Here is a 54,426-nt window from a genome sequence, read left to right on the forward strand (position 1 = left end):
CTCGACGGCATGACGCCGAAACAATACTGGGACACCTGGACGCAGAAAAATCAACTAGCTATCGCATAGCCACTGGACTGCTAACCGGGACCCAATCAGTCTATCACTGCGCAGAGGTAGAGCTTGCCCTCCGCGGTGGGGTGTTCGGTGATGTCCGTGAACCACAGTTCATTCGGTACCGTCGCGGTGAAGTCCCGTTCCACCAGGTCATCATGAACCGGCGGTCCCGGCCTGCGGTTCGGTCCCCGTTTCTTCGAGAACACAGACCAAATGCCGTGATTCCTGCACAAGCGGTGGACCCTGTTCTCACCGGCCGTGACACCCTTCTCCGGGAGTTCATCGGCGATGAACCGATACCCGAACGCAGGATCATCGGCGTGAATATCCAGCGCGGCGTTGACCAGGTGCGCGTCCGACCAGTCCCGGTCCGTCACCGGGCAGGCTCTCCACCGGTAATACCCTTGCTTGCTGAACTCCAACACCCTGCAGGTCACCGCCACGGGAATCCCCTCGGCGGCAAGATCCGTGACCAGCGGGTAAGTCATTTTGGGTTGATGTCCCTCGCCAGATAGGCGGCGGCCCGACGCAGGATCTCCAACAAGCGGTTCCGTTTCTTCAGCTCCCGCATCTCAACCGACTCCGCCGGTGCCGGCCCAGCGCCGGCGTCCTTCCGGTCGGCGATGGCAATCCAACGCTTCAACGTCGTCACCGAGAGCCCGAAATCCTTCGCGATCTGCGACAGCGGGGCCTCGCCCTTCCGGGCCACATCGATAACATCCTGGCGGAACTCCGCCCCATAAGCCGTGGGCATGGTCAACATCCTTCCACGAGCACAAGCTGCTAGGTCAAGGAGTCAACAAAACCGGGGGCAGTCCCGTTCTCGTGGGCAAAAACACTGCGGTGGCCGCGCGCATGCATGTTCTCAACGCAACTAGTGAGTTCTCCAATGCAAGGCAGAGACTAACGACCAGTAATGGCCTGTCACTCCTTCTAGTGGAGTGGCAGACCATCACTAACCGCTGGTTCTGAGTTTAGATACTGGTTCGATCGACCGAATCCCTAAGCGACTTCGCCCTCATCGTCGTGGCCCCAGTTGACCGGTTCGTCCGCGTCCTCGTCGGAGTAGTACAGCGCCGCTTTTGCACGTCGCTCCGCGAGCTGCGTCCAGGCCATCAGCCGCGCCGAAGCTTTGTCGAGAATTGCAACATACTCCCCAAAATCTGCGCCTTCCTGATCGATGAGGAAGCGACCATTCCCGTCCTCAACAGACTCCACCGCTTTAATCCGTACCTCCAGATCCTCGACGTACCCCGCGAGCTCTCGCAATGAATGCCGGTAGATTTCGAGGGGTCCTGCCTCCGGTGAAACTTCATCAATTGAGCCGTCGTAGAACTTATACAGCGTTGACTGCGTGAGTTTCTCGCCGTCCGGGACGAAGACATCCTCAACAACTTCGTGTGGGGATAGAAGTCGCGCAGCACGGCCAGCTCGCGCATCCAGCACCGTCTGGGCCAGCTGTCGCAAGCCATATTTCGATTTGACCATTTTTTCGATGATCTGCTGCGGCTCGGGAGCATATGCATCGTTTGCCAACTTCACCGAGGAACGCTCAAGAAGTGGTTCTGGGAACCCATCTACCAAGGCGTACGTTCCCATCGCTCCCAAGGTGGCTGCCGCTCGTCGGGGAGTAGTATCCGTCCGCGAGAAATCCAATTGAGCGGTATCAATATCGGCGATTGCCTCAGCCAGCAGTGACTCGACGTCCGTGAGCGTACCGGCAGCTTCCTTCAGCGCTCCCGCAGCCAAGACTCGACCCAGAGTGGAGCGCTTACCTCGAAAAACGGCATCGTCCTTGCCCCCCGACGCAATAGCATTGATGCGAAGGGCTGTATCCGCGGCGATCAGCGCGCGCTCCTGCTTTGGAGGTGTTTTTCCCGTCAAGCCGTTGATCGCGCTGTTCACCACTCTCACACGCCCGCCGCCGCCCGACGCCGTCGAGAGGATCGCTTCGCAAGCATAAGTGCAGAGCTGATCAGCATGCACAGGTTCAACATCGCCAAAGACCTCATCGTCTTGAAAGTCGTCGACCCCTCGCTCACCTTTCAGCAGCTCCAGCATCTCCCCGGTTGATAGGTGCGCAGGCTTCGGCAGGGAGTTCGCTGCAGCAACTGCGTCCAGCGCAATATTGGCTTTCAGTGCAAACTGAGTGGTGTCACTGAATTTCAGCGGCGGCTCAAGGTGGATATGTCCGACAAGAGCCCTTCTCACATGATGAAAGTCGAGAGGATCTTTCGAGCTGTCCCCGATCACGCGATAGCCGACGATGACCCTCGCCCTGGGCATGATGCTCGACCGCAGTCGCGCCGCGTTCACACGGCCCTCTTCCGACTCGAGGTCTGCTACGCCGGAATCTCTAGCGTCAATAAGTTCCGCTCGATACTGATTATCAGCTGCGTCCGTCGTTAGCTTCACGAGCACGTCATGGACGTGGATGCCACTGCCTTTGTGGGCACCGACCGTGCGGCTGAATCCGTCGGTCGATTCGAGCACTCCGATCTTCGCGGTATCTTCCAGGCTGAGCCTGGCAATCGAGAGCAGGCCCGGATTTTCGATTCCTCGCAGCGGCACCGAACGAGAATGGGGATTACCAAGCCAAATTTTCGACATATCCCCGGTTAGGGACTGCATGAAGCCAGCGGAGTCCTCAATACGCATGGTCAATACAGGCTGCCCTGCCTGCAGCGACTCGAAACGTACCGCTTGCTTACCCTTCCAAGCCCGTTCGCCCTCGAATCGTATATTCTCGGGTGACGGAAGAATCTTGTGGGTCATCACATCGAACTCAATGAATTGCACCTCGATCCGACCAAATCGTTGCGATCGAGGAACTCTTATCGCCTCCCGAAGCTGCGCCAAATCAGCCGCTGCCCGGGCGACGGTATCGGCATCAAACTGATGGAGCCCGAATTGCTCCACGAGCAACTCGACCGCGTTAGCACGTGCCTTCGCTAGCTGCTTTCTCACGGCCCCGCTGATCAATGCGTGTGGTGTGGGGGGTGTGCTGAGCTCCTCAGCAGCCTTCTCAGCCTCCAGGAGAACGCGGCGAGCAGCTGTGTAATGAGTAGTAGACATAAAAATAACCTTCCTGATCTCGTGCAGAGACGCTGTGCCCCCACAATGGGGACAACCAGAAAGGTTGATCACCCACTAATAACCCGTAGTTACTTGGGCAACTATTAGGCGTTATGGGACCTTCGATACTGCTAGCATTAAGCATTCAAAAAACCGATGGTGCTCGATATCGGATCGATTTCCATATGGTTAAGATCAAAGCAAAACCGTAGTCTGCGTGACAGGACTCGAGGTCGTTGAAGTACTATGACAGACCCCATCAAGCCTGTCAAGTACGACCCTATACAGCCACTTGAAGGATGCAGATGAACGACCCGGGTAATGGATCAGATGGGTCAGTAGCCCCTTACCGGAAGACCGATCCCTCTGTCGTCATTACGCTTACCAAGACAATGATCGACAAAATGACGATCGACGCTTCCGCTCGCCTTCGGGCCTTTTTCTCAGAAAATGGAATACATGATTACTTTGAGCAACCGCAAGGGCCAGAGTTCAAGCGGGTGGTCCCGATTCAGCTTGTATCGGATGACTTGATTATGCAGTCAGAAATTGCATTCTACCGGCCGCGGTCCGGTAAGGGTGACCCCCGAATGAGAATCTCATCTCTTCACAAGGTCAGCGAACCCGGGGATAAACTCGAAGTTTCCGTGAATGGTGCCGCCCTGACTGCAACCAACATCTCGCGACATCCTTCTAGCCATGCATTGGTAGATGATTACCCCATTGTCAGCGAAGAGTCTCGTAGCGGTCTCCAGCAGCTTTTGAGCGTTCTTGAGACGGCCGCCACGAAAGGGTACATCCGATGTAACTCCAGCTCTAGCAATGCGGTCGGCAATCTCCTGGAATCGCTCGTGGGCATACGCACGAATTCGTCGCGCCAGCCTGACTATTTCGGAATTGAGCTTAAGACTCGACGAGCGACTTCTGGTGGTCGTCATACCATTCTTGCCAAGGCAGCAAGCTGGTCCGACAGCCCAATAAAGTCAACTGCAGCGTTTCTCGATGTGTACGGATATTACAGAGCGAGTAAGTTGGAGCTCAATTGTGAGGTACGCGCAACGCCCAACAGCTTGGGCCTCTGGCTCACGGTGAGTGAGGACGGCTCATTTCTTGAGGAGTGCTCAAATCACCCGATATACCCAGTGGCGCTGCGGTGGAAAATACGTGACATTGAGGAGGCTATAGCGTCAAAACACGAATTCACGTTATGGGTAACGGCCGAAACCAGAGTGCGAAACGGAGTTGAGGAGGCTCGATTTACAGAGGCGATTCTTACCCGCCGACCGAACACCCATCTTGTAGCCAGTCTCTTCACCGAGGGCCATATGAGTATTGACCACCTAGCTTCCCAAGAGTTCCCTGCTCCCGCTAAGGAACGGGGGCCACTGCTCAAGATAGACGACAGTCATTTTGAAAACTTGTTTCCCATTGTGGGAAGTTATCGCTTTGCAGCCGCTTGATCACACAATGATTTAGGCATCCTACGGGACATTGACAGCACTTCGGAGATCCGAGTGCCGACAGCATAAGCCAGCCATGGGGATACTGCGTTTCCTACCTGCGAGTATTGCGGGACTTCCAGTCGCCGCCTGAGGGCTCCGGTGGTTTCCTTGCCGAGAAATGTGAAGGCATCAGGGAACCCTTGGAGGCGAGCTAGTTCTCTAACAGTAAGGACGCGGGCTTCGGACGGATGCACGTAGTCATCCGGCAGTGTCACAACCGTACGCGCCGGCTCATCCCAACGAAGAACTCGCTGAGAATGCTTCTTCGTTCGGAGCCGGTTGAGTAAGCTCAATAAATCGTCTTCCGTAGCGGCCACGACATTACCAGACGGCGTTTTGATGGGGTAAAGCGACGGGTGGACTGCCGCCTGCACCACTTGCCGCGCTCCGGACGGATCCGCTGAGGAATATCGATGGATTACACGGTTATCAACTCCATGACTGGCGAAACTCTGATATATCGCGAAACGCTCGATTGTGGACACGCGATGCTTTCGAAGAACATGATTCGCTTTTTCCGTCGACGAAACCGGTTTGAGTCCCCACCTCGTGGCGTCGGTCATTTCCTCGAGATACGTCTGCGGCCCATCGCTATTGTGAACTTCCGCATCCTGAAGGTCCCAAATAGCATCCCTAACTGTCCGTCTCTCCTCAAAAGAAACAGTCGGTCGAGGTACGAGGTCAGGAATCTCGGTCAGGGGCAAAAATGCCGAGTTCCATGTATCGCTGCTCACTGTCAACCCCAGATCGCTGGCGATGTCGTTTCGCATAGCTATCAACATGAGACGGGGACGATGTTGCGGTGCGCCATAATGCATTGCGTTGACGTTGACCTTCTGTACCAGATAGCCAGGTGGAGTTGCTTCCAATGCTGTACAGAGATCGTTGAAGGGTGACGAGTCGGAGTTAGGGAATTTCCGGTCCATCCCAACGACGTTTTCGATCACAACCGCGGCGGGCGCTGTTTGCTGGATGAAATCTAAATACTGCCAGGGAAGCTCGTTGCGGGTGTCATTGGGGTTGCGGCGTCCCGCCAACGAAAATCCCTGACACGGTGGACCGCCAACGACTAAATCTAGCTCCCTGTCCTTGAGATCTGACATGAGATTTTCATCCTCCAGCACAACCGCCAGCTCGTTGACAACGAGCCCGTGCTGGCTCTGGTAGTTCAGCGGCTTACTAAGGTAATCGTCCCAACCACGAGGATCCTCAGCATCGAAGATCAAGTTATGAGCGAACGTCCTCGCAGCCATCTCCGACTTTTCCACGGCCATCTCAAGTCGGCCTCCCGCTCGTTCGATCCCCAGGGAGAGGCCGCCGCAGCCAGAGAATAGGTCCACATATCGCATCACGGATCTATTCTGCCGTAGGGTTCCGACATTCCGGAGTCGGGCGCACTAGCGGGTCTGATACTTAGCTCCGATTGGTTGCCGCGGATACGATGCCTTCCATGCGGAGAGCAGGATGACATCTGAACAGCGGCGAAGGCTGATGTCGAGTATCCGGAGCAAGGACACAAAGCCCGAGATGCTCGTACGTCAGCGCGCTCATGCTTTGGGATACCGGTTCAGGTTGCACGGCAAGTACGGTGCAAGTTCGCTGCCTGGCAAACCGGATCTCGTTTTTGCCGCACGCCGCAAGGCCATTTTTGTGAACGGGTGCTTCTGGCATTGGCATGACTGCCCGATAGGTTCCCGTGAGCCCAAGACCAACGCTGAGTTTTGGAGGGCGAAGCGTCGTGCAACCATCGAGCGAGATGCCAGAGCAATAGATCACCTTCAGCTCGAAGGGTGGTCTTCGCTCACAGTCTGGGAGTGCCAGCTTGTAAATAAGCGCCAACTCGACGAGCTGCTCATCGAGTTTCTGGGGCCTCGGTCTAGCGCAGGATGATGTGCCCAACAAAAGTCGGTGCCTTTAGACTCAGTTGCCATCTACATGGAGATCGCTCAGCCCTCGGCCCAGCGCTCCGTCAGCCGCTGACAATCCTGAGCAGCACATTCGCCATTTCCTTCCGGAACCAAATGCGGTGCTTTGTGCCACCAGCAACTCCACCGAGTTCGCATGCCACACGCACAGCCTCGACCCTCTCGTCCCGAAGGGGTGACTTCCACCCACATGGCCTAACCCAACCTAATAAGATTTGCGCATGGCGATAATACGAAGTTTGGAACCTGGCTCATCAAACGTTCGCGAGAACCGAACAGAAGTCGATGCTACTTTCCAAGTGATTGAGTCCGCTCAACAAGGGAAGTTACTGCACATCGCTACATACGGTTCGGACTCTCGGAAGAGTGAGCCGAAAGTCAGTCAGGTGTTACAACTCAACAAGGCAATGGCGCTGCAGCTCAGTGAAATCATCAGGAGAACCTTCGAGTAGCGCGACTTTCACCGTTAGCGGTGACATATAACGCGGTACTTCTCCCGAGGCTTCACATTCATTACATGAATGCTCGCGCCGCCGGTGCTGGGAATCAGCCCCGAGTGGGTTCCGGCGCGGAAGCCCCGAGCTACACAGCACAACGGGTGGAGGACAACTACGACGGCGCGGCGCTGAACGCTGACGAGACCGTCCAAATCGATGCCCGAAGGAGACAAGACGGGGACCGTCCGCTGAAACTTCGAGCCCGAAGCCAACAGCCAGTAGTGGGCGATCGACTCGGTGTCAGAGCGTGAGGTACTGCCGGCTACGGCGCCGCACGCGAGCAGCGCCTGAGTGGTCAGCGACATTCAGGGCCAGACGGGCGACGTCGCCCACGCCTTCACCGTCCTCTCCGTCGCACTGAAGCGCAGTGGATGACATTTACGCGGTTACGGACAAGCCGCACCGATCCTGCCGGATACCGTCGCCGCTGCGATCGGTAACCACGAGAGCAACGCTAACGAGTCGTTCTAGAGCTGCGCGACCGGTTTCTGGCCTTCGCCGAGCTCGACGCCTCGTGTGCTCGGGTTTAAAGGACTTGAACAATCCGTAGTCACCCGCTGCGTCGACGGCTTCAAGGAAATGGACCGTGCCCGGAAGCATCTCTATGTCGGGCTGTCCCGGGCGCGGAGCCTCTTGGTCGTCGTCGGTGACTCCGCCCTACTCGCCGAGGCCGGCGGCAAGGAACTAAAACTGGCGCTGACGCGCAGCGAAGATTGGATCCTGAGTCCTAAGCCGTCACTGGCGAGTTTGAGGCTTCAGCCCGCTCCCCCACGCGACTCCGTGCTGAGCTCCACGAGTCCAATACCGCCCGCACGTCCGCACGCCGCTCCGACGCTACCGCGGCCCGGTACGCGTCCTCCACCACGTCGTCGATCAACACCCGCTGCCCCGTCGACGCTGACTGCACCGCCGCCTCCACCATCGTCAGGCTCAGCACGTTCGAGTGCACCTCCCCCGAAGGCACCTCCCGGGACCGCAACGCCGCCACAAACTCCGCCAACGCCCCGGCGATCTCCTCCTCGTGCGACACCGGCGGAACCGAAGCTGCACCGGACACCAGCTCAGCAACGGGAGTACCCGAACCGTCCCACGCTGCCGTACCCCCGGCCCCGTTCACCCGCCAGGACCCGTTCCACGACGTCTCCAACCCGTCCGCACACCAGCTGCCCGTATACACGTATCGGGTGCCACCGCTCATCTGGAACACAGCGGTGGCGGCAGCAGCGCCGTCGTACCAGCTCCACGACGGATTGAACTCCTCGCAATACACCGACACCGGATCCTGATCCAGCAGGAACCGCACCGCATCGAACTGGTGGATTGCCATGTCCACCAGCAGCACATGCGCCATCTCCTCCCGGAACCCACCAAAGTGCGGGGCCTTGAAGAACTCGGTCGTCACTACACCAATGTCGCCCAACTCAGCAGTGAGCGCCTTCAACTGCGTCAGCCCCTGGAAATACCGACGCGACTGGCTGATCATCAACAGCTGCCCGCTCACCTCCGCCGCAGCCGCCAACGACAGCCCCTCCGCCACCGTCGGCGCCACCGGCTTCTCACACAGCACCGGCAACCCGGCGAACATCGCCTCCACATTCACCGGATGATGCGCCGCCGGCACCGTCACATTCACGACGGCATGCGCATCGGTCGCCGCCGCCACCTCCGACACCGAGGTGCCCAAAGCAACGTCCCGCAGCCCGAACTCCTCGACCGCGGCCTGCGCGGCACCCAGGTTGAGGTCCACGAGACCGACCAGCTCGACGTCGTCGTTCGCTTGCAAAGTCCTGATCCAGGCCTTGCCCATCCCGCCGGCACCGACCTGCACCACCCGCAGCCGGCCGGCGGTCTCCACGGTCTTGAAGGTGATCAATTGCTCATCGCTCCCTGGTAGCCATGACCGGTGTAGAAGTCCTCGGTCTCGTAGCGCAGCAGCACCGGGTCGGTGCGCTCGGGCCGCAGGGTCTTGGCCCACTCGACGCCGTTGGCGATCACGCGGCGCACGTCCTTGTGGTGGTAGACCGGGTAGTCCTGGTCGCCCGGGCTGAAGAAGAAGATCTTCCCGAAACCGCGCTTGAAGGTGCAGCCGCTGCGGAACACCTCGCCGCCGCTGAAGGTGCTGAGGAAGATCAGCTCGTCCGGCGCGGGAATGTCGAAGAACTCCCCGTACATCTCCTGCTCGGGAATGATGAACGGGTGCGGCACGCCCTGCGCAATAGGGTGCGCCGGGTTCACGGTCCACACGATCTCGCGGTCACGCTCGGACCGCCACCGCAGCGTGCACGACGTGCCCATCAGCTTCCCGAAAATCTTCGACCAGTGGCCCGAGTGCAACACCAGCAGCCCCATGCCCGCCAGCACGTGCCGGTGGACGCGCTCGACAACTTCGTCCGCCACCTCCCCATGCGCGGCATGCCCCCACCACACCAGCACGTCGGTGTTCTCCAGGACGTCCTCGGTGAGGCCGTGTTCGGGATCGTCGAGGGTGGCGGTGGTGACAACAGCCCGCGCGCCGAGGTTCTCCTCGATGCCCTCGCGGATGGTGTTGTGCATGCCGTCGGGGTAGATGGCGCGGACTTCGGGCTGTTCCTGCTCGTGGCGGTTCTCGCCCCAGACGAGGACGCGCACGGTGTCAGAACTGGTGGTCATGGTTTTCTCACTTTCAGTTAGCAGCGTTCACTTGACGGCCCCGCCGGTGGCACCGGCCGCAACGTATTTCTGGGCCAGGATCAACAGCGCGATCGCCGGCAGGGAGGACAGGACGGCGGTAGCCATGACGGCACTCCAGTTGGACACCTGCGTGCCCAGGTACTGGTAGATGCCCAGGGTCACCGGCCGCACCTCATCGGTGGTGGTGAGGGTCAGCGCGAACAGGAAGTCGCTCCAGGAGAACAGGAACGCGAACAGGCCCGCGGTGATCAGCGAGTTCCGGCTGATCGGCAGCACAATCGAGACGAACGCACGGACCAGCCCGGCGCCGTCGACCCTCGCGGCCTCCACGATCGACGTTGGAATGCCGATCATGAACGCCCGCATGATGAGGATGACGAACGGGATGGCATGCGTGGCGTCGGCGAGGATCAGGCCGGGGATGCTGTTGAGCAGCCCGAGATCGTTGTACGCCGCGTACAGCGCATTCGCGATCACGATGCCCGGAATCATCTGCGAGATCAGAATCGCCAGCAGCGCGATGTTCACCCAGCGGAACCGGAACTGCGCCAGCGCATAAGCCGCCGGTGCCGCCACGAGCAGGCTGAACACCACCGTCCCCAGCGAAACGATCAGGCTCGTGACGAGGTTCGGTCCCTGCTCGGCGATCGCCCGGGCGTACCCGTCGAAGCTCGGATTCAGCGGGAAGAAGCTGGCGGTCAGCGTGTTGCCGGAGGGCTGCAGCGAGGCGTTCACCATCCAGTAGACGGGGAACAACATCACGGCCAGGAACAGGATCCCCAGCGCGGTATACCCGGCGGAACGGGTGCGTTCCTTGCCTGCGTTGCGCTGTGCCGGAACGGGTACGACGGCGGCGTCTACAGTGGTCACGGTTGTCCCCTTACTCGTCGACTGCGCGCCGGTTGGCACGGAGGTAGATGACGGCGAACACCAGCGAGATCAGGATCAGGATGTTGCTGAACGCGGCACCCACCCCGAACTCGAAGTTGATGAACGACTCCTGGTACGACCGGATGGACAGCGTCTGCGTGGCATTCGCAGGCCCGCCGTTGGTCAGGCCCAGGATGATGTCCAGCACCTTGATGGTGTAGACGACGCCGAGCACCAGCACCACGCTGATCACCGGCTTCAGGTTGGGCAGCGTGATGTGCCGGAACGCCTTCCACCCGGTGGCGCCGTCCAGCGCGCCCGCCTCGTACAGCTCATCCGGGATGTCCTGCAGACCCCCATAGAGGATGGTCACGTTGAATGGAATGCCCACCCAGATATTCACCAGGACGACGGCGATAAGCGCCACCGCCGGGCTGGTCAGCCACGGCACTGGTTCAATCCCGAAGGTGCCGAGGAACTGATTGAGGATGCCGGAATCCTGCTCGAGGATTGAGCGCCAGGTGGCGCTGGAAACAATGAGCGGGAGCAGCCATGGGAGCAGGAGCATCGAGCGCAGGAAGTTGCTCAACGGGAAGCGCCGCTTGAAGAAGCATGCGAGCGCCAGACCGATGATGAACTGCCCGGCGATGGACCCGATCGTGAAGAGCGCGGTGTTGGTCATCGACGGCCAGAACAGGTTGCTGCTCAGCACCGCCTGGTAGTTCGCGAACCCCACCCACGGCGCTTCTCCGGTGAAGAAGGTCTTGGTGGTGTAGTCCTGCAGGCTCATGGTGATGTTCTTGACCACCGGGTAGCCGAAGAACAGCACCAGGTACAAGGCGGCCGGCGCCACGAACAGGAGGCGGGTGACGTTCTCGCGGGAGAACCGGCGTCGTGCGCGGACGGGAGGCGGGGCCTCCGCGGCGGAGGCGGCCGCCGTCGTCGTAAGTTCCGTCTGTGTCATCGAACGTGACCTTTCCGGCGTCGTGCTGAGTACTCGCTGCACATCGTGTCCGCCTGCGCTATCCCGCGGAGGCCTGCTCGAAGGCCTCGGCGGGCTCAGCCTTACCGGTCAGCGCGAGCTGGATGGCGGTGTAGATGGTGGTGGCGGCTTCGGGCCACTCCTCGCCGAGCTGTCCCGTGCGCGAGCGGGCGTTGGCCACCTGCTCGGTGAAGGACTCCATCTCCGGGACGTTGGCGACGAACTCCTCGGCGAGCGCGGTTTTGGTGGGGACGGTGTAGCGCGCTTCGGCGAGCGCGAGCTGGTTCTCGTCGTTGCTCATGCACTCGACGAATTCGGCGGCCTTGGCCTGCTTGGCGTCGTCGCCGGTGACCGGGACGGTCCATACTTCGCCGCCGAGCGGGGCGATGGAGGTCTGGCCGTCCTCGTTGACCGGGATCTGCACGGAGGCGAACTGCACGTCCGGGTTCTCCTGCAGGGCCGGGATCTGCCAGGGGCCGTTGACCATCATGGCGGCCTTGCCCGCGACGAACTGGTCCTTCACGTCGGCCTGGGACCAGTTGATGACGGCCTCGGAGGCGGAGCCGCTGCTGACGAGGTCCTTCCAGAGTGCGAGTGCCTCGGCGACCTCGGGGCTGGTGAGGTCGGTTTCCTCGCCGCCGTTGGACCACATGAACGGCAGGAACTGCCAGCTGCCCTCGTATGTGGCGATCGCGGAGAACGCGATGCCGTACTGGTCACCTTCCGTCAGTTGCTCCGCGGCGGCCTTGAGCTCGTCCCAGGTCTGCGGCGGTTCGACGCCGGCCGCCTCCAGCAGCTCGGGGTTGTAGAAGATGCCGAGGGTGTTGGCGGTCGGTGCGAGCCCGTAGACCTCGCCCTCGTACGTGGCAGCTTCCAGCATGCCCTGCGCGAAACCGGACGTGTCGACGTCGTACTGGCTCAGCGGCGACAGGCCGCCGGTGGCGGCGATCTCCTGGACGTCGGGGTTGTCGAGCATGAGGACGTCGGGCAGGGTCTTGGAGGATGCGCGCTGCAGGACCTTCTGGATGAGGTCCTTGCCGGGGACGGTCTCGCGTTCGATGGTGACGCTGAGCTCGGTGGCGCAGCGGTCGATGGCTTCCTGGACGAGCGTCTTGTCAGGCTCGTTGTTGTAGTAGTCGACGACGGTGAGGGTGTCAACGTCGCCGCTTGCGGTCGCACTGCCGCCTCCTCCACCGCAGGCGGTGAGGGCGAATGGTGCGATGGCGGTCATGGCTGCCAGGGTGGTCAGTTTCCGGTTTTTCATGGGGGGCTCCTTTGCCTATGTCGGGGCGGAAAGTAAAGCGCTTTACTGAACGACTCCAATCGAGTGTGGTGGGTCACAGCCAGACTTGTCAATAGAAAATTTAAACGCTTTACTGAAGGAGTTCTTGCGGGTTCTTTTTCGAACGCCCGTGTTGTTTCGCTGACTCGAAGGGCGGTTCCCGTGGCCACCATGCAGGACGTTGCACGGCACGCCAACGTGTCCATCGCGACGGTGTCCTTCACGATCAACAACACCAAGCCGGTCTCCCCCGCGACGCGGGCCAAGGTCGAGGCGGCGATGCAGGAGCTCGGGTTCCGGCGCAACGTCGTCGGGCGCGCGCTGGCGAGCAAGCGGACCCGGATCATCGCGCTGCTGTTCCCGGCACTGCAGCACTCGTTCAGCGGAACCGTGGTGCACTTCTTCACCAGCGCAGCGGCGGCGGCCCGGGAGCTCGGCTACAACCTGGTGCTGTGGCCCATCAGCAACGACGCCGGCCAGACCACTGAGCTGACCTCAAGCGGACTGGTGGACGGCGTGATCCTGATGGAGGTCCAGTTCGATGATCCGCGTGTTGCGGAGCTGGAGAAGTCCGGGACGCCGTTCGCGTTGATTGGCCGTACCCGTGATCCGAGTGCGTTGACCTACGTCGACATCAATTTCGAGGAGACCCTGGTGGCTGCGGTCCAGCACCTCACCGAGCTGGGACACTCCCGGATTGTGTTGCTGGACGACGCCGTGGGCAGCCGCGATCTCGAGGGTTTCGGCCCGGTGGGCCGGTCGCGGGACAGCTACGAAGGCGAGATGATGCGCCAGGGGCTTGAGCCGGCGTCGTTCACGTGCGAGGCGACTCCTGGAGCGGGGAAGGCTGCGGCGGCAGAGCTGCTGCGCGATTTCCCGGACGCCACCGGAGTCATCATCCAGAACGAGCTCGCCGCTACAGGGTTTGTCAGCGGTCTGCGGCATGCCGGGATTGAGATTCCCCGGGACCTCTCGGTGCTGTCAGTGGGATCATCGGTGGAGATGGCGGCGATGGCCGATCCGGAGCTGACGGTCATGTCCTCCCCCAGTATCGAGCTGGGCCGGATGGGTGTGGAGGCGTTGATCGATCAGTTGGAAGGCCGGGCGTCGGAGCTGCGACAGGAACTGGTGATGTGCACGCTCGAGGGCGGGGAGTCGACGGGACCAGCGGCGACACCTGCTCACTAGCGGCCTCGATCAACGGAGGTGCCGCCGGCCTACAGGCGCGGCGGGACTCCAGGATCTCAGTAGAATTACTTCTTCGACTGGGAAAACTTTGCACCAAAGGAAGTCTCACCATGCGCTCGCTGCGCTCCCCCTTGCTTATTGCCACCACCCTCGCGCTCGTCACCGGCTGTGCCGGCGGACAGCCGGCCGACCCAGGGACCCCTCCTTCCCCGAAACCAACGACGACGACGGCCGCACCCAGCTCACCAGCGGCCGCCGGCACAGCGGGTCTCACCGCGGTTCCGTTCGACGACGCACCGCGCGAACTGACCGAACTCGAAGAATCATTGATGGTCGAGCCCGGACCCAACGCCGAATTGGGCACGGTGGAAGACGTCCTCGCCACTGCGCGGGAAAGCGATCCGCAGACCGCGGACGACTGGAGCAGCGCGATCCTCGCACTCATCCACGGCGACTACGCCGAAAACGTCAAGACCGTCGTCAGGTTTGACCCGGGCACCGGCGAGCGCGGCGACGAACCCACCGCCAACGGAACTGCACCGGCGGAGGAGCCGAGCGTCGGGAACAACCACTTCGCCTTGGTGCTCGATGCCAGCAATTCAATGGCTGAAAGCTCCGGAGAGGGCAGCCGTATGGAGGCTGCCAAGGCCTCACTGCTCGCATTCACCGAGGAACTCCCCGAAGACAGCACCGTGAGCCTGCGCGTCTACGGCCATGCCGGCGACGCCTCGGAAGCCGGCAAAGCCGAGTCCTGCGCAACCACCGAGGTGATCTACTCCGGCGCATCGGACGACGCCGGGCTGGAAGAAACCCTCGCCTCCGTCCAGCCGACCGGTTACACCCCGCTTGCACAGGGCATCAGCGATGCCGCGTCCGACTTCCCCGACAACACGACGGACGGCATCGTCTATGTGGTGACTGACGGCGTCGAAACCTGCGGCGGGAACCCCGTCGAGGCAGCCAAGCAGTTGAGCAACTCCGGCATCGAGCCGGTGGTGAATGTCATCGGCTTCCAGGCCGGAGACACCGACCAGGCAGCACTCGCTGCCATTGCCGCAGCCGGCGGCGGGAAGTACACCCAGGCCAACTCACCGGCGGACCTTGACGCCTACTGGAAGGAGCAGAACCGGGCGATGCTCCGCGCCTGGAACGAGTGGCGCAGCACCGAGCTGGCGGCAATCGGCGAGGCCAGCAGTGACATCAAGCGGACCGTCAATGAAGTGAGCAGTGAGCTGAAACGCACAGCCAATGACGAGGCCGAGCGCGGCAAGCGGGTGGCCAACCTCCTTCGCGAAGAAATCGACGACGACGTCCGCAGTGAGATCTGGGACTTCTTCGACCAGCGGCGCAGCACCATCTGGAACTGGGCCGAGGAAACGCGGGCGGAAAACTGGGAAGCGGCGGAAAGCGAACGGTCCCAGAACTGGGAGGCCGTGTACAACCGGGCACAGTCCAAGTGGACCGAGCACTACGAGCGGCTGCAGGGCAACTGACCAGGTAAGGCTTGCGCGCCGCGGTGGCGCCCCGCCGTCGTCGTTCGGTGACGAAGATCCCCTGGCGTGACGTCGAAGAAGGGAGAGCTGCTACCCTGCAAGGTCTTTTGCCAGGGCCCGCTTGTCTCGAACAAGGACTGTCTGGCTTTCTCTCCTGAGGTCGAACAACCCAATGGCATCGATCAACTCGCTCAACTTCTGGTAGCCGTAGTTACGGGAGTCCAGCGACGCTTGGTTTCCTATCTGGCTTCCCACCGCTGACAGATTTGCCCAGCCGTCATCACCGCTTGCAGCTTCTACAGCATTGCGCATGAGGAGTACCAGGCGAGTATCTCCGCGCAGTTTCTTCGGGTCAGCGCGTTCTTCCAGGGAAGTATCGGCGCTGACGGGCGATTGACCCAGCCCCTCCACATAGGTGAATAGGGAACAAGCGTTGACAAAAGGATCAGGAGTTTTTCTCTCCCCGAACCCGTAGACCTTTAGACCATCCGCCAATATCCGCATGACTAGTGGGGTGAAATCGGCGTCGCTGGAGACAAGGGCGAACGCATCCACTGAGCCGCCACTGAGCAGGTCCATGGCATCAATCACCATCGCCATATCAGCCGCGTTCTTGCCGGTGCTGTATGCAAACTGCTGCATCGGCCGTATCGCGTACGGGTGAAGGGCTGCTTCCCATTGCTGCAAATAGGGGCTTTTCCAGTCGCCATACGCTCGCCGTACATTGGCAACCCCGTGTCGGGCAACTTCGGCAAGGACCACATCAATCTTCGAGGCTGGCGCGTTGTCGGCATCTATGAGCAAGGCTATGCGCTTCTCTTCAGGCTTCACCTGTTGAGCATGCAGGCAGACTCAGGTGCGGTCAACTCACCCGGCACTTCGACCACGTGTCGCTCAACCGTGCGTCTGGAACTGACCTGCCGCCGCCGTCGTCGTTCGCTAACTCACCCCAAACAGGAAAGGGCGGCACCGCTTCCGGTGCCGCCCTTCCCTACCTCTAACTCCTACTCAGACTTCTGCGGAACACTTTCCGCGTTCGACGCCGCAGCAGCCTTCCGCTCCTCAGCCTTGCTGGCCTTCTCCGCATCGACCCGGGCCTTCTCCTCGGCCTTCAGACCGTCCAGCCATTCCTGGCGGTTGGCTCCGGGGACCCAGCCGGTATCCACGAACTTGCGCTGGAAAGCGATAGCCGCGACCACCAGCACCATCGCAATCACGATGGTCAGCACGACACCGAGCGTGGTGCCGCCCAGCAGGCTGACACCGATCAGGGTGCCGAACCAGCCGAAGTCCGCATCACCGAAGGTGCTGTTGGCGAAGCCAAGCTCGCCGAGCACCAGCAGGAGGATCGCCGGCAGGATGGTGATGATCACGCCGTTGACAAAGCCGCCGATCACAGCGCCCTTACGTCCACCCGTCGCGTTGCCGTAAACACCGGCACCGCCACCGGTGAAGAAGTGCGGAACCATGCCGGGCAGGATCAGGGCCAGCCCGAACATCGGGTTAAGCCAGATGGCAAGAATGCCCAGGCTGATCAGGCCGCCGGCGAATGAGCTAAGGAAGCCGATCAACACGGCATTGGCGCCGAACGGGAACACGATCGGGATATCCAGCGCCGGCTTGGCGCCGGGCACAACCTTCTCGGCAATGCCCTGGAACGCAGGAACCAGCTCGCCCAGCACCGTCCGCACACCGTAGAGAATCACCGCCACACCAACACCGAACTGCAGCGCCAGCCCAAAGCCCGCCATGATGAAGGCACCGGCATCTGCTGCACCGAAGATCGCGAGGGCTTCCTCCAGCGGAAGGGCGATCAGGCCCCAGATCGCGAACACCATGTAGATAAGGACCATGGAGAGCGAGGTGGCAACCATGGAGTCGCGGAGGAACTTGAGCCCCTGCGGGAAGTTGATGTCCTCGGTTGACTTGCTCCGCCGGCCCACAGCCTGGCCGGAGGCGCCGGCGGCGATGTAGCCGAGGGTACCGAAGTGGCCGATAGCGATGGTGTCATTGCCCGTGATCTTCTTTGTCCACGGGTGGGCGAACGCCGGCATGACCACCATGATCACGCCGAGCAGCAGCGCACCGATGAGAACAACGAGCCAGCTCAGGCCGTCACCGAATCCAACCGACAGCACCACGGTGAGCATGGTTGCCATGAACACCATGTGGTGACCGGTCAGGAACACGTACTTCAGCGGCGTGAAGCGCGCAAGAATCAGCATCACGAGGAACCCGAGCGTCAGCACATACGCGCTCTGCGCACCGAACTCTTCCTGCGCAAGCGCGGTGATGACCTCATTGGTGGGGATCACCCCCTGGGCACCGGTTACGGCCAGGATCAGCGCGCCGAGCGGATCCAGTGAACCGACGACGACGCCGGCTCCCGCACCGAGGATGAGGAAGCCCAACGCTGCCTTCAGCGCGCCTCCGATCACCTGCCCGGAATTGCGGCGCATGGCCATCAGACCAATGGCGGTGATGATGCCGATCAGGTAGGCCGGCACATTCAGAATCTGTTGACCTATGAAATTCAGTACTACTACGAGCCACTCCATCGTGGGTGCTCCTTCTTTACTGTTCTGGACGGAAAGGTTCTACTGGACGGCCGGCGTGAGCTTCTCGGTGATCTCATCGAGATCGAAGAAGTTGTCAATGATGATGACTTCCGCCGGAACGTCACCGATCTCGGGTGCGAGCTCGTCGGAGGTGAGGACGATGTCCGCGGTCTGGGCTGCGCCTCGGGCCACACCGATATCGGCGGCTTCGACGTCGGCATCGATGCCCAGCGAGGCGAGAACCTTCTCTGCATTCATCTTCAGAAGCACTGAGGTTCCAATGCCCATTCCACATACGGCGACGATTTTCATGAGATGCCTTTCAGTCCAGGTTGATGAGGGTCGGTTTACTTGGTGGCCAGGCCACTGAGGAGGTCGCGGACCTGATCCGGGGTCTCCGCTGCTTCAAGCCGTGCCCGGACCTCCTTGTTGGAGAGCACACCGGCAACTGCTTTGAGTACTTCGATATGCGCGGTGTGGTCCAGCGCAGCCAACCCGATGACCAGGGTCACCGGATCATTCGATGCGTGGCCAAATTCGACGGGGGTTTCCAGGCTTACCCAGCTCAATCCACCCTTGAGGACCGACTCCGCCGGCCGGGAGTGTGCCAGCGCAATTCCGGGGGCAATCACGATGTACGGTCCGTGTTCCTCCACAGCCGTGATCATTTCCTCGGTGTAGGCCTCGGTGGTGACGCCACCGGCCACCAGCCCGTCACCAGCCAGACGGATTGCTTCCCTCCAGTCGGAGGCCGTCGCCTTCGTGGTGATCGACGACAACTCTTCGGCAAGATTCAGGGTCACAGCAAATCCTTTGCGTTGGTGCGGACAGGGGGTGGCGCACGTCACACGCTACCGTCGCAAAGGGGCTTATGTCTACAAGTAACCCAAAGTGGTTTTCATTTCGTTATCGTCAACAGGCTTAGCTACTTGGTGGTTCCGGTGCGCGTCATCCGGCTGATCCGGCCGGGTTCAAAGAGCGCATCCTGCGCCAGCAGTGACGCTCCGGTAACGCCCGCCGCGTGCCCCAACCGGCTTGGCTCAACCACCAGGCCGCGCGTGGCGAAGTCCCTGGCGCCGTCGAAAATTGCCTGCCGGATCGGGAGCAGGAATGGATCTCCGGACTGGGCCAGATTGCCCCCGATGATCACCGCTTCCGGATTCAACAAGCCGACGACGTCGGCAAGCGTCTGCCCGATGATCGCCGCCGTCTCTTCGATCAGGGAAAGCGTTGTCTGGTCACCCTGCCGGGCGAGCTCCACAATGTCCGCACTGGTTCGGACCGTGTAGCCGCGCTCCAGCAACCTGGCCCTCAGCACGGCACCGCTGGCGACCTCCTCCAGCCGCTGCAGGCGGTCCCCGCCGAGCGTCGGGCAGCTCACATCACCGGCGCCGCCGCGCGCTCCCCGGTAGACCCGACCATCCGTGACAAATCCGAGCCCGAGCCCGATGCCCGCCTTCACCACCACGAGGTTCGGCTCCTCGGCCGGCCACTTCCTCGCCTCCGCGAGCGCCATGACGTTCACGTCACGGTCGACGGCGAAGACCGCGTGGTCATAGCGGGTCTTGAAATACTCCCGGACCAGCACGCCGTCCCACTCCGGATAGACCTGCGGACTGGCCAGCCGCCCGGTCGCCACATCAACGGGGCCGGGCACGCCGACACCGATTCCGACGACGTCCCTGCGTTCCTTGCCCATGCTGCGGAGCATGTAGTCGAAGACCTGCCCTGCCCATTCGAAGATCTCGGTGGGGCCTTCATTGAGGCCGATGTCAGCCTCATCTTCGGCCAGCAGCGTCGACGTGAGATCGGTGATGGCCAGGCGGGTATGGGACCCGCCGATATCGACAGCGAGGAGCAGTCCGGCGTCGGCATTGACGGCGAAGGTTTCCGGGGGCCTTCCGCCCCGGGAGTCCAGCTGGCCCACGCTGACGATGATGGAGGCGTCGAGCAGCTCGTCAAGCCGGCGGGCAAGGGTGATCCGCGACCAACCGAGCACCTCGATGAGGTCATTCCGGGTAGTGGCACGCCCTGATCGAATCAAACTCAATGCCACACCTGAGCCGGTTGCCATCCCCTTGACCATTGCGTCCCCTTCTCCCGGCCGACCCCGGCCGCACATCATCCAAGCATTGACTTAAGTACAGGTGTATACCAAAGTGGCGTCCGTGACTAGAGAAGATTCTTCCACCGTTGGGTTTCCTTCTGCTGTGGATGCCCGCGCGGTCGGCGCTGCGCAGGCGATTCCAGCGGTCCTCGTGCAGCAGAAAGGCCACGGACACGCCGGTACGGCAATGGCCTTGGCGCCGCTGTCCCACGTCCTGTTCTCGCGGGTTCTCCGGCATTCACCGCAGCATCCGCACTGGCCGGCTCGGGACCGGTTCGTGTTGTCCGCTGGTCACGCCAGTCTCCTGCTCTACCTCCAGCTGTACTTCACCGGGTATGGACTCACCCTCAAGGACCTGGCGGCAAGCCGCTCACTGAAGTCGAAGACTCCCGGCCACCCGGAGGTGCATCACACCGTTGGCGTGGAAATGAGCACAGGTCCGCTGGGGCAGGGAGTTGCTTCCGCCGTCGGCATGGCCATGGCAGCCAGGCATGAATCGGCACTTTTCGCGGCGGGTTCGGATCACCTGGACCAAACAATGTGGGCGCTGGCCGGTGACGGGTGCCTGCAGGAAGGTGTGTCATCGGAGGCCTCCAGCCTCGCCGGCAGCCTGGGTCTCGACAACCTGGTGCTGATCTGGGATGACAACGGCATCACTATCGATGCCGACACGTCCGGCACCTTCTCCGAGGACGTCCGCGCCCGCTACCGCGCCTACGGCTGGCGGGTGCTCGAGATCGACGACGCCACCGATCTGGCAGCCATCGAAGCCGTCCTCCGTGCCGCCTCGGAACGGACCGGCCAGCCGACGCTCGTGGCCGTAAAGACCGTCATCGGCGCGCCCTCCGCAAAGTTCAGCGGGACTCCGGCGGCGCACTCCGGTGGGTTTGGCAAGGAGGAAGTCGGCGCCGTCCTGGAATCGCTGGGCTACTCCCCCACCGCTGGGCTCGGCGAGCTGGTGGACGAGGAAGTCCTGGCCCATACCCGTGCCGCCTCTGAGCGTGGAGCGGACCTGCATGCGGCCTGGCAACGTGAGCACAGCGCGTGGGAAGCCGATCATCCCGAAGCCGCCGCGCGCTGGAAAGCATTCCGTGAAGGCATCGCCGACCCGTCACCACTGGCCCGGATCGATACCGGATCTCCGGGAGATTTGGTGGCTACCCGCAAGACCAACGGCGCCGTCATCAAGGCACTACAGGAATCGCACCGGCTCTGGGGTGGTTCAGCCGATCTGAGCGGCTCAACCAACGTCGCCGTGGACGGCAAGCCGTTCTCGGCCGGTAATCCGGGCGGCGAGTTCATCCGCTTCGGCATCCGCGAACACGCCATGGCCGCGATACTGAGCGGCATCGCCTTGCACGGACCGTGGCGTCCCTTCGGATCCACGTATCTGGTCTTCAGCGACTACATGCGTCCGAGCATCCGGCTCGCAGCCCTCATGGGCCTCGGCGTGATCTACGTCTTCACCCACGATTCGGTGGCGGTCGGCGAAGACGGCCCCACCCACCAGCCGGTGGAGCAGATCGCCTCCCTACGCACTGTGCCGGGGCTCGACGTCGTCCGGCCCGCCGACTCTGTTGAGGTCACCGCCGTCTGGCAGCGCATCCTCGCCTCCCCGCAGCGGCCGGTGGCGCTCGTGCTGAGCAGGCAGGATGTACCGGTCCTGGAGTCCGACGGCGACACTGCAGACGGCGCCAGAACCGGCGGCTTCATCCGGTGGCAGAGCGGCAACGGAAACGACCTTGCGTTGATCGCGACCGGCAGCGAAGTGTCGCTGGCAATCGAGGCGGCAAAGGCTCTTGAGGCGGATGGAATCGCCGCGCGGGTCGTGTCCATGCCGTGTGTTGAATGGTTCAGTGAAGCGGATCGCGACTATCGGGAATCGGTGCTTCCGCCGTCGTTGACTGCCCGGGTGGTAATCGAGGCCGGGCGGGGAGATGCCTGGTACCGCTGGGCAGGATCTGCCGGTGAGGTGGTCTCCATCGAGGAGTTCGGCGAGTCAGGATCCGGTGCGGAGGTCATGCAGCTCCGGGGCATCCATCTCGACGCGGTTCTTGACGCAGCCCGGCGGGTGCTTCGCACCGGCCGTCCTGTTCCCTAGCGCGTCGCGGGCGGAAGCAACGCAGCGGCCATCGTCTCCGCGACGAAGTTCTTATAGCTCGGGTGAAACCTCCTCAGCGGCACACAGGTCTGGAACGGAGTTGTTGTTTGGACCTGTGTAGCTTCTGGGCTCGGCGGGGCCACCCGTGCAGGCGCGAGCGCTGAATGATCTCATCACGTCCTGAATTTGCTGGTACTGCTCTGTCCTGATGTAGTCCACGGCCGCTTGCAAGTCAGGGAAGTCGTCCACCTTCTGGAAGGCGATGATGGCGGGACCCGTCCCCTCGGCTTGAGATTCCAATTCAACAGACTCGAAACCGTAGATGCCGTTGGGATCTGCTTCCGCCGGTGGTGGACCATTCCTTCCGGACACAGAGGTCACCAGGCGAACGCTGTCCTTCCATCCTGATTGTCGAGCTCGTTCGGGCATCGAGGACAGGTCCATTGCGAGCGTTGTTACGGCGAAAGGTTCGCCATCTATGATGCCCTCGTCACTGACCGTCTCATCAAGATGCAGCAACGGGAAGCTCTCGCAACCCGCCGGCGGGCAGTTGAACCCTATGGCCGGTTGTATGTTGAGCCCGCCCATACTGTTCCCTTCCTGATCAAGGAGTGTGAAAGAACTTCTGTTCGAATTGGGTAGGACGCTCACTGTCCATGCAGCTGGGTGGTCGAACTCGAAGGTGATCCCCAGGCTGACCCGGTGAACGTGTCGAATTCCGCCTCTGGTGCAGATGGCTCCGGCTCTGCCTCGGGCGTTGGCGAATCCGGTGATGGCGGCTCGGACGCAGATGGCTCCGGCTCTGCCTCGGCAGAGGAACTCGGCGCAGGGATGGCAGGGCCCGGCTCCGTCTGGTCTTGCGGAGCCGTACATGAGGTAGCTCCCAGACAGGCAGCCAACACGACGGCGGCGATAGCTTTTTTCGACTTTGCGGCACGCCGGTGAGTTGTCATAGTTATCTTCCTCGAAGGAGGTTTCGCCGTTGCCCCAGCGCGCCGAGCTTTGTCGTAACTTACGCCCCGGGCGGTCTTTCAGCAAGAACGAGCCGTGCGGTAGCACCGCATCCGGGACGCGCCCATCCACGCGAAGGCGGCGGATGTGCTGTCCTGAATTGGTCTCGCACTCTTCCTCCTTGCGTACAGCCGGCGGCTGCTTGGCTCCATCGAGAATCTTGAAAGCAGCGGCAAGGGCGTGGCTTAGAGCTTTCCGAATGACGCTGGTCTGGGACGAGTCGGAGTGGGGGGACGCACTTGAAGCCTGGACCTCACACTAGGGCCGCAACGGAAGCAACGCCGCACTCATGGTGTCCGCGACAAAGGTTGCGAACTGTGCCGGCGTCCACCCGCGGTGGAGCACCAGCAGTTCATACAGCTCCGGGGAGCTGACCGTCCACAGCACATCGATGGCGTCCGACAGGGTGACCCCTTCCTTCAGGAAACGGCGTTCGGCCAGGAATTCAGCGTTATGCCTCATCCGTTCCAGGCGGTGCGCGTTACTCGCCTCCAACAGACCGGCCATCGACGAGTCTGTCGCGGCTGCGGAGCGGATGAGCAGGAGGATTGGAGTGACTGTCGACGCCACTTCAGCCGTGAGGGTTCCCCACTGGTGCATTAGCTCCCGGGGATCATCGATGCGTTCTCTGATGTCATCCGAGCGTCGATAGGCAGGAGTTTCACCCGCGCCGGTCAAACCGCGCTCGTAGATGGAGCGGACCAACCCTGACTTGTTCTCGAACGACTTGTAGATAGTTTCCGCCGAGACACCCGCCGCTGCCGCGATGCTAGCCACGGTTAGCTCCACTTCCCGGCAGCCCAGAACCAGATCCTTCGTGTAGGCGGTCCGGACCCGCTCTTCTGGCGGGACGCCGTCGCGACGTTCGAGCAGTTTGTGGGGCACCCGGTCGAAATCCGAACAATTCCCATGGGTGAACCGGTGCCCGGGATGCCGGAATTCATTGTGCCGCTCCTTACGGCACTGGAGACCTATGATTCGCCGATGGACATGACGGGCATGGCGGAGACGTACGGCGTGAAGGGGACCTCGCTCAGGGAATTCCTCGGCGCCACGGTCCAGCACGTGGGTTGAAATGTTTCTGCCGTTCGGTGAGAATTTGCATGCCCCGCCGCGAGCCTTACGCCTCGACCAGACGCCTGCGGTTCTTCAGTTCCTTCACCCAACTCCTGATCTCAGTGTCCGAGAAAGGAACCATTCCCCCACGAAGGTCGTCAATCAGAGTCCCGGTCGCCTTCAAAGCAATGTCGAGAACCCGATCGGCTACCCGCTGCGGCAGGCCCACATCCTCCATCCAGCGCAAAAGATGCTTGCGCGAAATACCTGTCCGCTTCCCCGCTATGGGCAAAGCAAGTGACCCGTCTCCGTACACCGCGGTGGACGGAATGTCATAGATCGGCGCGATTGCGGTACCGCCGAGCGCATCCTGCAGGAGAGAGACGTTCTTCGCATGAAGGTCGCCGTTCCCCGTCAGCCACGCGAAGACCAGTTGCAGCGCCAGGTTGCGGAGTGCCGGGAGGGGAGCATCGCAGAGTGCGATGAGTTCCCGGCACACCTGTTCATAAGGCGCGTCGTATTTAGCGGCCGGATGCAGCCCCATGATCTGAGTTGCATCCTCCACCGCCAGCCGGCGAAGTTCCCCCTGTGAGGTCGTGTCCCTATCGAACCGCTCGACCAATAGCCCAGGCCGCCCCGCGACATCACGGATTACACGCACTGCGCTGATGGGAATTTTCAGTCGCCGCGCATACGAGTACATCAGGAACTCGTTTTCGACGACATGCCGGTACTCGGGCGGATCCAGCTTGAGAATGAAGCGCTTTCCCCCCGCTTCCACTGGAAGCGAGATCATTCCTGCCGAAAGCTTGTCCTGAACGCCGGCCAACGCGCTCGGGTCGACCCCGGTCTGCTCCATCACTTCATCGAAGTCGACAGGCGCCTTGGGATCCAGTACGACGGCGGCAGGAACTTCCGCCACGACGCTGCCCCTGGGTACGATCTGCACATCGCCCACCGTGTCACCTCCCACTGCGAGCAGAAGGGACAGTTCATCGTCCATCGACGTTTTTACGGCCCTGCGCAGCAATGAGAGGCGGCGCCCTTCAGGCAGCAAACCAGCAAAAAAAGGGGGCACAGCGCCACTGGTCATGATCACGGCTTCGGATGACAGCGGTAGCGATGCCGCCACTGCTGGACCGCCCGTCACAAGGTATTCCGGCAGATAGCTGAACCGTGTCCCGCTTTCATGCCGTTCCAGTTGGGCGGCGAGGACACCCCGTTTGTAGACGTCAGCCTGCCGCTGACCCTTGACATCCTCGAATGATTTCATCGGATGCCACCGCCCTGCGATTCAGGCCCTTCAGCGCCCTGCGTCTCGCGGCGCCGACCTGTGACAGCGAGATCAAGTCCCAGCGTGCGAAGGACCGCCAGCAGCGACTCCAGCCTGACCGTCGGCTTCCCGTGTTCAAGGGATCGGACAAAGCGTTCCGAAACGCCGGCGAGGTCAGCGAGATCAGCTTGGGTGAGGTGCTCGGCGACGCGCCGGGCACGCACTGATTCCGCAAGTGTCTGCTCGAAAGTCACTATCGCCACCTCTCCTCCGGCACGATCGTACCGATCTATTTAGTATGTCGGTCCCGAGGGCGCTTTTCAACGGTAATCGAGCAATGAACGGTACGATCGTTCCGATTTTCGCCTGTTTGCGATGGTGACACCCCGATGTCGAAGTCAAAACCGATGAAACGGCACGATCATGCCGGTTGCCCTGCTGTTTCAGACGAGGCATGGCCCTCTCAAGGAGCAGTACCGCCAGCCCCCTCACTCAAACAGGCCCCGCACATCGCCGGCAGTGAGAGCGGAAGAGAACATGGCGTCGTCGTCCATTACTGCAGTGAAGAGCTTGGCCTTCTTCTCCTTCAGCGCCATTACCTTTTCCTCGATGGTGTCCTTGGCCACCAGCCGGTACACCATCACGTTGCGCTGCTGCCCGATCCGGTGCGCCCTGTCCACCGCCTGGTTTTCGCTGGCCGGGTTCCACCACGGGTCCAGGAGGAAGACGTAATCCGCTTCGGCGAGGTTCAGACCAAACCCGCCCGCCTTCAGGCTGATCAGAAAGACGGGAGCTTCTCCGGACTTGAACTTCTCAATCACCTGCGCACGTCGGCGGGTCTTCCCGTCCAGGTAGGCATACTCCATCCCGGCTGCCTCCAGCCGTTCAACCGCTTTGGCCAGGAAGCCGGTGAACTGGCTGAACACCAGCGCCCGGTGGCCCTCCGCGACAATGTCCTCAAGCTGCTCAAACAGCGCGTCCAGCTTGCTCGACGGAACCGATGCGTACTTCTCATCCACCAGCGACGCGTCCAGGCTCAACCGGCGCAGCATGGTCAGCGACCGGAAAATCTCGAACCGGTTCTTGTTCATGTCCGCGAGCAGGCCAAGCACCTTCTGGCGCTCACGCTGCAGGTGCCGCTGGTAGATGGTGCGGTGCCGGGGAGCAAGCTCAAGTTCGAGCACCTGCTCCTGCTTGGGCGGAAGGTCCCTTGCCACCAGCTCCTTGGTGCGGCGGGTGATCAGCGGACGAATCCTGCGCCGCAGCTGAGCCAGTCTCTCGCCGTCGGACTCCCTCTCGATGGGCCGCTGATAGTAGTCCGCGAACTTCCTGGAGCTGGGAAACAGGCCCGGGGCGGTGATCGCAAAGAGCGACCACAGCTCCATCAGGTTGTTTTCCATCGGTGTGCCGGTAATCGCCAACTTGAACGGCGCCGGGAAATCGCGCGCATTCTGACTCGCCCGGGTCACCGGATTCTTCACGAACTGCGCCTCGTCCAGGATCAGCCCTGCCCACTCCTGCGCCGCGTATGCTTCGTAATCCAGCCGGAACAGCGTGTAGGACACAATTACGACGTCGTTGCTGCCCGCGAGCGCGGCAGGATCGGCACCGCTGCGGTGCAGCGTATCCATCACTGCTTCCGAGCGCAGGTTCGGCGCGAACCGGTGTGCCTCAGCCGCCCAGTTAGGCACCACGGACGTGGGAGCGACGACAAGGAATGGCCGCGTTTCCTGCCCCGCTTCCCTCGTGTGCGTCTCCCGCGTGTACGCGATCAGCGCCAATGCCTGGAGCGTCTTTCCCAGCCCCATGTCATCCGCCAGGATGCCGCCGAGTCCGTGTTCCCAAAGAAAGGCCAACCAGCTGAAGCCCTCCTGCTGATAGGGCCGCAGAGTTGCCTGAATTCCGGCGGGTACGTCCCTGGCGGGCACCTCGGACAGCTCGAGCAGCGCGGACACCGAGTTCCGCCAGGATTCGGCCTGTTCGGCAGTGGCTGCGAGGTCCGCCAGCTCCTCCCACAGGCCTGCCTGCAAGCGGCTGATCCGCAGCTCAGCAGTGTCCTTGTCCTGCAGCGCCCGGGCTTCTTCTATCAGCCGCCGGAGCTGGGAGAATTCCGGCTGGTCCAGCGAGAAATAGCCGCCACCGGGCAGCAGCAAATGCTGCTCGTCGAGGGCGAGCGCACGGAACAACTCGGCGAACGGAACGTCCGTACCGCCCAGCGAGACGCTGACGCCGAGGCCGAACCAGTCGCGGTCCTCCGTCTCGCTGGTACTCACGGAACGGTTGGCTGCTCGGTCAGCTCCGTATAGTCCGGGACATCCTCGCTCTGCAAGACGCGGACGTGCTCGAGGGCTTCGAGTTGCGGCACGAATTCCGCGACGAACCGCGCGGCGGCCACACCGTGGAGTTCCCTCGGTTCCGGCCTGCCCGGAAAGCCGTCCGCCGGCCGTGGAAACGCGTCATACCAAGCTTCGCGGAAGCCGTCGAGCAAACCGGCAACGGTGGCCAAAGTGCCGGCTTCAGCCGACCGGTCCCGGTGGCCGGTGCCGTCTTCGGGAAGCGGGTACGCCGTCGTCGTTCCTCCCTGGGTGTACTCCCAGGACCAGCTCAACCGCACCGCCTCGGTGTGCGCGGGGGAATCGGATGCGCGACGGCGCGATCCTGGTGCGGTGGGCGCGTAGCTGATTTCCAGCAGCAGCGAGGGCGGCGGGATCTCCGGCAACTCGACGGAGCCGTCCCTCGAGATGAGGTTCACCTGCTGGTGCAGCTGCGGATAGTAGTCGCGGAAGAAGGCCTCCCGGCCGGTTTCGGGAATCTGCAGCGGGCTTCGCGCAGTCACCAGTAAACGGAACGTCTCCGGAATGGGAGCGGAAGTGGGCGCGAGTCCGATATTCCGGTCGGACAGCGGTGCGTCTGCGCCCTCCGGGTGCCACCAGAAGATGCCGTGTGTTGGGGATCCGATCAGGCCGATCGACGTCGGATCCAGGGCATTGCCGTCGACTTCCACCAGGGGCTGAAGGAGCAGCCCGCCGCCGTTGGCCTGCACATTGAGGCTGATGTCCGCGTTCTTGTGGAGCCTGACCTTTCCACTTCCAGCGGTGACGAACTGCACTCCCGCCTCACGGCCGCGCACCAACAGGTCCCACAGCAGCGGGCTCCGAAAATTGTCCACTCTGATTGAGTCGCCGGGGCCGTGGCCCGAGCCTGCACTCCGTGCACGGACTGCCGCGACGGTGGACATCCAGTCCCAGTGCGCGTCCTCGAAGCCTGCCCTGTTGTACCCGGCGAAGAAACTCTGCCACCGCAGCTGACCGGTGATCCAGTTGCCGCCTGCGCTTCGGTGGACGGGTCGGATGTAGAGGTGCACGCCCGGGTCCTGCCGCTTGAACCGGCTCGACGAACGCGGCGCGTCTTCGCGAAGCTCGAAGGAGAGCGCTAGGGGAACCGCAGGCCCGGGTGGACGGGCAGAGTAGCCCGTGGCTGAGTACGAATTGATCGGCGCAGGAGGCTGCGGGCTCAGGATCGAGTCGAGGCTGCGCTGCCAATCGGGTGGTTCGGACGCTTTGGGTGTCTGTAGCGCAGGGGGTTTCGCTGGTGCTTTCGGCGTGCCGTGTGCGGAGTTCATCCTGCCGCCCCACACCGCAAGCTGGAGAAACCGACGAGCCCGCTGATCTGGTCAGAAGTTACCGAGGGTGGAGCGTCGTATGGCATCACGTCAAGGATACCGGCGCTCTTCGCTGACGGGCAGCGCACCGACCCCCTCACGTGTGCGGAGACCACGATACTAAGCTGGTGCCATGGAATTCCTGCGCAATCTGCTCCTCGTTCTGCACTTCGTCGGTCTTGCTGCCATCCTGGGTGGCGTCATCGCGCAGATTCGGAGCATGCGTACCGGCGGGGCCGTGGTGACACCGGGCATCATGCACGGCAGCTGGCTCCAGCTGGTCTCCGGGCTGGGACTGGTCGGCGTTCTCGAAGCCGGGGATCTGGCGGAAGTCGACAACATCAAAATCGGAGTGAAGCTCCTGGTGATGGTCGCCGTCGTCGTACTGGCTTTCATCAACCGCAAGAAGGACGCAGTGCCGTCCGCCATTCTGGGAGTAATTGGCGGGCTGACGCTGCTCAACATCATCATTGCGGTGTTCTGGCGGTAGAGGCTTATCTCCTGACGCGAGGCATCCACAGGCCCCGGTGCGACGAACAGCCTTGCGACGGAAGGAACACGATCCACATGTTGAACACCGAACGAACCGGCTCCGGTACGCCGCTTGTCCTCGTCCACGGACTCGGATCCAGCATTCGCAACTGGGATCCGGTCCTCCCCATGCTTCAGGAGCAGCGCGAGGTCATCGCCGTCGATCTGCCCGGATTCGGCAACAGCGAGCCCCTCACAGGTGAGGTAACCATTGACACCCTGACCGCCGCCGTCGAACAGTTCCTTCGCGAGGAGGGACTTGAGGATGCTGACATTGTCGGCAGTTCGATGGGTGCGCGCATGGTGGTCGAGATGGCTCGCCGCGGGCACACGGGCAACGTCGTGGCGCTGGATCCCGGCGGATTCTGGAACGACACCCAGGTGCGCATCTTCAACAGCACAATCACTGCCTCCATCGCCCTGGTGCGCCGGATCCAGTCCATTCTGCCGTCGCTCGTCAAGCAGGCTGCCGGCCGGACCGCGCTGCTGGCGCAGTTCTCGGCGGCTCCGTGGAAGCTCGATCCGGATCTGGTGCTCACGGAGCTTCGCGGATTCAGTACCTCCCGCAGTCTCGATGAGGCGCGCAGGTCACTTGCACACGGACCGCGGCAGCAGGGTGCGCCGCAAGGCACACTCAAAGGGAACCTCGCGTTCGGCTGGGGCAGGCAGGACAAGGTGACTCCGCTCAGCGAAGCGGCCGTCGCCATGTCGCTCTACCCGGACGCCACCTTGCACGTCTTCGAGAACTGCGGGCATTTCCCCCACTGGGACCAGCCGGAGGAAACTGCGCGCTTCATTCTGGATTCGACGAGTTGGTGAGCCTGATAGCCGCGTGTGCTTTCCAGCAAATGAAGGTGACCGGGCCGGGGCCGCTGCCGAAGGCTGAGCAAGCGGACCCCGCCCGGTGAGAACGTTCGTCAGGTCCTGGCGGCTGTTCCCAGCCCAAGCATGACCTGCGGGGCTTGCTGATTCCTTGGGAAGGAAGGAGTGAGGCGGCGGGGCCATATTAGGGGGAAACGGGCCCCGCCTAGCGGGAGATCTCCGTCCAGATCACATCCCGCTGCCGCTCATTCTCGTCTGCCTTTGCCCCCGCGCGATAGCTTTTGGATTGTTACCGCAGACGAGGAACACATGACGCTCACATCGGTTCCCACCGCCGATCATGAGCGCCCTTATCCTGTCCTGGCAAAGCGGGTAGTCCGCCTCTTCACGTTGAGGAGTCGAAACACCGCTAAAGACCTCGTCCGTACTGTGGATAAGCAGTGGGTCACTACTCCTCCACATTGGCCTTCAACCATCGCTATTAGTACTGGTGTTCGATAAGTTTGATCCATGGCGCTCGCACTTCATGACCATCAGCTGCAGGAGAATTCCCTGCTGCAGTCGGTGCGTTCTGACCTTGAAGCATTCCGGGGAAAGCTCGCGGAGGGCTACCTCATCCGGACTCGCGTGGAGACCGCTGCAACTCTCGTGGAAATCGAGGACCTATCAAGGCTGGTCGATGGTCTGCAGGTACTCGCTGCCCATACCATCGTCGCTCACGACATCGCGGCCTTAGGTGAAGCGGAGCCCCAATCCGCCGACCCTGAGCAGGACTGGAATGGGGTTTCCTCCGCACCGGCGCGGACTAAGCGACCACTGCCTATCCACCGCGATACTGCGGAGTATCTGCGCGCAAAGATCGGCATTAGTCGCAGTGAGGCGAACCGTCGCCTTCGTCTCGCCGCAAACCTCCTGCCGGATACCTCCGGCCCGGGAGCGGCCACCCAACCGACGCTGCCTGTGCTGGCTGCCGCTTCAAGTGCAGGTTCCGTGAGCGGACGAGCCACCACTGTCATCTGTGATTCGGTACAACGGGTACGTCCTGTCGCCAGTTCACACCAGTTGGACGCGATGGAGCGCCACCTCATCAGGCACGCTATCGAATCGGACGAGGACACCCTCCGGGTGCTCGCCAAGCGTTGGGAGAGCACCCTTGATCAGGATGGACAGGAACCCACGGAGAAGGTGCTGAAAGCCCAGCAGGGCGTATTTCTACGTGGCCGGCGTAACGGATTGCACTTCCTGGAGATCGGCGCCACGGATGAACAGTTCGAGTACCTATCCACTGTGATGAACCCAGCGACCAATCCGCGGTGCGGTTCGGGCGCCACCCAGCACAACGATGACGGCACCCGGGAGCGTAGCGGCACCTCCGCCAGCAGCGTAGGCGGTGAAGGAGGCAACGGCACTGGCTTTTCCTTGAGCAGCAACAATGGCGCCTCCACCAGCGGCGAAAGCGGAAACGTCAGCGGACAAGGCATTGCAGACGCGTTCGACACGGATCAGCTGACACGGCCGCAAAGTCTGCTGGTTGGCCTGGTCTCGGCCTGCCGCCTTGCTTTGGCCAGTGATGAGTTGCCGGCAACAGGTGGCCACCGGGCACAGGTAATGGTCACCATCAGCTACCAGGATCTCAAGGCTGACATCGGGAATGCCGGTCACGCCGTCTTCGCACACCAAATGAGCGCTCGCAGCATCCGGAAACTCGCCTGCGATGCCGACATCATTCCCATGGTTCTCGGCGGTGATGGGCAACTCCTCGACATCGGACGCGCCAAACGCCTTTTTCCTCCCTACATGCGTCGGGGACTCGTCGCCAGAGACAAGGGATGCGCATTCACTGACTGCACCATCCCGGCAACCTGGTGCGAAGCTCACCACATCGTTCCGTGGGCCACCGGAGGCACCACTTCTCTCAGCGATGGAGTGTTGGTGTGTTCACGGCACCACCACGTAATTCATGAGGGAGAGTGGACCGTCGAGTCCATCAACGGGATTCCATGGTTCACGCCACCCAGATACCTGGATCCGAGCCGTACTGCGCGCCGGAACCCATACTGGCAGGTTGAGCAGCTGGTTCAGCAGCAGCTTCACGATCCGCCAACCTAAGCCGCGGACGGTGGTTCAGACGCCCTGGGCAGGCGACGCAGCCTCCCGCCTGGCACTTCTCAGCGCATACGAGCCGATTGCACTACCTGAGAGCTTGTTCACCGGCGTCGCCCAAACGCCTCGCGAGGATTGCGGGCGTGTTCTACGTTTGCCACCTCGTCGACGTCGTCTTCTTTCTCCTGATGGCGGTGACGCTTTACGTGTTGCTTCACCACGCAGGCAAGCATGCGGGCCGTCTCATGGTGCTGGCTGTGATCGTCGCCGCCGGAATCATTTCAGTCAGCGCAGTCTTCACCTATGTGTCGCTCCTGGTAGCAACCGACGGATCCTAACTGGATGCTTTCGGGCTGCTCGGGTCCAACGCGCTGGTGCTTCTACTACTGGACATCCAGCACTACGGCACCCTCGCCGCACAGGCCTTCTTTGGGCTGTGGCTGGCACCTTTGGGCTACCTGGTGATCAAGTCGAAGCTATTCCCGAAGGCGCTCGGCATTGTTCTCATCCTGGCCACAGCCAGCTACCTGATCGATGTTGCCCTCGCATTCCTGCTTCCGCAATCGCAACGCAAGTTCATAGCTACTTCGGTATTGTGCCCGCCATCGGAGAAATCTGGATGGTCTTGTACCTGCTCATCATCGGTGTCCGCGCTCCGCGCACGGCGGACCGGTTGCCAACGCAAGTGACGTCCGTGCCCGCTTAGTGACAGCGGGCACCCCTAGGAGTTGGAGAACCTGTGCCGGCGCTCACATTGAATCGATTCATGCCAGCTTAGGGCGCTGGCCGGGGTCGCGTCAAAGCCTCGACACAAGCCGTTCCGACGTCTCGCACGGTTGCTATCGTTGCACCGTGTCCGCCACCCACTCCGCCCCTGCCCTCAGCGACCGCGCCGCGCTCGTCATCGTTGACGTGCAGCAAGCCTTCGACGACGCCCCCTACTGGGGCACACGCAACAACTCCTCCTGCGAGGAGAACATCGCCGCCCTCCTGACCCACTGGCGCGAGACCGGCCGCCCCGTCGTCTTTGTCCGGCACGACTCCACAGATCCGGAGTCTCCCCTGCACCCCGACCATCCGGGACACGCGTTCAAGGACTTCATCACCGGCACACCGGACCTGCTGGTGCACAAAAGCGTCAACTCCAGCTTTCACGGCACCCCTGATCTCCACGCCTGGCTTCAGGAGAACGCCATCTCCGAACTGGTTATCTGCGGAATCACCACGAATCACTGCTGCGAAACCACAGCCCGCGTCGGAGGCAATCTGGGCTACAGGGTTTTATTCGCGCTTGACGCCACGCATACCTTCAACCGCGTCGGTCCGGATGGCCATGAGGTTTCAGCGGACGCGATCTACCGCATGACTGCCGTGAATCTGCACGGGGAGTTTGCCGCCGTCGTGAGCACAGCTGACCTGCTTGCCCCGGCGCAGACCGCCTCAGTTGCGGGTCAGTGACTACGCGTTAGTCGGGCAACGGTCGCCACCGCTCTCAGGATCAGACGCTGGTACCGGTGGAGAATCCACTCGTGAAGGCGGCGGCGAAGAACAGCACCCATCCGATGATGAGCAGGATGCTCAGCGCGCCGAGAATGATCGCGACCCACCCCAGCAGACGCCCGCCGGCGGCTGGTTCGCCCATCCGTTCGGCCTTGTTCGCCGAGCTGATCGCCAACGGCCCGAAGACGAACCAGAACAGGAACATCCCGAGTACGCCGTAGGCAAGCGAGAGCTGGGCAGCGCGCTTTCCCTCGTAGTCCGACCCCGCGTAGCTCATGCCCGGAGACCGGCGGGTGCTGGCGGCCGCGAAGGGCTGTTCGCTCGGATACGGGGCACGATTCTGGGTGGAGTAACTCGACATGGGTATTCCTTCTGAGACAAGGTGGATAGTCCGGGATCCTGTTGGTGAGTTACCGCCAATACACCCGTATTGGAGCACATCCTATTGCACGGCGACGAGGCGAGGCGGAAAACATGACACAACAGCACGACGACGGCGTACGCGGCGTCCTGTTCGACGTTGACGGCACGCTGGTGGACACCAACTACCTGCACACCCTCGCGTGGTGGCAAGCCTTCCGCCGCTTCGGCCATGATGTGCCGATGGCCAGCATCCATCGCACCATCGGGATGGGCGGCTCCACCCTCATTGAGCACCTCATCGGCGAGGGCCGGGACACCGAGCAGGACGAGGAGCTCAAGGACACCCACGGGGCGCTGTTCTCAGCGCAGTGGCCTGCCCTGCGCTCGTTCGACGGCACCCGCGACCTGCTTAATCATTGCGCGGGAGCGGGCCTCGCCGTCGTGCTGGCCACGTCCGCGAACAACGAGGAGCTGGCCGTCCTGAAGAAGGTGATCGACGCCGATGAGGCGATCACCGGCGCCACCACCGCAACCGACACCGGCATCAGCAAGCCCTCCCCCGACATCCTCGAAGCAGCGCTCGGCGTCGCAGAGCTCAAGGCCGAAGAAGCAGTGTTCGTCGGCGACGCCGTCTGGGACGTACTGGCCGCCAACAAGCTCGGCATGCGCACCATCGCCGTCACCACCGGCGGTACCAGCCAAGCTGAACTGCGCGACGCCGGGGCGGCCTATGTGTTTGAGAACGTCCGGGAGCTGCTGAACGCCGTTCTCGCCGGCGAGATCCCCGAGCTGGCGAAAGCAACCGGCGGATGAAGCCCAAGTATCCCTACGCGCTCACCTTTGACCGCTACCGGGAGCTGATGGAGAAGGACTTCGCGCGGCTTCTGGGGCTCACACGCTCCGCCGACGCCGCGGCCCGGATTCCTGCCTGTCCGGACTGGGATATCGAACAGCTGGTCCGGCACACCGCGCTCGTGTACCTGCAGAAAGCCGAGACCATCCGCACCGGCGCCAAGCCGCAGGGCCGCTGGGTTCCGGAGGACATTCTGCAGCTGGGTCCGGCCGAAATACTGGAGACCTGCTACCAGCGGATCACTGGCGAATTCGATGCCCATGAACCGTCAGACCCCGCGGAATCGTGGGTGGCTGAGGATCAGACCGTGGGTTTCTGGATCCGCCGACTGACGCACGAGACCTCGATCCACCGCTACGACCTCGAAGCATCCCTGGGCGACCCACAGCCGGTCGAGACAGAGCTGGCCGTCGACGGCATCGACGAGGTGCTGACCGTCATGTTCGAGCGCGGGCGGTCGGCGGGCACGAATTCCGGCCCCGCAGAGGTCACCGGAAATCTGCTCCTCGAAAGCGGCGGACAAGCCTGGTCGGTTCTCCTGCTTCCTCACGACGTCGAGATTTCCGCCGATGCGGCAGGCTCCTCCCCCGATGCCAGTATCAGCGGGGAACCCAACGACATTCTGTTGTGGCTCTGGGGCCGCGAACCGCTGCCCATTCAAGCTGGCGACGCCGGTTTGGCAGCCGAATTGCGACGGCGCCTGGCCGCAACCACCTGAAGTGCCGGACACACAGCGGATTGCCGCTCCGCAAAAGCGCCGGTGTTGTGCAGGATCGTGGGGACGCTCCTACGATCCTGCACAGATGCGGCACTCCTAACGCGGTTCCGGAGCGTGGAAGTGTTTAGACTGAACCTGCTGCTGCCGTCAATCGCCAAAGGAGTCCGGTCCTGATACGCACCATCAGCTACAACCTTCGTGAGCACAAGGCGCGCGGTGAGCTCGAAGCCCTTGCCGAGGATTACGAGGTGGATCTGCTGTGCCTGCAGGAATGTGATGCCTCGGACCTGCCCGACGTCGTTGGCGGGCTGCAGATGGCAACCGCCACCAAGGAAAACCGGCTGGGACTCGCCATGTATTACCGGCGGGATCGCTTCGATATGGTCCGTGCCGACTCCTTCTCGCTCAAAAAGTCCCTGCATGACCGTGTGCTCACGCCTGCGCACGAGCGGCTGATCGGCGTCAAGCTCCTCGACCTGCAGACGAACAACACGCTTGTGGCCGGCTCCTTCCATGCGGCTCCCCTGACGGCCTCGAATTCGCTGCGGAGACATCAGATCAACGCCGCCCACGCCGAACTCCTGAGCATGGGGGACGGTTTTGCCACCTTGATGGTGGGCGACTTCAACTATCCGTTCTTCACGCAGAAGCTCACCGAGCGCATGAATGAATCCGGCTATGATCTCTCGCTGAGCGACCGGCGAACCTACACCCGCGGCATGGTTTTCCGGGGACACTTCGACTTTGCGACGTCGCGCGGACTGGAAATCGACAAGGTGGAGACCCTTCCGCGTGGGGCGTCCGACCACCTGCCGATCCTCGTGCTAGCGGACTACCGGGCCAACGTCGAGGAGCCGTCAACGGAGGACGAGGTCCAGCCCGCCTAGAATTGTCAGGAGCGGCTGTTACGTTCAGAATTCCACTGGACAGCTGCTCAGGCAGCACAATCCGCGACGGCGGGCACGGGGAGCGGGGCAATCATGAGGGTTGAGTTCGGCTGGTTTCTCGACCGCGCGCCGTGGTCTTTTCAATCCGGTGGCCTGAACACCGTACGGGTGGGCCGCCTCGGCTTTGTGGCACTGCTGCAGACCAGGCTTGGCATCACGCGGCCAGAAGTCGCGCACCTTGTACGCGTGAACCAGTACACCGCGCGTTTGCGGGCACTGGACAGTTCGTCAGCGTGGTTCTCGACCTCCTTTGCCGTGGACCCATGGTCAACCGCTCAGGATCTCCTCTATGCGCGGGATGACCTGGTGGCCAACGGTTGGGACGGCCGTCTTCCCGCAGGCCATCCCTCCAATCTGTTGCAGACTCTGGCGGCGGCTGAGGCGGTCGAACTTCCACTTGCCCCGGCACTTGCTGACGACGTCGCCGGGCTGACGGCTGCCCTGGAAACTCCACTTCCGCTCGGCATCTCAGCCGTTGCGTTGCAGCACCCGCGGTCCTCCTTTCCCTCAATTTGGCAGGCAATTCTCGGGAAGCTCGAAGTGCGCGGCGTCAGCATCGTGGAGCCGGAACCCACCGCAGCGCCGCCACCACGCATCACGGTTCTGCACGCGGAAACTGAGTGGGAAGCCGCAGAGCACGCTGCCCGGTGGTTGGGTGCCGGCGGAAGCGGTAACGCGGGTGCTGCGGGCACTGCGGGCGTTGATGCCATGGCGGCGAGCACCGCTGTCGTCGTATCGCACCAGACCAATGTTCTAGACCATTACCTTTCCGCTCATGGACTGCCGCGCATCGGCATTGGAGCCAGATCCCGTTGGCGTGCACAGGATCAGGTCATCCCGCTCTTCATGGAGGTCATCTGGGGTCCGGCGAATGTGCAGTTGCTCAGTGAATTCCTGTCGCTGCCGGTATCGCCCGTTCGGCGTGACGCCGGCCGTGAACTCCTCAAAGCGCTGAAGGCGGAGCCGGGAACCGGTGGCGAAGCGTGGAGCGCGGCGCTGCAGGCGATCGCAGAGCTGCCCGACTTTGACAGGGAACAGGCCTCCGAGCTTGACGAGTTGTTCTCCGGTAATCTCCTGATCGAGCACCACGGTGTCAGCGGTACGCAGATTGCGGCAAAGACCGAATGGCTTGCGAAACGGCTCGATCGGCTCGTTCGTCATCGCCCCGGGTTGGCCTCTACCTACGCGCAGCTGCAGACGCTGATTGCCCTGATTTCCGGCCTGCCGCTGGTGTCCCGAACGGACCTTCGGCGGATGATCTCCTCGGTCGTGGCGGAAACCACCAATCCGCTTGCAACCAGCGAAGCGTCCGACTGGCTGCGGCTTGAGCACCTCACCGAGCTGATGGATCCAGTGGATGACGTCCTGTGGTGGGGATTCCAGGACGCTACGGCGCCACGAACGCGTCGCTGGGACCGTTCCGATATTGAGTCGCTCTCTTCGGTGGGCGTGCACCTGCCCTCACCCGAGAGCCTGGCGATGCTGCAGATCACCCAGACAGTCCAGGCCTCGACGCGCTGCCGCAACCTTCTAATCGTCCAGACTGCCCAGCAGGAAGGCGAGCCCACTGAGAACAATCCCCTGCTTGAGGCTTTGGTCGCCGCGCAGCCAGCAACCGGTTCGGGGCCATCGCTACGCGCGCAGATCAGGGAACGCACTGTTACACCGGTGCAACTGGTCCAGAACAACCGTTGGGCCTTGGCAGGACGGTCGGCGCGGATGGCCCCCGTCGATCCCGTCCGCGTAGCGCCGCCGCCTCCTGAGTTCGAGCTGGAGCCGCGCGCCGATTTCGCCCCGGACGCGCTGTCCTTCAGCCAGCTCGGCAACCTGCTGGGATGTTCCCTGGCCTGGGTGCTCGACAAGAAAATGCGGTTACGGCCCGCGGATGCCGACAGCGCGCCGAGCGGCAACACCATGATCGGGATCTTCGCTCACAAGCTGGTCGAGGAACTGCATCACGATCTCTCAGCCCAACTCCGCGCCGTCCCCACGCCCGAGGAAATCGACCGCAAGATCGACAAACTCCTGCCGCACCTCGCATCGGAGCTTCTCCTACCAGGGCAAAGCGCAAGGCTGAAGAATTTGCGCGCAGTGCTGTCCTCCAACGTAATGAAGTTCTTCACCTGGGTGAGCGCTGCCGGGATCACCATCCAGGACGTCGAGAAGCCGTTCGAGAAGTTCCTTGAACTTACCGTGGACGGAAAGCAGATGTCGGTTCCGGTGAGAGGCTCCATCGACGTCGCGGGGATAGACGGCGAGGGCAGGCCTGCCGTCATTGACCTGAAATGGAGCAACCGGGACAAGTACCGTGTGGAGGAGGTACGCGAGGGAAAGGCCCTTCAGTTGGCGCTGTACCAGTGGGCGCTTGCCGAAGATCCCGCAGGGGATGTCAGCGAAACTGCGCCGGCCGCCAGGGACCGATCGGCCGGTGGGGACGGACCTGCCGCTTACTACCTGCTCAAGCAGGGCACCTTCGCATCCACCCACCCCGGACTGGGCGGGTCGGCAACAGCAGCTGAAGGACCGGACGTCCTGTGGGATACCGCAGTCAAAGCGGCAACCTTCTCTGTCTCGGAAGTAGTGCAGGGCCGAGTCACGGCAACTCCGCTGGTAGACACAGCCCGTGAGGCTGCCGGCGGGGAAACCGGTGAGGCACGGGCAATTGCGGACGGGCGTTTTTATGGCAAACCGCCCTGCCGGTTCTGCCGTTTCAGCAGGCTCTGCGGATTGGCAGGCGACTTCTCATGAACACCCTCAGCAACGTACTGATGATTTCGGCGAGCGCCGGCACCGGGAAGACGCATGCGCTGACCAACGTCATTGCTGACCGCATTGCCGGCGGCACACCTGCCGCTGCCATCATGGCGACCACCTTCACCAAGAAAGCGGCCGGTGAGCTCAAGGAACGCATAGCTCTGCGACTGCTGGACGATCAGGGCTCGGGCGCTCACGGATCGGGCGCTCAGAACTCCAGCGAACAGGGTTTCAGCTCCGACAACTCGAGCGTGCCGGATCCCCTGAAGCTGAAGGAAGCAGCACAGCAGCTGTCCACGAGCCTCATCGGGACCGTCAACAGCGTCTGTAGCAGGCTCCTCACCGAATACGCCATCGATGCCGGGCTTTCTCCTGCCCTCGAAGCGATCGCCGAGGGTGAGCAGGACGGCATTTTCCGGCTCGCCACGGATGAAGTGCTTGCCGACTACTCGGAACAGATCCTGCCGATCGCGCGCAGAATGAGCATGGTCGAGGATGACGCATGGATGGTGCTCGTCCGCGGTATCTGCGATGCGGCCCGCAATAACCTCCTGCAACCACAGGACCTCGCTGCCTGTGCCAAACGTTCCTGGCAGGGCTACCAGAGCGTCCTGGAGGAGCGCGGGACGTATGACGGCAGGCAAGCCTGGTTGGACGGCCTCCGCCAGGCGCTGCCGGAACTTCGGGCCGTGGTGCGTGACGGCGTCGACCCCGCCGGCAGACCCGTCAATGTGGCAGCCAAGAACTTCGCGGAGAACTGGCCCAAGGTTGTCCACCGGATCACCTCGATGGGGGACGTCGAGGACGTCTCCTGGGAGCAATGGCGCGGCGCTGTTCCTGCCGCGTCCTCAAAGCTCATCAAAACCATCTTCGAGCAGCCGATCACTGCATTTTCAGAAGAGCTCCTGAGCAATCCGGCGTTCCACGATGACATTGAACAGTTCATCCGGCTTATCTACGCGTGTGCGGCTGAATGCCTCGAAGCGTTCGAGCGTTTCAAGCACACCCACGGCTTGATGGACTTCGTTGACCAGGAAACCCTGGCCCTCAAACTCGTCCGTGAGAATGAGGCGTTCAGACAGTCCTTCTCGCAGCGGGTGCAGTTCCTGGTGGTGGATGAATTCCAGGACACCAGTCCCCTTCAACTTGAACTCTTCCTGCAGCTGAGCAGGCTCGTGGATCGCGCTGTGTGGGTGGGCGACCCCAAGCAGGCCATCTACGAGTTCCGCGGAACCGATCCTGAGCTGATGGATGCAGTGGTCTCCAAGGTGACCCAGCGTGAGATGTTGAGCAGCTCCTGGAGGTCCGAGCAGGTTCCCCTCGACCTGTCCAACGCAACGTTCATCCCGTTGTTCGCAGCCGTTGGGATGAGCCGCGAGTCCGTGGAGCTCCGGCTACCGGACGCCCGTGCCGACTGCACCGGCGGGTTCCTGGAAGCGTGGAGCCGGACAGCGGGGAAAGACGAAGAGCGGCTTGCGACAACCGCCGTCGGTGTCGCTGACCTGCTGCGCCGGCGTCCGGAGCTGGTACCGAAAGAGATTGCCGTGCTGACGCGCACCAATAAGGAAGCGCAGGCAGTGGCAGCAGCGCTGTCCGCACTCGGCATCCGGGCAACGCTCAACAGCCAGCCGCTGCTGAGTTCCCGTGAGGTGCAATTGGCGCGTGCCTCGCTGGCCTTCGTTGCCGACGCACGTGACACTATCGCGCTCAGTGAGGTTGTTGCCCTGCATCCGGGGCACCGCGCACATGAGAAGTGGCAGCAGGCGTTGCTGGCCTCGCCCGAGCCTGCTGAAACCCTCGCGCAATGGGCTGCCGATCCGCTCTGTACAGCGCTCACGGAGCTGAATGGGCGGGCCATCGCGTCTACGCCCACTGAGGTGTTCGAAGAGGTGGTCAGCCTCATCGGCCTCCCGGCGTTGCTGAAGACCTGGTCTGCCCCCGAGACGCGCCTGCGGAACCTCGATGCTGTGCGTGCCGAGTTCAACAACTACTACGAGGCCGCCAAGGCGCTCAAGGCCCCGGCAACCCTGCGCGGTGCACTGCAGTTCTTGTCCGAATCGGAGGCTGTTGCCTCTGATAACTCAGGTGACGACGTCGTTAATGTGATGACGTATCACAAGGCCAAGGGGCTCGAGTGGCCGGTGGTCATTATGGAGAGCCTGGACCGCGAAGTGGGCGCCCGTGCGTTCGGTGTGGCGGTGGAGTCCGACGGCGAGTTCGACCTCGACGAACCTCTTGCCGGACGCTGGATCCGGTTCTGGCCCTCCCCCTTCCCGTACAAGGGCTCACCGCTGGATGCCGCAGCGAAATCGAGCGACGTCCTCATGGCCAATGAGGACCGCGAACGCCGCAACGCTGCGCGCCTCATGTATGTGGGCATGACCCGGTCCATCAACACCACCATCCTCACCGCGAAGGGCAGCTCACCGCTTGGCTTGAATGATTTGGGCATCACCGGCCTGATCAAGTGGTCGGGCGAGAAGCACGACGGCGTTATCACGGTAAACGGAAATGAACTGCCGGCGTATGTGCAGACCTACGTCGCAGAGGACGCACCGGAGAGCGTCACCACCACCTCATCTATCCAGTACGACGACGCCGCGGCCGCTCCCCTAGCCGGGTCCTATCTGCCCGCGCGAATCAAGGCGAGCGCCCAGACAACCACGAACGGGACCGACACCGACGCACGCATCTACGAGCACGCGCACCTCGGTGACCCGCTGGCCACCAGAGGAGACGAACGATGGGCCTCCGTGGGTTCGGCCGTCCACGCGTACCTCGGCACGGAGTACACGGCGCTGGATCGAGCCGGGCAACTCGGCGTTGCCAAGGAGATCCTTGACCGGTGGCAGGTAGGCGACCTCATCGGCGTCGAACTGCTCCTCACCGCAGGTGACCGGTTCGCGGAGTATCTCGCGTCAGTGTATCCGGGCGCACCAGTGCTTCGAGAGGTGCCCATCTCGTGGCGCACTGGGCAGAACCAGTACATGGAAGGCTGGATCGACCTGCTCATTGAACTGCCCGAGGGGTTTGTCCTAATCGACCACAAGAGCTACCCCGGTGAGGATCCGGCGAAACATATCCGCAAGGAAAACCTCGGGCAGATGGAAACTTACCGTCAGGCACTCCTTGATGTGACAGGGAAGCCGGTCGTCGAGACCCTGATCCACCTGCCGGCCCTCGGCAAGGTGTACAAAATTGACTGAGCACACCGTCCACTGCATCCCAGAGAAGCCCGTCTTCGATGACGGCCAGTCGGCCGAGCGGGCCGTCTGGCAGGTGCTGAAGGCAGCGTTGCCGGACGGCGTGGTGCTGGCTCACTCGGTTCAGGTACGGTACGGAAGCTCCGAACACGAGATCGATCTGCTCGTCCTGTGGCCCGGCGTCGGCATGGCAGCCATCGAGGTCAAGGGTGGCCTGGTCAGTGTGGACAAGGGTCAGTGGTACCAGTCGGACCGCTCCGGGAAACATCCGATCCAAAGCCCGCTGGTGCAATCCCAGGGCTCCAAGCATGCGTTCCAGGAGTGGATCGGCGAGCAGCTGGGCAACGTGCTGACCAGCCGCTTCGCCTACATGGCGTGCATTCCCTACACCTCTGTGCCCCGGGACTGGACGCTCAGTGGATCTCCCCGGGCGCTGATTCTGGATCGAGAAGACCTGCCCGGAGCGGCCGAGAAAATCCGTCACGCCATCGAAACGGAAGCCAGCGGCGCAACTCCGCTGGCGGCGTCGTACCTGGCACGGATTGTGCGGAAGCTGGAAGGAAGCTTCGACTCTCTGCCCAGTGACACGTCGAACACAGCCGAAAGCGAAGACCTGCAGGACCAGCTGACCGAGCGGCAGGACACCCTGCTGTCAGCTACCCGCGATATCCCGCGCATCCGCTTCACAGGCGGCGCCGGCAGCGGCAAGACGTGGCTTGCCCTTGCCAAGGCGCAGGAGCTCTGCAAGTCAGGCAAACGAGTTGGGGTCTTCTGCTACAACAAGGGCCTGGGAATACACCTGCAGAACAAGGTAACCTCCTGGCGGCAGAGACAACCGGCGTTCACCGGAGAGTTTCACGAATATGTGCGGTCCCTCGGGGTGCCCGACGGAGAAGGGCAGTCCTACTTTGACGAGGAGATGCCTCAACTTCTCAAGGACAGGGCCGCTCACCTTCCGATGGACCAGAAGTTCGACGCCGTAGTGGTGGATGAAGCGCAGGACTTCGCTCCGCTGTGGTGGGAAGCTCTGTTCCAGTGCCTGAAGGATCCGGACTTCAGCGAGATCTACGCCTTCATGGACGACCGACAGGATGTCTACCACCGCAGCGGCGGAACCGCGGACTTCACCAACGGACCGCTGGCTGGCCTGGTGCCCATTCATGTGGACGACAATCTCCGCAACACCCGCCGCATCGCCCTGACCTTCAAACCCCTGGCCGGCAAGCGCTTCACCCCACGAGGGAACACCGGGATGCCGGTGCGGCGCGTCGACTGCACTACGGAGGACGCTCTGGACCGCGCCTCGGATTGCGTGGATGCGCTGATCGACGAGGGCTGGCCGGCAAACCAGATAGCGCTGCTGACCACCAACCATCGGCACCCCATTCACCTGCAGCACCACGAAGGCGGCACAACCCTCGATTACTGGAACGAGTTCCACGCGAAGGAAGCCGAGTTCTATGGCCATGTACTCGGCTTCAAGGGACTCGAGCGATCAGTGGTCATTCTCTGCGTAGACGGATTCAAGAACCTGGAGCGGGCAGCCGAGCAACTCTACGTCGGCATGTCGAGAGCGCGTAGCCTACTGATCATCGTGGGCAATTCAGACCTCATTGCCCAGGGCGGCGGCAAGGAACTGGCTCAGGCTCTGCGGGCGTGCGAGGTATGGAATCCGGTGGTGGGCGGGTGAACCCAGACACAGCGCTGCCCCCGCGCCACACGGGCACAGGGGCAGCACCGGCAGAAGAACGACGGCGGGGTCACACCACCTCAAGTGCCTCGGGGATCGGCGTCTCGCCGGTGTTGAACTGGATAAACTTCCCAACAGTCCCCGGATTGTTCAGCACCGATGCAGCCACTTGCGCCACATCCTCACGTGCCACTGAATCCTGCTGCGGCTCGGCCGACACCTCGATGGTTCCCTTGCCGGGATCCGTGGTCAGCGCGCCCGGGCCGAGGATGGTCCACTCGAGGTCAGTCCCGCGCAGGTACTCGTCTGCCGCAGCCTTCGCCTCCGCGTAATGGAAGAACCCATTGTCCTCGGGCACACCGTGATCCTTCCGTGCGCCGATGTAGGAAACCATCACGTAGCGGTTCACGTCCGCCTCCTTAGCTGCGTCCATGGAACGGATTGCAGCGTCCCGGTCTATGGCGTAGGTCGCCTCAGGGCTACTGCCTCCCGAACCCGCGGACCACACCACCGCATCATGCCCGCGTACGACGTCGGCCAGCTCACCGACCGCAAGCTGAGTCACGTCCGCGATCACCGGCTTCGCTCCTGTGTCCTCGATGTCGGCTGACTGATCGGGATTGCGAATGATCGAGCTCACTTCATGACCGGCTCCGGACAGGATCCGCGACAGGTGCAACGCCACTTTTCCGTGGCCTCCAATGATGGCAATGCGTGACATATCCGCTCCTTTTCGTTGGGTGTCTTGTCCTTGGCAACACCACGAAACCGCTGAGCATTCCAACAGGGTGCCGGCCACCGGGGATTGGGCGTTGCCGCCGCGCAGCTTTTCAGCAGGATTGGCCTAAAACAGGATTCGAGCCACAATCCGTAGGGGAAACTGACTCTGGGAAAGCCTGCCCTACGAGAAAGAGACACACACATGGGGGTACTGGACCGCGAATGGTCCCGGAAGGATGACGTGCCGCCGTTGTCGGGCGGGATGCGGCCGTCGTCGTCAGTGCCGCCGTTGTCGGGCGGGATGCGGCAATCCAGCTCGGGGCGCGTTCCGCAATGGGCGCTCGAGGAAGCGCTGAACGAACAGCTTCGCGCGTACGCAGCTGAGAACGGCGGGAGGCGGGTTCGGGGAGAGCGCCGCCGCCGTCGTCGTGAGCGGTCTTCAGTCCGTAAGCTGCGGGTCCGCACTGGAGTGCTCATCGCGTTTGTTATCGCCCTCTATCTAACTCCCACCGTCTTCGAGCGCGACATCTTTCCCGATGTTCTTCCGCACCTGCCCTGGTCCAACGTGCCGCCGCGCGGTGTGGAAGCAGCAGCCGCGCCGCTGGGGACGCCGCCGCCGTCGACCGGTTCTGCTCAGTACAAGCTGTTTGAGTACCCCGGTCTCCGGCAGGAATTTGTCGCCTATGACCCGTGCCGGCCCGTGCACTATGTGATCCGTCCGAATTTTGCGCCGGCTGGAACCGAGGGGATCGTTCAGGAAGCCGTTGCCGAGGTGGCTGCCGCAACCGGGCTGACCTTCGTCTTCGACGGACCAACAACCGAAGCTCCAAGCCCCGAGAGCCGCGACTCCTATCAGCCTGAGCTGTACGGCAAGCGATGGGCACCGGTCCTCATTACGTGGACCAGTCCGGAAGAGGTGCCGGATCTCGCGGGTCCCACAGCGGGACTCGGCGGCAGTGAGGTAGCGCAGCGTCCGGACAAACCCATGGTCCTCGTGGCGGGTCAGGTGATGCTCGATGCGCCGGCCATGACCGAGATCCTCGGGTATCCGGGCGGGCGCGACCATGTAAGGGCCATCGTCATCCACGAACTGGCGCACGTGCTCGGTCTCGACCACGTGGATGATCCGAACCAGCTCATGTATGAGGAGACCAGGGAGCTGACCACCCTCGCAGACGGGGACCTCGCCGGTCTGGCGAAGCTCGGCGCAGGGCCGTGCGTGCCGGAGCTCTAAGACCCTTGACGCCGGCTGATCGCAGCTCCACAGTGGGCCAATGACCGTTCCGGATTCCCAATCAGGACCCGCCGAACTGCAACATCCCCGATTTGCGCGCGCCTATGCCCGGGCTGTGGAGGAGATGAACCGCAGGGGCGCCGATGAACACCGCCGCGCTCTCCTGGCGGACTTGACCGGTGTTGTGGTCGAGATCGGTGCCGGTGAGGGATCGAATTTCGCACACTATCCGCGCACGGTCACCGAGGTTCTGGCGGTCGAACCGGACGATCACCTCAGGTCCATCGCCATCCGCCGGGCGTCCGGTGCGCCGGTTCCCGTTCGAGTGGTCACCGGCACGGCCGAAAGCATTCCGGTTGAGGATGGCAGTGCGGACGCTGTTGTCGCGAGCCTCGTACTGTGCAGCGTTTCGGACCAGGTTGCTGCCCTGGCTGAGGTCCGCAGGGTGCTGCGCCCGGGCGGGATTCTTGCCTTCTACGAGCACGTCCGCTCGGACCGGAAAGTCCTCGCTGCCCTCGAGGACGTGATGACACCCTTGTGGCGACGGGCTGCCGGCGGCTGCCACCCCAACCGGGACACGCTGCAAGCAATCAGCGCTGCCGGCTTCGACATCAGAGACAACGAGCGCTTCGGGTTCTCGGTTCAGCCATTGGCGCCGCGCGTTGCGCACATCCTCGGTCACGCGGTTGCCCCTTGAGCGCCGGATCCCCCCGGGACGTACGGGCGCCGGGACCCTGCGAGCGCCGGTCCGGGCCGAATCTACAACGGCGGTTCAAGCCCCACGAGCGCAACGGCCAAACCATAAGCGACACCCATGACCACCAGTTCACCGGCCGCCAGCCTTCCGAAGTCGGCACGGCTGAAGGTGTTTCCCGCAAGCAGACGACGGCGGTGCAACGCCCCGAACCCGATCAACCCTCCCAGCGCAACCACCTTCAACGCCAGCACCAGGCCATACAGGGAACCAGGCAGCGCCGTCAGGTCCGGTACTCGCACGAGTGCGCTGACCACACCGCTGACAGTGACCACAGCCGCGCAGATCAGCGCGAGGCGGCTGAACCGCTTCACCACGGCGTGCAGCACCTCAACCCGGTACAGCGCCAGCCATCCGAGACCCGCAAGCCCACCGACCCACACCGATGCTGCCGCTATGTGCCCGGTCATGCTGAACATCGCGAGGCCGTGCCCCGACTCGGAAGCGGCGTGTCCGCCGAGGGCCAGCGTGGTGGTGCCCGCAACGGCCAGGAACAGTGCCATTCTCAATGCAGTGGAGGTCCGCGCGACCCACGCCATGACAGCGCTGGCCAGCAGGAATCCGATCTGCGCAATCAGCGCACGCCCCGACGCGAGCTGATCCAGAAAGACCCCGAAGTCCGCGAACCCTGCCCCCTGCAACGGACCCTGACCCAGCACGTCGAAGTAGGTCCAGAGCAGGAACAACCCACAAACGACGACGGCGGCCAGCGCCGCCACGCTCCCCCGCCTGCCGAGCCGTATGGCTAAGGGTGCGAGAACTTCCGAACCGGCGTCGTCGCCTTGGGGGTTGTCTGCGGGTAGCAGGACGCCAACGCACAACAGTGCAATCGCCGTCAGGCTAGTGAGGTGCACCAGCATGCGCACCAGCGGCAAAGTCCAGCCGACAAAGTTGGCGGCGCCGCCGTCGTCGGACAGCCCGAAAAGTGCCAGCGGAATCAATGCCGACACCACCACGGCCACCAAAGCGACGGTCAGGAAACGCCCGGAGGGCGCACCGACAGCGTGGGCTGTTCGGGGAAACACCTGCATGGCAGCCTTCCGGACGGTCATTACGCCTCAGCATCGGCACAGCTCAGAGACGGTCCTCCGATCCTAGGCCAGCGTCCGGCCGCGGACCCGCACAGCGTCCGGCCGCTCATTGAAGGAGAACCCGCGAAAGGACCCCGCCGCTGATAAATCACAGCGACGGGATCCTCCTGCTTCACTTAGCTCATCCGGTGACGGCGGTCAGCTCGTTCGGAGTGTGCTCCAGTTCACCGGTTCCGGTGATTTCCCCGGATTCCACGTCAACGGCATGGATGGTGTTGGTGGACGGGTCGGTGATGTAGGCAGTGTGGTCTTCGACGAAGATGGTTGGTCGCGGTTGCTGCCATTCGAGCGGTTCCTCCCACTCTCCAATCACCGGGAAACTGTTGGTCACCTCGGCGGTCTCAGGGTCAATCACGTGCAGCGAGCCGTCCGTGCCCAGGACCAGCCCTTCACCATGCGGACCGCGGGCCAGTGACCGGAAGCTGTAACTCGTGCCGAGCTCAACCAGCGTGAGGTCCTTCGTCTCGGTGTTGATCAGCGAGATCGTTTCTGGGCGCTCCAGTTCAACGTCGGGATCCTGCTTGTAGTCGCCGAGTGTGATGACCGATTCCTCAGACCCTGCCTGATTGCCGATCCGCCCGTACTCGGTGGGGCTGTCGAGCTTGGTGATCTTGCCGTCGTCGTAGATAAGGACGCCGGTCTGGCAACCGATCACCACGGCTTCCCCTGCGGCCGTCGCTTCACCGTGTACACCCGGGCAATCCTCGTTACGGGTGATCTCCTTGCCGTCTTCGTCGAAGACCACAATGCCGGGGCGTTCTTCCTCGTTGCCGAGCGTGAGCACCAGTTCACCACTGGAAAGCTCGACGGCGACACCATGGTGCGCTTCCTCCGCCGAGTAGGTCTCGACTTCCGGTTGGCCTTCGGCGAGGTCACTGGATTCGAAAACCGTCACTTCGCCGGTTCCGTCGCTGAAGAGGACGGTCTTGCCGTCGTGGCGGACCACGTGACCGGGCTTGCTCGTGGGAAAGGCGATGTCCGTCATCACCGGTTCCTCAGCGTGGGAGGTGCCGCCGTCGGTCCAGGCTCCGGTGTCGAGCACTTCGAAGCCTTCGGCGGTCGAGATGATGACGTGGCGTCCATCGCCGGCTGGATTGATCCGGTTGAAGCCCTCCATCGGGAAGTCGCCGAGCACCTCGAAGGTGTCGCCGTCGAGCACCTGGATGCCGCCGTCGTACGTCGTGACTACGCGAGGGGTGGGTTCGGCGACGGTTACTGCTGCGTCGGCGGCACCCGTCGCTGCCGGTTCCGGGTTGGTTCCGCAGCCGGTGAGCACAAGGCCCGTGACCGCGAACGCCGTGGCTAAGCGGATGGGTCTGGAGCGGTGATGCATGGGTATTCCTTTCAATGGGTGATTTCTGACAGTGCGTGATTCATGACAGTGCTTCGGTGATGCGCTGGGTGTTTGTGCGCATCATGTCCAGGTAGGTGTCGGCGCCGGAGCCCTCGGCGCCGAGGGATTCTGTGAACAGCGGGACCACGTCGATGTCCGTGCCCACTTCCGCGGCGAGGACTTCGGCAAGCCGTTGTGACTGGGAGGAGTCGGCGAAAATCGCCACGACGCCGGCGTCCCGGATCTTCCTGGTCAGGTCATCGAGGTCCGACGAGCTCGGCGATGCCAGCGTGGTGCCGCTCGGAATCACTGCGCCGATGACATCGAACCCGAACGGCTGGGCGAGATAGCCAAACACATGGTGGTTTGTGATGAGCTTCCGTCTGTCCTCGGGAATCGTGGCGAAGCTGCCCTCCATCTCGGTTTCGAGCACGCTGAGTTCCGTGAGGTATGCCGCGGTTTGCTCGCGTATGAGGTCGTCGTTCACACCGTCCACGTGCTCGACAATTTCGTCAGCAAGCGCTTCGGACGCCTGCGCCACCCGGCCGGGGTCGGTCCAGAAGTGGGGATCGTCGGAGGTGGTGCCGTCGCCGTCGGTGGAGGTGCCGCCGTCGTCGTCGTGGGTGAAGGTGATCGGCTCGATCGCGTCCATGGCCTGGACGGTGGGGACACCCTGCGCGGCCGCTGCTTCGACATGGTTGAGCACGCCCTCCTCGAGGTCTGCGCCGTTGGAGATGATGAGGTCGGCGTTCTCGATCCGGGCCGCCTGCTGGGCCGAAATCCCGAAGGAGTGCGGGTCTGCGTTCGACTCCATGAGAACGACGACCTCGGCCTGGTTCCCGATGAGGTTACGGGTGATATCTCCCAGAATGTTGGTGGTGACGACGACGGTGGGCCGGTCCGCGGCGGCGGCGGAGCATCCGCTCAATCCCGTTGCGAGGACAAGCGCTGCGGCGGTGAGCGCGCGCCTCACAGTCCGGTCTCCAACAGGAAGTCGGCGGACGGAACGTCGAAGGTTCGGGCAATGCGGAGGCCGTCGGCGTAGTTAATCTCGTACACCGTCGATGCCGCCGGATCACTCACGTAAGCACGGGAGGTATCGATGCGTAGCTGCGGCGTCGAATCCTCGACGGGTTCCAGCAGCGGAACCCGGTTAGGGACTTCACCGGATTCAGGGTCGACGGACAGCAGGGACCCGTCGGTGCCCACGGCGAGAACGGTTTGCGTGTCCCCTACTGCTGACGCAGCGACTACCGGAACGGGTGTCTTGAGGAACGTCCATACCCGCTTTGTAACGTCGAGGTGCCAGACCCCGGTGTCGCCAGAGGGGCCCGCGAGTTCGTTTGAACCGGGGCGATGGCTGAGCATACGTGCAGGCTCAACTGCTGCGTCTGCGGGGTACGGGATGTGCTCGGCTGCGAACGCGCCATCGTCCTCAGTTATCAACAGCGCGCCGTTTGTGCAGGAGAAGACGACGCCGGCACGAGTCTGCGCATGGGAGCTCAGTCCGGGGCACTGTGCCTTGGGCAGTACGGTCTGGTCTTTGAGGTTCCGGACTTCGACGCCGTCGGGAGTTCCGTTGGGGCCTTCCACGCTGGCGATGAAGGAATCCTCGAACGGGACCACGACTCCGCGGTGAGGGCTGGTGGTGATGCGTCCGGTCTCGACGATCGTGCCGGCGTCCAGATCCTCGGTGCGGTAGAGGGAGGCGTACCCCTCCGAATCGGAGAACACGGCAATCATCGAGCCGTTTCCGGCAATGAAACCCGGGTCTTCGAGATCCAGCGTGCCGACCACGCCCGGATCGGCGCTGTAGTAGTGGTCGTGGTCTCCGTGGGCGACGGTCCAGGCGCCGGTGTCGAACACGTTGACGCCGTCGTCGGTGGAAATGAAGGCGTACCGGCCGTCCTGGTGGACTGCAGCGACCGGGCCGAAGGTGCCGGCGTCGACGGTTTCTTCCGTCAAGAGTGAGAGCAGTTGGGCTTCTCCGGTTTCTTCGTCGACGGTGAGCAACCCGGTCTGCGGCTCAGCATTTTCCTGCGCTCCGGCGATGTAGCCGTGAGGTTGCGTTTCAACAGGAGTCTGGCTGCCGGCGTCGGGCTGGGTACCGGCGTCGGACGTTGCGCACGCTGCGAGCAGCGGGAGCAGGCCAAGCAGGAGGAGCGGGCTTCTAGTTCGATGCACTGGGCTGAAATTCCGTTTCTAGGGAGGGAGCGGGTTTTGCCTGGGTGAGGAGCGTGTGGGCGAGGGCGGAGATGAAGTAGGACAGTGCGGCGGCGAGGGCAATGGTGGCTCCTGCCGCGGTGGAGGCGTACCAGGAGATCCACAGGCCGACCACTACGCTGGCAGCGCCGAGAGCGGATCCGAGGACCATCCCGGTGCGGACGGATTTCGCCCACACCAGCGCTGCGGCCGGTGGAGCGATGAGGAGTCCGAAGACGAGCAGCGTGCCCACCACTTGAAACGATGCCGCTACCGCCAAAGTGATCAGGCACAGCAACACGAAGTGCGTGCGTCGAGGGTGCAGGCCGAGGCTCGCGGCCTTCTGCGGATTGAAGGCGGCGGCAGTGAACGCGCGATGGTGGACGGCGGCAGTTGCCAGGACCACTGCGCCGACGACCGAGAGCACCAGGATGTCATCCATCCCCACGGCAAGGATGTCACCGAACAGTGTTCCGGTCAGGTCGACGGCGAAGGTTCCGGCTGAAGATACGAGGATCACCCCGAGTGAGAGCATCACGACGAACAGCAGTCCGATCGCCGTGTCCTGCGAAACCCGCCGGTTCCTCGTGATCACCGAGACGCCCGCAGCGGTCGCCGCAGCACTGACCGCTGCACCGATGATGAGGTTGCCGCCCAGCAGCGACGCGATCGCGATCCCCGGCAGCAGACCGTGCGCCATCGCATCTCCGAGGAACGCCATACCGCGCACTACCACCCAGGTTCCGACCACGGCGCAGAACACAGCAACCAGTACGCCGCCGATCAGGGCACGCTGCACGAAGGACGCGCTTAGGGGCTCAAGTAACCATTCCATCGCGACTCATCCTATATTGATAATGAGAATGATTAGCAAATAAGGAGAATGATGGTGATTGTGAGCGGCGTTCGATACGCCTATCCGAGCAGGCGCGCACTTGGGGAGGTTTCGCTCGCGTTCGAGAGAGGGGTGCACACCGCGGTCACGGGCACCAACGGCTCAGGAAAGTCGACATTGCTGGCGTTGGTTGCCGGCGTGCTGAGGCCGCAGTCCGGATCGGTGACCCTCACCACCAGCCGCCGGCCGGCCTTTGTCATCCAGCACACGCGGACCTCGGAGATCCTTCCCTGTACGGTGCGTCAGACGGTCGAGATGGGACGGTGGCCTCATCGTTCCTGGCTGTTGCCGCTTGGTCCGCGAAATCGCCGTATCGCGCGGGATGCCATGGAACGCCTGGGGATTTCGGACCTCGCTGATCGGCAACTCGCCGGGCTTTCCGGCGGGCAACGTCAGCGTGCGCTTATTGCGCAGGGGCTGGCGCAGGAATCGGACATCCTGATCCTTGACGAGCCCACGGCCGGCTTGGACACTGCGGCACACCGGCTCATCCGCTTGGCGGTCGACGAGGAACTGCTGCGTGGCGTGACCGTCATCGAATCGAGCCACTCACCCGAGGACATCGAGCGTGCAGATCGGGTAGTCACACTCGAGGGCGGCCTCGTCATCTCCGATACAGGATCGGTGCCCCGGCCGGCGATCAGCGCTACCCTGACTTCGTGACCGTTGTTATTGACCATGCCACCGCGAACGACGCCGGCCCTCTCGCCACCCTGGCTGCCGTCACCTTCCCGCTCGCTTGTCCACCGACGTCGCATCCCGACGACATTGCACACTTCATCGCATCAGAGCTTTCCGAGGAACGGTTCACCCAACACATAGCGGACCCGGACAAGATCCTGCTATGCCTGCGGGAGGATGGTCACCTTCTTGCCTGGAGCACGCTGGTCAAAGGACTTCCCAAGGACGAGCAGGTGCGGTCTTCCCTCTCGCTTTTCCCGACCATCGAGCTGAGCAAGTTCTATGTGCACCCGTCGCATCACGGGCAAGGATCATCGTCGCGCCTGATGGAAGCGTCGCTCGAGGTTGCGGCGAAGGGAACCGGCGCCAAGGGAATCTGGCTCGGCACCAATGACCGCAATGCCCGTGCCGTCCGCTTTTACGAGAAGCACGGATTCACGCGTGTGGGGGCGAAGACGTTTCAGCTTGGACGGAACGTGGAAACGGACTTCGTGCTGGAGCGTGCGTTGGGCTGAGTGTGGTTTGGCGGGATTGTGCCAGTCGAGCGACGTGCGGCTTTAGCAGGGGTGCCTATCAGCCGTACCGAAGCTAACCGCCGGTTACGCCTCGGACACGACGTCCTGCCTGAGGTTCCCGGGCCAGGAGCATCCGTCGTACCGGCCCTGGCTGTTCTGGCTGAAGCGGCCAGTGCCGGAGCGGTGAGCAGCCGTGCCGCCACCATCAT

General features: G+C 62.6%; 47 protein-coding genes and 1 pseudogene. 22 read left to right on the plus strand and 26 right to left on the minus strand.

Going from position 1 to position 54,426, the window contains the following annotated elements; translation table 11 throughout:
• Positions 1 to 98: 98 nt before the first annotated feature.
• Together ASH00_RS16535 and ASH00_RS15800 are read right to left on the minus strand one after the other, a co-directional pair.
• Positions 99 to 811: pseudogene (locus ASH00_RS16535) on the minus strand (IS3 family transposase); the annotation flags it as partial.
• Positions 812 to 1,059: 248 nt separating this feature from the next.
• Positions 1,060 to 3,132 carry a hypothetical protein gene (locus ASH00_RS15800; protein ID WP_056550347.1) on the minus strand — a complete coding sequence of 691 codons (2,073 nt, stop codon included), beginning with the start codon at positions 3,130 to 3,132 and terminating at the stop codon, positions 1,060 to 1,062.
• Between the two features lie 305 nt (positions 3,133 to 3,437).
• Here ASH00_RS15800 and ASH00_RS15805 point away from each other — a divergent pair, with 305 nt between their 5' ends.
• Positions 3,438 to 4,592: an MvaI/BcnI family restriction endonuclease gene (locus tag ASH00_RS15805; protein WP_056550348.1), complete on the plus strand. Its 1,155-nt coding sequence runs from the start codon at positions 3,438 to 3,440 to the stop codon at positions 4,590 to 4,592.
• On the opposite strand, the gene ASH00_RS15810 is transcribed toward ASH00_RS15805, so the two are convergent.
• A complete protein-coding gene (locus tag ASH00_RS15810; protein WP_056550350.1) occupies positions 4,571 to 5,983 on the minus strand; it encodes a DNA cytosine methyltransferase in 1,413 nt (470 codons plus the stop codon). The two genes, ASH00_RS15805 and ASH00_RS15810, sit on opposite strands and share 22 nt — an antisense overlap.
• A 115-nt stretch (positions 5,984 to 6,098) precedes the next feature.
• On the opposite strand from ASH00_RS15810, the gene ASH00_RS15815 reads away from it, so the two are divergent.
• A complete protein-coding gene (locus ASH00_RS15815; protein ID WP_056550351.1) occupies positions 6,099 to 6,524 on the plus strand; it encodes a very short patch repair endonuclease in 426 nt (141 codons plus the stop codon).
• A 1,259-nt stretch (positions 6,525 to 7,783) separates the two neighbouring features.
• Here ASH00_RS15815 and ASH00_RS15830 read toward each other — a convergent pair.
• From ASH00_RS15830 to ASH00_RS15850, 5 genes are all read right to left on the minus strand, one after another.
• On the minus strand, positions 7,784 to 8,929 hold the full coding sequence (locus ASH00_RS15830; RefSeq protein ID WP_056550356.1) for a Gfo/Idh/MocA family protein: 1,146 nt from the start codon (positions 8,927 to 8,929) through the stop codon (positions 7,784 to 7,786).
• Complete coding sequence (locus tag ASH00_RS15835; protein WP_056550358.1) at positions 8,926 to 9,705, minus strand: ThuA domain-containing protein; 780 nt, start codon at positions 9,703 to 9,705, stop codon at positions 8,926 to 8,928. The genes ASH00_RS15830 and ASH00_RS15835 overlap by 4 nt, the downstream gene beginning before the upstream one ends.
• 27 nt (positions 9,706 to 9,732) lie before the next feature.
• Positions 9,733 to 10,485 carry a carbohydrate ABC transporter permease gene (locus tag ASH00_RS15840; protein WP_235563354.1) on the minus strand — a complete coding sequence of 251 codons (753 nt, stop codon included), beginning with the start codon at positions 10,483 to 10,485 and terminating at the stop codon, positions 9,733 to 9,735.
• Between the two features lie 121 nt (positions 10,486 to 10,606).
• A complete protein-coding gene (locus tag ASH00_RS15845) occupies positions 10,607 to 11,560 on the minus strand; it encodes a carbohydrate ABC transporter permease (RefSeq protein ID WP_056550361.1) in 954 nt (317 codons plus the stop codon).
• A 58-nt stretch (positions 11,561 to 11,618) separates the two neighbouring features.
• Positions 11,619 to 12,842: a sugar ABC transporter substrate-binding protein gene (locus ASH00_RS15850; protein WP_056550363.1), complete on the minus strand. Its 1,224-nt coding sequence runs from the start codon at positions 12,840 to 12,842 to the stop codon at positions 11,619 to 11,621.
• 189 nt (positions 12,843 to 13,031) lie between these two features.
• Here ASH00_RS15850 and ASH00_RS15855 point away from each other — a divergent pair, with 189 nt between their 5' ends.
• Both ASH00_RS15855 and ASH00_RS15860 read left to right on the plus strand, forming a co-directional pair.
• A complete protein-coding gene (locus tag ASH00_RS15855) occupies positions 13,032 to 14,048 on the plus strand; it encodes a LacI family DNA-binding transcriptional regulator (RefSeq protein WP_235563355.1) in 1,017 nt (338 codons plus the stop codon).
• A gap of 110 nt (positions 14,049 to 14,158) precedes the next feature.
• The gene (locus ASH00_RS15860; RefSeq protein WP_056550367.1) at positions 14,159 to 15,541 is read left to right on the plus strand and encodes a VWA domain-containing protein; all 1,383 of its coding nucleotides are present in this window, start codon (positions 14,159 to 14,161) and stop codon (positions 15,539 to 15,541) included.
• Positions 15,542 to 15,631: 90 nt separating this feature from the next.
• Here ASH00_RS15860 and ASH00_RS15865 read toward each other — a convergent pair whose 3' ends face one another.
• The 5 genes from ASH00_RS15865 to ASH00_RS15885 all read right to left on the minus strand — a co-directional run bounded on the left by ASH00_RS15865 (position 15,632) and on the right by ASH00_RS15885 (position 20,173).
• Entirely contained in the window at positions 15,632 to 16,372 is a 741-nt protein-coding gene (locus tag ASH00_RS15865) for an NYN domain-containing protein (protein ID WP_056550374.1), read from the minus strand.
• Between the two features lie 173 nt (positions 16,373 to 16,545).
• Positions 16,546 to 18,099, minus strand: coding sequence for a PTS ascorbate transporter subunit IIC (locus ASH00_RS15870; protein WP_056550376.1), 1,554 nt, complete (start codon positions 18,097 to 18,099; stop codon positions 16,546 to 16,548).
• A 39-nt stretch (positions 18,100 to 18,138) separates the two neighbouring features.
• Positions 18,139 to 18,411 carry a PTS sugar transporter subunit IIB gene (locus ASH00_RS15875; RefSeq protein ID WP_056550377.1) on the minus strand — a complete coding sequence of 91 codons (273 nt, stop codon included), beginning with the start codon at positions 18,409 to 18,411 and terminating at the stop codon, positions 18,139 to 18,141.
• A 35-nt stretch (positions 18,412 to 18,446) separates the two neighbouring features.
• Entirely contained in the window at positions 18,447 to 18,902 is a 456-nt protein-coding gene (locus ASH00_RS15880) for a PTS sugar transporter subunit IIA (protein WP_056550378.1), read from the minus strand.
• Positions 18,903 to 19,024: 122 nt separating this feature from the next.
• Positions 19,025 to 20,173 (minus strand): ROK family protein, encoded by a 1,149-nt coding sequence (locus ASH00_RS15885; protein WP_235563352.1) that lies wholly within the window; start codon positions 20,171 to 20,173, stop codon positions 19,025 to 19,027.
• Positions 20,174 to 20,267: 94 nt separating this feature from the next.
• Here ASH00_RS15885 and ASH00_RS15890 point away from each other — a divergent pair, with 94 nt between their 5' ends.
• Entirely contained in the window at positions 20,268 to 22,307 is a 2,040-nt protein-coding gene (locus ASH00_RS15890) for a transketolase family protein (protein ID WP_082566216.1), read from the plus strand.
• A gap of 51 nt (positions 22,308 to 22,358) precedes the next feature.
• Here the strand turns inward: ASH00_RS15890 and ASH00_RS15895 are convergent, their stop codons facing one another.
• Together ASH00_RS15895 and ASH00_RS16830 are read right to left on the minus strand one after the other, a co-directional pair.
• Positions 22,359 to 22,895 (minus strand): hypothetical protein, encoded by a 537-nt coding sequence (locus ASH00_RS15895; RefSeq protein WP_056550385.1) that lies wholly within the window; start codon positions 22,893 to 22,895, stop codon positions 22,359 to 22,361.
• A 681-nt stretch (positions 22,896 to 23,576) separates the two neighbouring features.
• Positions 23,577 to 24,095, minus strand: a complete 519-nt coding sequence (locus ASH00_RS16830) for a TetR family transcriptional regulator (RefSeq protein ID WP_162252869.1) — start codon at positions 24,093 to 24,095, stop codon at positions 23,577 to 23,579.
• A 132-nt stretch (positions 24,096 to 24,227) separates the two neighbouring features.
• On the opposite strand from ASH00_RS16830, the gene ASH00_RS16835 reads away from it, so the two are divergent.
• Complete coding sequence (locus tag ASH00_RS16835; protein ID WP_162252870.1) at positions 24,228 to 24,392, plus strand: hypothetical protein; 165 nt, start codon at positions 24,228 to 24,230, stop codon at positions 24,390 to 24,392.
• A 46-nt stretch (positions 24,393 to 24,438) separates the two neighbouring features.
• On the opposite strand, the gene ASH00_RS15915 is transcribed toward ASH00_RS16835, so the two are convergent.
• From ASH00_RS15915 to ASH00_RS15930, 4 genes are all read right to left on the minus strand, one after another.
• A complete protein-coding gene (locus ASH00_RS15915) occupies positions 24,439 to 25,647 on the minus strand; it encodes a type II toxin-antitoxin system HipA family toxin (protein WP_056550390.1) in 1,209 nt (402 codons plus the stop codon).
• Positions 25,644 to 25,910 (minus strand): helix-turn-helix transcriptional regulator, encoded by a 267-nt coding sequence (locus tag ASH00_RS15920; protein ID WP_235563353.1) that lies wholly within the window; start codon positions 25,908 to 25,910, stop codon positions 25,644 to 25,646. The genes ASH00_RS15915 and ASH00_RS15920 overlap by 4 nt, the downstream gene beginning before the upstream one ends.
• Before the next feature lie 225 nt (positions 25,911 to 26,135).
• A complete protein-coding gene (locus ASH00_RS15925; protein WP_056550391.1) occupies positions 26,136 to 27,920 on the minus strand; it encodes a DEAD/DEAH box helicase in 1,785 nt (594 codons plus the stop codon).
• Entirely contained in the window at positions 27,917 to 29,269 is a 1,353-nt protein-coding gene (locus ASH00_RS15930; protein WP_157359189.1) for a hypothetical protein, read from the minus strand. The genes ASH00_RS15925 and ASH00_RS15930 overlap by 4 nt, the downstream gene beginning before the upstream one ends.
• 172 nt (positions 29,270 to 29,441) lie before the next feature.
• On the opposite strand from ASH00_RS15930, the gene ASH00_RS15935 reads away from it, so the two are divergent.
• The 6 genes from ASH00_RS15935 (at position 29,442) to ASH00_RS15960 (ending at position 34,222) form a co-directional block, all read left to right on the plus strand.
• The gene (locus tag ASH00_RS15935; protein ID WP_056550394.1) at positions 29,442 to 29,798 is read left to right on the plus strand and encodes a hypothetical protein; all 357 of its coding nucleotides are present in this window, start codon (positions 29,442 to 29,444) and stop codon (positions 29,796 to 29,798) included.
• Positions 29,799 to 29,875: 77 nt separating this feature from the next.
• On the plus strand, positions 29,876 to 30,658 hold the full coding sequence (locus ASH00_RS15940; protein WP_056550395.1) for an alpha/beta fold hydrolase: 783 nt from the start codon (positions 29,876 to 29,878) through the stop codon (positions 30,656 to 30,658).
• A 513-nt stretch (positions 30,659 to 31,171) separates the two neighbouring features.
• Positions 31,172 to 32,770 carry an HNH endonuclease signature motif containing protein gene (locus ASH00_RS15945; protein WP_056550397.1) on the plus strand — a complete coding sequence of 533 codons (1,599 nt, stop codon included), beginning with the start codon at positions 31,172 to 31,174 and terminating at the stop codon, positions 32,768 to 32,770.
• A 137-nt stretch (positions 32,771 to 32,907) separates the two neighbouring features.
• Positions 32,908 to 33,102: a hypothetical protein gene (locus ASH00_RS15950; protein WP_056550398.1), complete on the plus strand. Its 195-nt coding sequence runs from the start codon at positions 32,908 to 32,910 to the stop codon at positions 33,100 to 33,102.
• A gap of 36 nt (positions 33,103 to 33,138) precedes the next feature.
• Complete coding sequence (locus tag ASH00_RS15955; protein ID WP_056550401.1) at positions 33,139 to 33,453, plus strand: DUF4386 domain-containing protein; 315 nt, start codon at positions 33,139 to 33,141, stop codon at positions 33,451 to 33,453.
• A gap of 163 nt (positions 33,454 to 33,616) precedes the next feature.
• Positions 33,617 to 34,222, plus strand: coding sequence for a cysteine hydrolase family protein (locus ASH00_RS15960; RefSeq protein WP_056550402.1), 606 nt, complete (start codon positions 33,617 to 33,619; stop codon positions 34,220 to 34,222).
• A 40-nt stretch (positions 34,223 to 34,262) separates the two neighbouring features.
• Here ASH00_RS15960 and ASH00_RS15965 read toward each other — a convergent pair whose 3' ends face one another.
• Positions 34,263 to 34,625 carry a hypothetical protein gene (locus ASH00_RS15965; protein ID WP_056550403.1) on the minus strand — a complete coding sequence of 121 codons (363 nt, stop codon included), beginning with the start codon at positions 34,623 to 34,625 and terminating at the stop codon, positions 34,263 to 34,265.
• Between the two features lie 113 nt (positions 34,626 to 34,738).
• Between ASH00_RS15965 and ASH00_RS15970 the strand changes: the two genes are divergently transcribed.
• From ASH00_RS15970 to ASH00_RS15995, 6 genes are all read left to right on the plus strand, one after another.
• Positions 34,739 to 35,440 (plus strand): HAD family hydrolase, encoded by a 702-nt coding sequence (locus ASH00_RS15970; RefSeq protein WP_056550404.1) that lies wholly within the window; start codon positions 34,739 to 34,741, stop codon positions 35,438 to 35,440.
• Positions 35,437 to 36,198 carry a maleylpyruvate isomerase family mycothiol-dependent enzyme gene (locus ASH00_RS15975; RefSeq protein WP_056550407.1) on the plus strand — a complete coding sequence of 254 codons (762 nt, stop codon included), beginning with the start codon at positions 35,437 to 35,439 and terminating at the stop codon, positions 36,196 to 36,198. Before ASH00_RS15970 ends, ASH00_RS15975 begins: the two co-directional genes overlap by 4 nt.
• A gap of 173 nt (positions 36,199 to 36,371) precedes the next feature.
• On the plus strand, positions 36,372 to 37,085 hold the full coding sequence (locus ASH00_RS15980) for an endonuclease/exonuclease/phosphatase family protein (RefSeq protein WP_056550409.1): 714 nt from the start codon (positions 36,372 to 36,374) through the stop codon (positions 37,083 to 37,085).
• A gap of 93 nt (positions 37,086 to 37,178) precedes the next feature.
• Complete coding sequence (locus tag ASH00_RS15985; protein ID WP_056550411.1) at positions 37,179 to 39,893, plus strand: PD-(D/E)XK nuclease family protein; 2,715 nt, start codon at positions 37,179 to 37,181, stop codon at positions 39,891 to 39,893.
• Positions 39,890 to 43,105, plus strand: a complete 3,216-nt coding sequence (locus ASH00_RS15990) for a UvrD-helicase domain-containing protein (protein ID WP_056550412.1) — start codon at positions 39,890 to 39,892, stop codon at positions 43,103 to 43,105. Before ASH00_RS15985 ends, ASH00_RS15990 begins: the two co-directional genes overlap by 4 nt.
• Positions 43,098 to 44,792, plus strand: a complete 1,695-nt coding sequence (locus ASH00_RS15995; RefSeq protein WP_056550413.1) for a nuclease-related domain-containing DEAD/DEAH box helicase — start codon at positions 43,098 to 43,100, stop codon at positions 44,790 to 44,792. Before ASH00_RS15990 ends, ASH00_RS15995 begins: the two co-directional genes overlap by 8 nt.
• Positions 44,793 to 44,862: 70 nt before the next feature.
• Here the strand turns inward: ASH00_RS15995 and ASH00_RS16000 are convergent, their stop codons facing one another.
• Entirely contained in the window at positions 44,863 to 45,513 is a 651-nt protein-coding gene (locus ASH00_RS16000; RefSeq protein WP_056550414.1) for an SDR family oxidoreductase, read from the minus strand.
• A gap of 201 nt (positions 45,514 to 45,714) precedes the next feature.
• On the opposite strand from ASH00_RS16000, the gene ASH00_RS16005 reads away from it, so the two are divergent.
• The gene (locus tag ASH00_RS16005) at positions 45,715 to 46,746 is read left to right on the plus strand and encodes a matrixin family metalloprotease (RefSeq protein WP_082566213.1); all 1,032 of its coding nucleotides are present in this window, start codon (positions 45,715 to 45,717) and stop codon (positions 46,744 to 46,746) included.
• Between the two features lie 40 nt (positions 46,747 to 46,786).
• Entirely contained in the window at positions 46,787 to 47,443 is a 657-nt protein-coding gene (locus ASH00_RS16010) for a class I SAM-dependent methyltransferase (protein ID WP_056550416.1), read from the plus strand.
• Between the two features lie 62 nt (positions 47,444 to 47,505).
• Here ASH00_RS16010 and ASH00_RS16015 read toward each other — a convergent pair whose 3' ends face one another.
• The 5 genes from ASH00_RS16015 to aztB form a co-directional block, all read right to left on the minus strand.
• A complete protein-coding gene (locus ASH00_RS16015; RefSeq protein ID WP_056550418.1) occupies positions 47,506 to 48,552 on the minus strand; it encodes a copper resistance D family protein in 1,047 nt (348 codons plus the stop codon).
• A 160-nt stretch (positions 48,553 to 48,712) separates the two neighbouring features.
• Entirely contained in the window at positions 48,713 to 49,924 is a 1,212-nt protein-coding gene (aztD, locus tag ASH00_RS16020; RefSeq protein ID WP_056550420.1) for a zinc metallochaperone AztD, read from the minus strand.
• A 40-nt stretch (positions 49,925 to 49,964) separates the two neighbouring features.
• Entirely contained in the window at positions 49,965 to 50,897 is a 933-nt protein-coding gene (gene aztC, locus ASH00_RS16025) for a zinc ABC transporter substrate-binding protein AztC (RefSeq protein ID WP_056550422.1), read from the minus strand.
• Positions 50,894 to 52,108, minus strand: coding sequence for a hypothetical protein (locus tag ASH00_RS16030; RefSeq protein WP_056550423.1), 1,215 nt, complete (start codon positions 52,106 to 52,108; stop codon positions 50,894 to 50,896). The genes aztC and ASH00_RS16030 overlap by 4 nt, the downstream gene beginning before the upstream one ends.
• Positions 52,095 to 52,961, minus strand: coding sequence for a zinc ABC transporter permease AztB (gene aztB, locus ASH00_RS16035; protein ID WP_056550425.1), 867 nt, complete (start codon positions 52,959 to 52,961; stop codon positions 52,095 to 52,097). The genes ASH00_RS16030 and aztB overlap by 14 nt, the downstream gene beginning before the upstream one ends.
• 60 nt (positions 52,962 to 53,021) lie before the next feature.
• On the opposite strand from aztB, the gene aztA reads away from it, so the two are divergent.
• The gene (aztA, locus tag ASH00_RS16040) at positions 53,022 to 53,684 is read left to right on the plus strand and encodes a zinc ABC transporter ATP-binding protein AztA (protein ID WP_442854362.1); all 663 of its coding nucleotides are present in this window, start codon (positions 53,022 to 53,024) and stop codon (positions 53,682 to 53,684) included.
• Positions 53,681 to 54,217, plus strand: a complete 537-nt coding sequence (locus ASH00_RS16045; protein ID WP_056550427.1) for a GNAT family N-acetyltransferase — start codon at positions 53,681 to 53,683, stop codon at positions 54,215 to 54,217. Before aztA ends, ASH00_RS16045 begins: the two co-directional genes overlap by 4 nt.
• The last annotated feature ends 209 nt before the right edge of the window (positions 54,218 to 54,426 follow it).

Source organism: Arthrobacter sp. Soil782 (assembly GCF_001428435.1).
Lineage (GTDB): Bacteria > Actinomycetota > Actinomycetes > Actinomycetales > Micrococcaceae > Arthrobacter_D > Arthrobacter_D parietis.

Coding starts and splice junctions, on each gene's coding strand:
- ASH00_RS15840 (WP_235563354.1), bottom strand. CDS start 10,485: ATGTTGTTCCCCGTCTACTGGATGGTGAACGCCTCGCTGCAGCCCTCC.
- ASH00_RS15800 (WP_056550347.1), bottom strand. CDS start 3,132: ATGTCTACTACTCATTACACAGCTGCTCGCCGCGTTCTCCTGGAGGCT.
- ASH00_RS15850 (WP_056550363.1), bottom strand. CDS start 12,842: ATGAAAAACCGGAAACTGACCACCCTGGCAGCCATGACCGCCATCGCA.
- ASH00_RS16005 (WP_082566213.1), top strand. CDS start 45,715: ATGGGGGTACTGGACCGCGAATGGTCCCGGAAGGATGACGTGCCGCCG.
- ASH00_RS16010 (WP_056550416.1), top strand. CDS start 46,787: ATGACCGTTCCGGATTCCCAATCAGGACCCGCCGAACTGCAACATCCC.
- ASH00_RS15935 (WP_056550394.1), top strand. CDS start 29,442: ATGGAATTCCTGCGCAATCTGCTCCTCGTTCTGCACTTCGTCGGTCTT.
- ASH00_RS15835 (WP_056550358.1), bottom strand. CDS start 9,705: ATGACCACCAGTTCTGACACCGTGCGCGTCCTCGTCTGGGGCGAGAAC.
- ASH00_RS15845 (WP_056550361.1), bottom strand. CDS start 11,560: ATGACACAGACGGAACTTACGACGACGGCGGCCGCCTCCGCCGCGGAG.
- ASH00_RS15965 (WP_056550403.1), bottom strand. CDS start 34,625: ATGTCGAGTTACTCCACCCAGAATCGTGCCCCGTATCCGAGCGAACAG.
- aztB (WP_056550425.1), bottom strand. CDS start 52,961: ATGGAATGGTTACTTGAGCCCCTAAGCGCGTCCTTCGTGCAGCGTGCC.
- ASH00_RS15870 (WP_056550376.1), bottom strand. CDS start 18,099: ATGGAGTGGCTCGTAGTAGTACTGAATTTCATAGGTCAACAGATTCTG.
- ASH00_RS15805 (WP_056550348.1), top strand. CDS start 3,438: ATGAACGACCCGGGTAATGGATCAGATGGGTCAGTAGCCCCTTACCGG.
- ASH00_RS16000 (WP_056550414.1), bottom strand. CDS start 45,513: ATGTCACGCATTGCCATCATTGGAGGCCACGGAAAAGTGGCGTTGCAC.
- aztD (WP_056550420.1), bottom strand. CDS start 49,924: ATGCATCACCGCTCCAGACCCATCCGCTTAGCCACGGCGTTCGCGGTC.
- ASH00_RS15990 (WP_056550412.1), top strand. CDS start 39,890: ATGAACACCCTCAGCAACGTACTGATGATTTCGGCGAGCGCCGGCACC.
- ASH00_RS16835 (WP_162252870.1), top strand. CDS start 24,228: ATGGGTGAACCGGTGCCCGGGATGCCGGAATTCATTGTGCCGCTCCTT.
- ASH00_RS15860 (WP_056550367.1), top strand. CDS start 14,159: ATGCGCTCGCTGCGCTCCCCCTTGCTTATTGCCACCACCCTCGCGCTC.
- ASH00_RS15810 (WP_056550350.1), bottom strand. CDS start 5,983: ATGCGATATGTGGACCTATTCTCTGGCTGCGGCGGCCTCTCCCTGGGG.
- ASH00_RS15985 (WP_056550411.1), top strand. CDS start 37,179: ATGAGGGTTGAGTTCGGCTGGTTTCTCGACCGCGCGCCGTGGTCTTTT.
- ASH00_RS15815 (WP_056550351.1), top strand. CDS start 6,099: ATGACATCTGAACAGCGGCGAAGGCTGATGTCGAGTATCCGGAGCAAG.
- ASH00_RS15855 (WP_235563355.1), top strand. CDS start 13,032: ATGCAGGACGTTGCACGGCACGCCAACGTGTCCATCGCGACGGTGTCC.
- ASH00_RS16015 (WP_056550418.1), bottom strand. CDS start 48,552: ATGACCGTCCGGAAGGCTGCCATGCAGGTGTTTCCCCGAACAGCCCAC.
- ASH00_RS15875 (WP_056550377.1), bottom strand. CDS start 18,411: ATGAAAATCGTCGCCGTATGTGGAATGGGCATTGGAACCTCAGTGCTT.
- ASH00_RS15975 (WP_056550407.1), top strand. CDS start 35,437: ATGAAGCCCAAGTATCCCTACGCGCTCACCTTTGACCGCTACCGGGAG.
- ASH00_RS15930 (WP_157359189.1), bottom strand. CDS start 29,269: ATGAACTCCGCACACGGCACGCCGAAAGCACCAGCGAAACCCCCTGCG.
- ASH00_RS15915 (WP_056550390.1), bottom strand. CDS start 25,647: ATGAAATCATTCGAGGATGTCAAGGGTCAGCGGCAGGCTGACGTCTAC.
- ASH00_RS15885 (WP_235563352.1), bottom strand. CDS start 20,173: ATGGCAACCGGCTCAGGTGTGGCATTGAGTTTGATTCGATCAGGGCGT.
- ASH00_RS15940 (WP_056550395.1), top strand. CDS start 29,876: ATGTTGAACACCGAACGAACCGGCTCCGGTACGCCGCTTGTCCTCGTC.
- ASH00_RS15970 (WP_056550404.1), top strand. CDS start 34,739: ATGACACAACAGCACGACGACGGCGTACGCGGCGTCCTGTTCGACGTT.
- ASH00_RS15945 (WP_056550397.1), top strand. CDS start 31,172: ATGGCGCTCGCACTTCATGACCATCAGCTGCAGGAGAATTCCCTGCTG.
- ASH00_RS15895 (WP_056550385.1), bottom strand. CDS start 22,895: ATGGGCGGGCTCAACATACAACCGGCCATAGGGTTCAACTGCCCGCCG.